The sequence below is a fragment of the Streptomyces sp. NPDC018026 genome (assembly GCF_044327745.1).
Lineage (GTDB): Bacteria > Actinomycetota > Actinomycetes > Streptomycetales > Streptomycetaceae > Streptomyces > Streptomyces rubrogriseus.
Genome location: NZ_JBIRFY010000027.1, coordinates 1 through 46891 on the forward strand (window position 1 = coordinate 1; position 46891 = coordinate 46891).

General features: G+C 72.9%; 46 protein-coding genes and 1 pseudogene. 26 read left to right on the top strand and 21 right to left on the bottom strand.

Annotated elements, in window-relative coordinates; translation table 11 throughout:
- Positions 1-49: 49 nt before the first annotated feature.
- Positions 50-1303 (bottom strand): pyruvate dehydrogenase (acetyl-transferring) E1 component subunit alpha, encoded by a 1254-nt coding sequence (gene pdhA, locus ACH4D3_RS40000; protein WP_398332693.1) that lies wholly within the window; start codon positions 1301-1303, stop codon positions 50-52.
- Positions 1304-1626: 323 nt separating this feature from the next.
- Here pdhA (ACH4D3_RS40000) and ACH4D3_RS40005 point away from each other — a divergent pair, with 323 nt between their 5' ends.
- Together ACH4D3_RS40005 and ACH4D3_RS40010 are read left to right on the top strand one after the other, a co-directional pair.
- Positions 1627-2283, top strand: coding sequence for a response regulator (locus tag ACH4D3_RS40005; RefSeq protein ID WP_398332694.1), 657 nt, complete (start codon positions 1627-1629; stop codon positions 2281-2283).
- A gap of 132 nt (positions 2284-2415) precedes the next feature.
- Positions 2416-2823, top strand: coding sequence for a hypothetical protein (locus tag ACH4D3_RS40010; protein ID WP_109029210.1), 408 nt, complete (start codon positions 2416-2418; stop codon positions 2821-2823).
- Between the two features lie 86 nt (positions 2824-2909).
- Here ACH4D3_RS40010 and ACH4D3_RS40015 read toward each other — a convergent pair whose 3' ends face one another.
- Positions 2910-4535 carry a protein kinase gene (locus ACH4D3_RS40015; RefSeq protein ID WP_398332695.1) on the bottom strand — a complete coding sequence of 542 codons (1626 nt, stop codon included), beginning with the start codon at positions 4533-4535 and terminating at the stop codon, positions 2910-2912.
- A gap of 346 nt (positions 4536-4881) precedes the next feature.
- On the opposite strand from ACH4D3_RS40015, the gene ACH4D3_RS40020 reads away from it, so the two are divergent.
- Positions 4882-6558, top strand: coding sequence for a protein kinase (locus tag ACH4D3_RS40020; protein ID WP_398332696.1), 1677 nt, complete (start codon positions 4882-4884; stop codon positions 6556-6558).
- Between the two features lie 123 nt (positions 6559-6681).
- Here the strand turns inward: ACH4D3_RS40020 and ACH4D3_RS40025 are convergent, their stop codons facing one another.
- Positions 6682-7221: a bacterial proteasome activator family protein gene (locus tag ACH4D3_RS40025; protein ID WP_003975113.1), complete on the bottom strand. Its 540-nt coding sequence runs from the start codon at positions 7219-7221 to the stop codon at positions 6682-6684.
- A gap of 160 nt (positions 7222-7381) precedes the next feature.
- On the opposite strand from ACH4D3_RS40025, the gene ACH4D3_RS40030 reads away from it, so the two are divergent.
- Positions 7382-8122, top strand: coding sequence for a hypothetical protein (locus tag ACH4D3_RS40030; RefSeq protein WP_398332697.1), 741 nt, complete (start codon positions 7382-7384; stop codon positions 8120-8122).
- Positions 8123-8186: 64 nt separating this feature from the next.
- Here ACH4D3_RS40030 and ACH4D3_RS40035 read toward each other — a convergent pair whose 3' ends face one another.
- Positions 8187-9167: an NAD(P)H-quinone oxidoreductase gene (locus ACH4D3_RS40035; protein ID WP_398332698.1), complete on the bottom strand. Its 981-nt coding sequence runs from the start codon at positions 9165-9167 to the stop codon at positions 8187-8189.
- Positions 9168-9309: 142 nt separating this feature from the next.
- Between ACH4D3_RS40035 and ACH4D3_RS40040 the strand changes: the two are divergent.
- Both ACH4D3_RS40040 and ACH4D3_RS40045 read left to right on the top strand, forming a co-directional pair.
- Positions 9310-10344, top strand: a pseudogene (locus ACH4D3_RS40040) (ATP-binding cassette domain-containing protein).
- Positions 10341-11189 carry an ABC transporter permease gene (locus ACH4D3_RS40045; RefSeq protein ID WP_398332699.1) on the top strand — a complete coding sequence of 283 codons (849 nt, stop codon included), beginning with the start codon at positions 10341-10343 and terminating at the stop codon, positions 11187-11189. Before ACH4D3_RS40040 ends, ACH4D3_RS40045 begins: the two are co-directional and overlap by 4 nt.
- A 44-nt stretch (positions 11190-11233) precedes the next feature.
- On the opposite strand, the gene ACH4D3_RS40050 is transcribed toward ACH4D3_RS40045, so the two are convergent.
- The 6 genes from ACH4D3_RS40050 to pdhA (ACH4D3_RS40075) form a co-directional block, all read right to left on the bottom strand.
- The gene (locus ACH4D3_RS40050; protein ID WP_398332700.1) at positions 11234-12331 is read right to left on the bottom strand and encodes a potassium channel family protein; all 1098 of its coding nucleotides are present in this window, start codon (positions 12329-12331) and stop codon (positions 11234-11236) included.
- On the bottom strand, positions 12328-13728 hold the full coding sequence (locus ACH4D3_RS40055) for a molybdopterin molybdotransferase MoeA (protein WP_398332701.1): 1401 nt from the start codon (positions 13726-13728) through the stop codon (positions 12328-12330). The genes ACH4D3_RS40050 and ACH4D3_RS40055 overlap by 4 nt, the downstream gene beginning before the upstream one ends.
- The gene (locus ACH4D3_RS40060) at positions 13728-14711 is read right to left on the bottom strand and encodes an NTP transferase domain-containing protein (RefSeq protein WP_398332702.1); all 984 of its coding nucleotides are present in this window, start codon (positions 14709-14711) and stop codon (positions 13728-13730) included. The genes ACH4D3_RS40055 and ACH4D3_RS40060 overlap by 1 nt, the downstream gene beginning before the upstream one ends.
- A 103-nt stretch (positions 14712-14814) precedes the next feature.
- Positions 14815-16278, bottom strand: a complete 1464-nt coding sequence (locus tag ACH4D3_RS40065) for a dihydrolipoamide acetyltransferase family protein (RefSeq protein ID WP_398332703.1) — start codon at positions 16276-16278, stop codon at positions 14815-14817.
- Positions 16278-17282: an alpha-ketoacid dehydrogenase subunit beta gene (locus ACH4D3_RS40070; protein WP_385352279.1), complete on the bottom strand. Its 1005-nt coding sequence runs from the start codon at positions 17280-17282 to the stop codon at positions 16278-16280. Before ACH4D3_RS40070 ends, ACH4D3_RS40065 begins: the two co-directional genes overlap by 1 nt.
- Positions 17279-18448: a pyruvate dehydrogenase (acetyl-transferring) E1 component subunit alpha gene (gene pdhA / locus ACH4D3_RS40075; protein ID WP_398332704.1), complete on the bottom strand. Its 1170-nt coding sequence runs from the start codon at positions 18446-18448 to the stop codon at positions 17279-17281. Before pdhA (ACH4D3_RS40075) ends, ACH4D3_RS40070 begins: the two co-directional genes overlap by 4 nt.
- 190 nt (positions 18449-18638) lie before the next feature.
- On the opposite strand from pdhA (ACH4D3_RS40075), the gene ACH4D3_RS40080 reads away from it, so the two are divergent.
- Positions 18639-19142, top strand: a complete 504-nt coding sequence (locus ACH4D3_RS40080) for an Lrp/AsnC family transcriptional regulator (RefSeq protein ID WP_115743018.1) — start codon at positions 18639-18641, stop codon at positions 19140-19142.
- Positions 19143-19190: 48 nt separating this feature from the next.
- Here ACH4D3_RS40080 and ACH4D3_RS40085 read toward each other — a convergent pair whose 3' ends face one another.
- The gene (locus ACH4D3_RS40085; RefSeq protein ID WP_398332705.1) at positions 19191-19811 is read right to left on the bottom strand and encodes a TetR/AcrR family transcriptional regulator; all 621 of its coding nucleotides are present in this window, start codon (positions 19809-19811) and stop codon (positions 19191-19193) included.
- A complete protein-coding gene (locus ACH4D3_RS40090) occupies positions 19808-21322 on the bottom strand; it encodes a 3-hydroxyacyl-CoA dehydrogenase (RefSeq protein WP_398332706.1) in 1515 nt (504 codons plus the stop codon). Before ACH4D3_RS40090 ends, ACH4D3_RS40085 begins: the two co-directional genes overlap by 4 nt.
- A gap of 213 nt (positions 21323-21535) precedes the next feature.
- On the opposite strand from ACH4D3_RS40090, the gene paaN reads away from it, so the two are divergent.
- The gene (gene paaN, locus ACH4D3_RS40095) at positions 21536-23227 is read left to right on the top strand and encodes a phenylacetic acid degradation protein PaaN (RefSeq protein ID WP_398332707.1); all 1692 of its coding nucleotides are present in this window, start codon (positions 21536-21538) and stop codon (positions 23225-23227) included.
- A gap of 10 nt (positions 23228-23237) precedes the next feature.
- On the opposite strand, the gene ACH4D3_RS40100 is transcribed toward paaN, so the two are convergent.
- The 6 genes from ACH4D3_RS40100 to ACH4D3_RS40125 all read right to left on the bottom strand — a co-directional run bounded on the left by ACH4D3_RS40100 (position 23238) and on the right by ACH4D3_RS40125 (position 29223).
- Entirely contained in the window at positions 23238-24035 is a 798-nt protein-coding gene (locus tag ACH4D3_RS40100; protein WP_398332708.1) for a TrmH family RNA methyltransferase, read from the bottom strand.
- Positions 24032-25354: an HTTM domain-containing protein gene (locus ACH4D3_RS40105; RefSeq protein WP_398332709.1), complete on the bottom strand. Its 1323-nt coding sequence runs from the start codon at positions 25352-25354 to the stop codon at positions 24032-24034. Before ACH4D3_RS40105 ends, ACH4D3_RS40100 begins: the two co-directional genes overlap by 4 nt.
- On the bottom strand, positions 25351-26361 hold the full coding sequence (locus ACH4D3_RS40110; protein WP_398332710.1) for a DUF5819 family protein: 1011 nt from the start codon (positions 26359-26361) through the stop codon (positions 25351-25353). Before ACH4D3_RS40110 ends, ACH4D3_RS40105 begins: the two co-directional genes overlap by 4 nt.
- 176 nt (positions 26362-26537) lie before the next feature.
- Positions 26538-26867, bottom strand: coding sequence for a rhodanese-like domain-containing protein (locus ACH4D3_RS40115; RefSeq protein ID WP_398332731.1), 330 nt, complete (start codon positions 26865-26867; stop codon positions 26538-26540).
- Positions 26868-26938: 71 nt separating this feature from the next.
- On the bottom strand, positions 26939-27754 hold the full coding sequence (locus ACH4D3_RS40120; RefSeq protein ID WP_398332711.1) for a hypothetical protein: 816 nt from the start codon (positions 27752-27754) through the stop codon (positions 26939-26941).
- Positions 27755-27846: 92 nt separating this feature from the next.
- Positions 27847-29223 (bottom strand): DUF2252 domain-containing protein, encoded by a 1377-nt coding sequence (locus ACH4D3_RS40125; RefSeq protein WP_398332732.1) that lies wholly within the window; start codon positions 29221-29223, stop codon positions 27847-27849.
- Between ACH4D3_RS40125 and ACH4D3_RS40130 the strand changes: the two genes are divergently transcribed.
- A complete protein-coding gene (locus ACH4D3_RS40130; protein ID WP_398332733.1) occupies positions 29150-29629 on the top strand; it encodes a hypothetical protein in 480 nt (159 codons plus the stop codon). The genes ACH4D3_RS40125 and ACH4D3_RS40130 overlap by 74 nt on opposite strands.
- A gap of 188 nt (positions 29630-29817) precedes the next feature.
- Positions 29818-30702, top strand: a complete 885-nt coding sequence (locus ACH4D3_RS40135) for a carbohydrate-binding protein (protein ID WP_398332712.1) — start codon at positions 29818-29820, stop codon at positions 30700-30702.
- Between the two features lie 81 nt (positions 30703-30783).
- Here ACH4D3_RS40135 and ACH4D3_RS40140 read toward each other — a convergent pair whose 3' ends face one another.
- The gene (locus ACH4D3_RS40140) at positions 30784-31716 is read right to left on the bottom strand and encodes an NAD-dependent epimerase/dehydratase family protein (RefSeq protein WP_398332713.1); all 933 of its coding nucleotides are present in this window, start codon (positions 31714-31716) and stop codon (positions 30784-30786) included.
- A gap of 28 nt (positions 31717-31744) precedes the next feature.
- Entirely contained in the window at positions 31745-32698 is a 954-nt protein-coding gene (locus tag ACH4D3_RS40145) for a ScbA/BarX family gamma-butyrolactone biosynthesis protein (RefSeq protein WP_398332714.1), read from the bottom strand.
- Positions 32699-33182: 484 nt separating this feature from the next.
- Here ACH4D3_RS40145 and ACH4D3_RS40150 point away from each other — a divergent pair, with 484 nt between their 5' ends.
- A complete protein-coding gene (locus ACH4D3_RS40150) occupies positions 33183-33932 on the top strand; it encodes a response regulator transcription factor (protein ID WP_398332715.1) in 750 nt (249 codons plus the stop codon).
- 54 nt (positions 33933-33986) lie between these two features.
- Positions 33987-34595: a ScbR family autoregulator-binding transcription factor gene (locus ACH4D3_RS40155; protein WP_398332716.1), complete on the top strand. Its 609-nt coding sequence runs from the start codon at positions 33987-33989 to the stop codon at positions 34593-34595.
- A gap of 29 nt (positions 34596-34624) precedes the next feature.
- Here ACH4D3_RS40155 and ACH4D3_RS40160 read toward each other — a convergent pair whose 3' ends face one another.
- Positions 34625-35230, bottom strand: coding sequence for a TetR family transcriptional regulator (locus ACH4D3_RS40160; protein WP_398332717.1), 606 nt, complete (start codon positions 35228-35230; stop codon positions 34625-34627).
- 404 nt (positions 35231-35634) lie between these two features.
- Here ACH4D3_RS40160 and ACH4D3_RS40165 point away from each other — a divergent pair, with 404 nt between their 5' ends.
- The 14 genes from ACH4D3_RS40165 to ACH4D3_RS40230 form a co-directional block, all read left to right on the top strand.
- On the top strand, positions 35635-36270 hold the full coding sequence (locus tag ACH4D3_RS40165) for an OvmZ protein (protein WP_398332718.1): 636 nt from the start codon (positions 35635-35637) through the stop codon (positions 36268-36270).
- Positions 36267-36473 (top strand): hypothetical protein, encoded by a 207-nt coding sequence (locus ACH4D3_RS40170; protein ID WP_398332719.1) that lies wholly within the window; start codon positions 36267-36269, stop codon positions 36471-36473. Before ACH4D3_RS40165 ends, ACH4D3_RS40170 begins: the two co-directional genes overlap by 4 nt.
- 361 nt (positions 36474-36834) lie before the next feature.
- The gene (locus ACH4D3_RS40175) at positions 36835-37206 is read left to right on the top strand and encodes a dehydrogenase (RefSeq protein ID WP_398332720.1); all 372 of its coding nucleotides are present in this window, start codon (positions 36835-36837) and stop codon (positions 37204-37206) included.
- Positions 37203-37745, top strand: a complete 543-nt coding sequence (locus tag ACH4D3_RS40180; protein WP_398332721.1) for a nuclear transport factor 2 family protein — start codon at positions 37203-37205, stop codon at positions 37743-37745. Before ACH4D3_RS40175 ends, ACH4D3_RS40180 begins: the two co-directional genes overlap by 4 nt.
- Positions 37746-37772: 27 nt before the next feature.
- Positions 37773-38240: an ester cyclase gene (locus ACH4D3_RS40185; RefSeq protein WP_398332722.1), complete on the top strand. Its 468-nt coding sequence runs from the start codon at positions 37773-37775 to the stop codon at positions 38238-38240.
- A 123-nt stretch (positions 38241-38363) separates the two neighbouring features.
- Positions 38364-38765, top strand: coding sequence for a nitroreductase family deazaflavin-dependent oxidoreductase (locus ACH4D3_RS40190; protein WP_398332723.1), 402 nt, complete (start codon positions 38364-38366; stop codon positions 38763-38765).
- A complete protein-coding gene (locus ACH4D3_RS40195; protein WP_398332724.1) occupies positions 38762-39337 on the top strand; it encodes an NADPH-dependent FMN reductase in 576 nt (191 codons plus the stop codon). Before ACH4D3_RS40190 ends, ACH4D3_RS40195 begins: the two co-directional genes overlap by 4 nt.
- Before the next feature lie 109 nt (positions 39338-39446).
- A complete protein-coding gene (locus ACH4D3_RS40200; protein ID WP_398332725.1) occupies positions 39447-40760 on the top strand; it encodes a cation:proton antiporter in 1314 nt (437 codons plus the stop codon).
- 151 nt (positions 40761-40911) lie between these two features.
- On the top strand, positions 40912-41571 hold the full coding sequence (locus ACH4D3_RS40205; protein WP_398332726.1) for a hemerythrin domain-containing protein: 660 nt from the start codon (positions 40912-40914) through the stop codon (positions 41569-41571).
- Positions 41572-41682: 111 nt separating this feature from the next.
- The gene (locus ACH4D3_RS40210; protein ID WP_398332727.1) at positions 41683-43155 is read left to right on the top strand and encodes an MFS transporter; all 1473 of its coding nucleotides are present in this window, start codon (positions 41683-41685) and stop codon (positions 43153-43155) included.
- Positions 43156-43292: 137 nt separating this feature from the next.
- Positions 43293-44246: a MarR family winged helix-turn-helix transcriptional regulator gene (locus ACH4D3_RS40215; protein ID WP_398332728.1), complete on the top strand. Its 954-nt coding sequence runs from the start codon at positions 43293-43295 to the stop codon at positions 44244-44246.
- A 182-nt stretch (positions 44247-44428) separates the two neighbouring features.
- A complete protein-coding gene (locus tag ACH4D3_RS40220) occupies positions 44429-46141 on the top strand; it encodes an NAD(P)/FAD-dependent oxidoreductase (protein ID WP_398332729.1) in 1713 nt (570 codons plus the stop codon).
- Positions 46142-46202: 61 nt separating this feature from the next.
- Complete coding sequence (locus ACH4D3_RS40225; protein WP_398332730.1) at positions 46203-46787, top strand: flavin reductase family protein; 585 nt, start codon at positions 46203-46205, stop codon at positions 46785-46787.
- 1 nt (position 46788) lies between these two features.
- On the top strand, positions 46789-46891 hold a 103-nt coding region (locus tag ACH4D3_RS40230), incomplete at its 3' end, for a biotin carboxylase N-terminal domain-containing protein (RefSeq protein WP_133888840.1).

Here is a 46891-nt window from a genome sequence, read left to right on the forward strand (position 1 = left end):
CAGCGACTCGTTGATCGCCTTCGCCAGCGCCATCTTCTCCGCTGCCATGTCAGACCCCCTCTGCGTCTGCGAACGATGCCTGGTACGCGGCGAACTGCGCCCGCTCCTCGTCCACGAGCGCGTGTCCGTCCGCGTACACGTTCTCGAAGATGGCGAACCGGTCCGGGTCCGGCATGGCACGGACCACTTCGCGCACTCGTTTGCCCAACGTCTCGCTCTCGGCCTCCAGTTCCGCGAAGAATCCCTCGTCCGCGTGGTTTGCGGACTCCAGGAAGCGGCGAAGACGCAGGATCGGGTCCTTCGCCTCCCAGGCGGCGCGCTCGTCGTCGTGCCGGTAGCGGGAGGGGTCGTCGGAGGTGGTGTGGGCGCCCATGCGGTACGTGTACGCCTCGATCAGCGCCGGTCCCTCGCCGCGCCGGGCACGGTCCAGGGCCCACCTGGTGACCGCGAGGGAGGCCAGCACGTCGTTGCCGTCGACGCGGACGCCGGGGAAGCCGAAGCCCTGGGCCCGCTGGTAGAGCGGCACCCGGGTCTGCTTCTCGTTGGACTCGGAGATCGCCCACTGGTTGTTCTGGCAGAAGAACACCACGGGCGCGTTGTAGACGGCGGCGAAGTTGAACGCCTCGCTGACGTCGCCCTGGCTGGAGGCGCCGTCGCCGAAGTAGGCGATCACGCCCGAGTCGGCGCCGTCCTTGGCCACGCCCATCGCGTAGCCGGTGGCGTGCAGCGCCTGCGAGCCGATGACGATCGTGTACAGGTGGAAGTTGTTGCTGTTGGGGTCCCAGCCGCCGTTGTTCACACCGCGGAACATGCCGAGCAGGTTGGTCGGGTCCACCCCGCGGCACCAGGCGACGCCGTGCTCGCGGTAGGTCGGGAAGACGTAGTCGTCCTCGCGGGTGGCCCGGCCGGAACCGATCTGGGCGGCCTCCTGGCCCAGCAGGGAGGCCCACAGGCCCAGCTCGCCCTGGCGCTGCAGCGCGGTGGCCTCGGCGTCGAAACGCCGGGTGAGCACCATGTCGCGGTACAGGCCGCGCAGCTCGTCCGGGGTGATGTCGGCGACGTACGAGGCGTACTCGGCGTGAGCGGCGTCCTCGACGCGCTCGCCCTCGGGCGTCAGCAGCTGCACCAGCTCCGTCTCGGAGCCCTTCTTGGCAGCGTTGCGGGTGGTGCTGGTGGTGCGAGTCGTGCGCTTGCCGGTGCCGGCCTTGCCGCCGGTGGTCCCGGCCGCCTTGGTGCCGGTGGTGCCGGCCGCCTTGCTTCCGGCGCTGCGTCGCGGCTTGCGCGCGGCAGTGCTGTCGGTCACGTGTGCTCCTCCGTCGGTCCGGCCCCCGGGTTCGCCGGAAGCCAGTGCGGCTCACCTGCGGCCCGGCGGACGCACAAGGGTGGGTGCGGCCCGATCGGGAACAGGCGTGACAGGTGCCCCGGCGAGCGCCCTGCGAACAGCACGTTACCCAGTGCTCCACATTTCTGTGAAACCCCTCCTGACCTGCGTTTTTACTCGGATTTCCAAGTAAATCGGCGAAGAGTGGAAGTTTTACTGGTCACAGCCTTGCAGGGGGCCGGAACAACGGCACGTTATCCCGGCCACCCCGGGCACGGGAAGAGTCGGTGTGTGAGACTGACCGCGTGCGCGAAGACGGAAAAATCCGGGTATTCCTCCTCGACGACCACGAGGTGGTCCGGCGCGGGGTGCACGATCTGCTCGCCGGCGAGGCCGACATCGAGGTGGTGGGCGAGGCCGGTACGGCCGCCGAGGCACAGGCCCGGGTCACGGCCACCCGCCCGGACGTCGCGGTGCTGGACGTGCGGCTGCCCGACGGCAGCGGCGTCGAGGTCTGCCGGGACATCCGCTCCCGGGACGAGTCCGTCCGCTGCCTGATGCTGACCTCCTTCGCCGACGACGAGGCCCTCTTCGACGCGATCATGGCGGGCGCCTCCGGGTACGTCCTCAAGGACATCCGCGGCGCCGAGCTGCTCGGCGCCGTGCGGGAGGTGGCGGCCGGGAAGTCGCTGCTCGATCCGGCGGCCACCGCGCGCGTGCTGGAGCGGCTGCGCGACGGCGGTGCGAAGCCGGACGACCGGCTGGCCGGCCTCACCGAGCAGGAGCGCCGCATCCTGGACCTGATCGGCGAGGGACTGACCAACCGCGCGATCGGCGAGCGGCTGCACCTGGCGGAGAAGACGATCAAGAACTACGTGTCGAGCCTGCTGGGCAAGCTCGGCATGCAGCGGCGTTCCCAGGCGGCCGCCTTCGTGGCCCGCCTGGAGGCCGAGAACCGCTGACGGGTCCGGGCCCCCCGTCCCCCGCTCGGGCGCGCTCCCGGCTGCCCGGGACGGCTTACTCGGGACTTACGTCCTCTCCTGCCGGGGCGGGCGGCCCTGTTCCCGGGCCCCGGGCTCCCGCACAGTGAGACCATGCCCTCCGACGAACAGCTCGCCGTCGGCCTGCTCGGCCGCACCGCCTACGGCCGGGCGGCCACCACCCTGCGCGCCCTGCCCTTCCTCGCCCACGCGCGGCACATCGTGGCCGACGGCCGGGTCCTGCTGCGGATGCCCAGGAGCTGGGGGTACCACCGGGTGTGCGCCGGGAGCGTCGTCGCCTACGGAGCGGACAACCTGACCTCGGCGCGGCCCGGCGAGAGCCTGTGGACCGTGCAGGTCGTGGGCCGGTGCGAGGCCCACGAGCCGAGCACCGCCGAGCTGGAGCGGTTCGGTCCGACGCCGGACCGGGTGGACGGCGAGCCCTTCGAGCCCGCCTACCTGCGCGTCGACCCGCAGTTCGGCACGGTGCACTTCACGGACGGGTCGGCGGGGCCGCTCTGAACTCCCCGGGTCGGCGTCCCCGCAACGCAACGCGCGCGTGGAGCCCGTTTCCGGGCCGCACGCGCGCGTAGGGATCGCGGTAGGGGTCAGCCCTCGCCGCCCTCGGAACCGCCCGGGGCCCCGGTCGCGCCGCCCGTCGGCTCACCACCGCCGGTGGGCTCACCACCACCGGTCGGCTCACCACCACCGGTCGGCTCACCGCCGTCGGTCGGGTCACCCGTCGGATCGCCGGTCGGGTCACCCGTCGGATCGCCGGTCGGGTCACCGGTCGGATCGTCCGTCGCGGTCTGTGAAGGCGACCACGTCGGTGTGTACGGCTTGTCCCAGTCCCCGTCGCCGGTGCCGCCCCCGCTCGAGCCCTGCTCGGTGCCCGGGTCGGTGGTCTCCTGCGTCGCCTCGTCGCTGGGCGAGGAGCTGGGCGACTCCTCGCCGGTGCTCTGGGAGGTGGTCGCCGACGGGCTCTTGTCCGTCTCGGTGCCGCCCTTGCCGTCGCCGCCGTTGTTCAGGGCGAGCGCGACGCCCGCCGCGATGGCGATCACCGCGAGGACGGCCAGTATCCAGAGCTTGCCGCGGCCGCTGCCCTTGTTGCCGGCGCCCTCGAAGCCGCCGTCGTCCCCGTCGTAGCGGCCCGGCAGGATCGGCTGCGGGATCTGCTGGGTGCCCGACGCCCCGTGGTCGGCGGGGTGCGGCATCACCGTCGTACCCGCGAGACCGGCCGCCGGGGTGTGCCGGCCGTCGTGCGCGGCGACCGGGCCGGTGTTCCAGGTGCCGGTGTGGCCGCCCTGCTCGTACAGCATCTGCAGCCCGTACTGGACCAGGCCGCGCATCTCCTCGGCGGTCTGGAAACGGTCGTCGGGCTCCTTGGCCAGCGAGCGCATCACCAGGCCGTCCAGCTCCGGCGGGGTGGCGTCGGAGACCTCGGACGGGGGCGTGGGAATGTCCTGCACGTGCTGGTAGACCACCGACAGCGGGGTCTCACCGGTGAACGGGGGCCGCAGCGCGAGGAGTTCGTAGAGCAGGCAGCCCGTCGCGTACAGGTCGGAACGGTGGTCGACGGCCTTGCCGAGGGCCTGCTCGGGGGAGAGGTACTGCGGAGTGCCCATGACCATGCCGGTCTGCGTCATCGTCGACTGGGCGCCGTGCAGGGCGCGCGCGATGCCGAAGTCCATCACCTTGACCGCGCCGTTGTTGGTGATGATGACGTTGGCGGGCTTGATGTCGCGGTGCACGATGCCGTGCTGGTGCGAGTAGGCCAGTGCTTCCAGGACGCCGGAGACGATGATCAGCGCCTGCTCGGGGCCGGGGGCCTCGGCGTTGAGGAGGAGGTCGCGGATGGTGCGCCCCTCGACGATCTCCATCACGATGTACGGCACGGACTGGCCGCCGACGACGTCCTCGCCCGAGTCGTACACGGCCACGATGGCGTGGTGGTTGAGGCCGGCCACCGACTGCGCCTCGCGCGTGAAGCGGGCCTTGGAGACGGGGTCCTCGGCGAGGTCGGCGCGCAGCAGCTTGACCGCCACGGTGCGCCCGAGCCGGACGTCCTCGGCGGCGAACACCTCGGCCATGCCGCCCCGCCCGAGTCTGCGGGTCAGCCGGTACCGGCCGTCGCCGACCAGGCCGCCGTTGCCCCAGTTCTCCGGCGCGTCAGACATACCGCCGCCAGATGCCTCGGGTTCGGACGGGCCCTGGGCGCGCTGCTGCTGTGCCATCAGTCCTCGCCGTCGTTTCTGCCCGCGGTACGCGCGGTGTTGTTACGGTCTCCGTCGGCCACGCTACAGCCTTCGCGGGGGCCTCCGGTCCGAGATGGGCGCCGGGACCGGACATGAGACGGACCGGTCATGAAACCCTGGTTCCGTACTCTCGTGCAAATTCCGTGTAGCGGCGGTACGGCGGCTGTAACGCTTCCGCGACGCTTCTTTCGCGTACGGTCACGGAACGGGCACCGCGCTTGACGTGTCGGTGCCCTGGGGCAGACTTGGCCGGGAATAGCACTTTCGATCACGAGCGCGCGTGCCGCTGCCACCGGCGCCCGCCGCCTATGGGGGACGCAGAGACATGAGCCACGACGCCGGACAGGGACGGTATGCGGGGCGGGCGCTCGCCGGCGGCCGTTACCAGCTGCGCGACTTGCTCGGCGAGGGCGGCATGGCCTCCGTGCACCTGTCGTACGACTCGGTGCTCGACCGCCAGGTCGCGATCAAGACCCTGCACACCGAGCTGGGTCGCGAGCAGGCCTTCCGTGAGCGCTTCCGCCGCGAGGCCCAGGCCGTGGCCAAGCTCACGCACACCAACATCGTCTCGGTCTTCGACACCGGCGAGGACGACCTCGACGGCATGACGACGCCGTACATCGTCATGGAGTACGTCGAGGGCCGGCCGCTGGGTTCGGTGCTCGACGAGGACGTGCGGCAGCAGGGCGCGATGCCCGCCGACAAGGCACTGAAGATCACCGCGGACGTGCTGGCCGCGCTGGAGATCAGCCACGAGATGGGCCTGGTCCACCGGGATATCAAGCCGGGCAACGTGATGATGACCAAGCGCGGCGTGGTCAAGGTGATGGACTTCGGCATCGCCCGCGCCATGCAGTCCGGTGTGACCTCGATGACGCAGACCGGCATGGTCGTCGGCACCCCGCAGTACCTCTCGCCGGAGCAGGCCCTCGGCCGCGGCGTCGACGCCCGCTCCGACCTGTACTCGGTCGGCATCATGCTGTTCCAACTGGTCACCGGGCGCCTGCCGTTCGACGCCGACTCGCCGCTGGCGATCGCGTACGCGCACGTGCAGGAGGAGCCGGTGGCCCCGTCCACCGTCAACCGCGCCCTGCCCCCGGCGGTGGACGCGCTGGTGGCCCGGGCGCTGAAGAAGAACCCCAACGAACGCTTCCCCAGCGCCGAGGCGATGCGCGACGAGTGCCTGCGGGTGGCGGCCTCCTTCCAGGCGGCCCCGCCGAGCATCGTGCCCGGCGCCCAGACGTCGAGCGGCGCGGGCGTCGGCTCCGCCGTGTTCCCGCCGGTCGGCCAGGGCACCCCGGCACCCACGGGCCCCGTCCAGACGCCGTACCAGCCGACGCCGTCCCCCGGCCCGAACCCGTACGGCACCCCGGCCCCGGCGGCGCACTCGCCGGCGTACGGCTATCCGCAGCAGGCGGGCTACCAGACGCCCGCCCCGGCGCCGTACGCGCAGCAGCAGGGCGCGGCCACGCCGCCGCCGTACAACCTGACGCCGTCGGCCCAGGGCTCCGGCTCCGGTTCCGGTTCCCCGGGCGGCGGCAAGAGCAACAAGCCGGTGATCATCGGCTCCATCGTGGTCGCCGTCGTGGCCGTCGGCGGGCTGATCGGCGCGCTGCTGATGAACGGCGGCGGGGACGAGGACCCGGAAGCCGGTGGCGGCGGCTCCTCCACCGCGTCGGTCTCCGCGTCGCCGTCGAAGGCGGCGGGCTACCGGGGGCCCGACAAGGAGAAGACGATCGAGAAGGACAAGTGCACCGAGCCGCAGGAGTCGTACAACGACCCCGACAAGATCAAGGTGCCGGACTTCACGTTCAAGTACATCGGCTCGGTCAAGGAGTGCTTCAACGCCGCGGGCTGGCGGATGAAGGTCGTCGAGGTCGACGAGAACACCTACGGCGAGGGCTCGGTCCGGGACCAGTTCCCCACCGCCGGCACGGACGTCGACCCGGAGAACATGCCGGAGATCCAGCTCAAGGTCTCGACGGGCAACCCGCCGTCCTAATGAGCCCGTGAGGTGACGGGCGGTTGACGCCGAAAGGGCCCGGCAGCGCGTGCTGCCGGGCCCTTCGCGGTGTCGGTGGTCGTCGTCCTACGGGCGGTCGTCGTCCTACGGGTAGTCGTCGTCCTACAGGTAGGGGCCGCCGGAACGGCCGCCCGGGTGCGGGGGCTCCTCGCCCTCCGGGACGGCGCCCGGCGGAAGCGCGCGGCGCATCTGCTCCAGCTGGGCCCGCGCGGCCATCTGCTGGGCGAACAGCGTGGTCTGGATGCCGTGGAAGAGGCCCTCCAGCCAGCCGACCAGCTGGGCCTGCGCGATCCGCAGCTCCGCGTCGGTCGGGGTGCCGTCGTCCGTGAAGGGCAGGGAGAGCCGCTCCAGCTCCTCCACCAGCTCCGGGGCCAGGCCATCCTCCAGCTCCTTCACCGAGCTGGCGTGGATCTCCTTGAGCCGGACCCGGCTCGCCTCGTCCAGGGGGGCGACCCGCACCTCTTCGAGCAGCTGCTTGATCATGCTGCCGATCCGCATGACCTTGGCGGGCTGCTCCACCTGCTCGGTCACCGGAATCTCGCGGGAGTCGTCGTCCCCGCCGCCGCTGAGCGCCATTCCGTCCTGGCCGACGACCAGGATCTGGGGGTTCTCCGGCGACCTGTCGTTCCTCGGCATCTCCATGCCGCCATTGTCTCGCACCCCCGGTCCCCGGGCGGGCGGTGCCCCCACGGAAACCGTCCCGACGCGTTCGGCGGCGCCCGGAATGCCGGTGTCGGCGACCGGTGTGAGGCTTGTTCCGTCGATTTCCACGACCGCTCATCATCGGGAGGGGGTCACGGACGTGACTCCATGGCTGCGCACACTGCGGGCGACGGGGCTGGTGGGAGCCCTGGGCGCCGGAGCGGTGGTGGCGCCGTGCGGGGCGGGACCGGCCCACGGCGCCGGGCTCCCGGCGGTGGTGGCGCCGTTCGCGGCGGCGCCGTCACCGGGGTCCTCCGCGCCGGCGGAGGCCACCGTCCCGGACGGCTCCGGCACCCATGACGGGCGGGGCGGTCACGAACGTCCCCGGCGCCCCGACGGGCACGACCGGACGGAGCGACCGGACGCCGGATCCGCCTCCCGGCCCTCCGAGGACTCCGGCCCGGCCGGCAGCGCGGGGCGCGGTTCGCCCGAGCCGTCCCGCCCCGCCCCGTCCGCGTCCCGTTCGCCGTCGGCGTCCGGCACCGAGGCCGGTCCCGAGCCGTCCCGGGCCGGGAGCCGGCCGGGTGAGGGAAGGCAGCGGCCCGGCCGCGCCGAGGAGCGGGCGCCGGAGCGGGACGGCGGGGACGAGGACGCCGACCGGTACGGGGACGGCGGCGACGGCGTCCCCGAGGACGACCCGGCCACCGCCGTGCCGACCGGCCGGACCGAGGCGGCGCAGGTGCCCCCGGCCACCCCGTCCCGGTCCTCGTCGCGGAGCGCCGCGCCCACCCGGGCCGCCGCCGAGCCCGTACTGCGGGTGCTGCCGCTGGGCAGCGGGCTGGTGCTCATCGGGCTCGGCCTGGCGCTCGGCCTCGTGGGACTGCGCCTGCGCCGGGGGTAGGGCCCGCGCTCCAGCACCGCGCCGCGGCACCGCGCCCCGGCCCTGCGGCCCGGCCGTGCGTCGCCTACGGGGTGACCAGCAGCACCTTGCCGATGTGCCCGCTCTCCTCCACCACCCGGTGGCCCTCGGCGGCCTCGCTCATCGGCATCTCGCGGTCGACGACCGGGCGGACGTGTCCCCCGGCGAACAGCGGCCAGACGTGCTCCTTGACGGCCGCCACGATCGCCGCCTTCTCCTCCAGGGGGCGGGCCCGCAGCGAGGTGGCGCTGACGGCGGCGCGCTTGGCGAGCAGCGTGCCGATGTCCAGCTCGCCCTTCCGGCCGCCCTGCATGCCGATGATCGCGAGCCGGCCGTTCACGGCGAGGGCCTGGACGTTGCGGTCCAGGTACTTCGCGCCCATGTTGTCCAGGATGACGTCGGCGCCCGCGCCGCCGGTGGCGTCCTTCACCTCGGCGACGAAGTCCTGCTCCCGGTAGTTGATCAGGATGTCCGCGCCCAGCTCGGCGCAGCGCTCCAGCTTCTCCTTGGTACCGGCCGTCACCGCGACCTTCGCGCCGACGGCCTTGGCGAGCTGGATCGCCATGGTGCCGATGCCGCTGGAGCCGCCGTGCACGAGCAGCGTCTCGCCGGGGCGCAGGTGGGCGACCATGAAGACGTTCGACCAGACGGTGCAGACCACCTCGGGCAGCGCCGCCGCCTCCGTCACGTCGAGGCCCTGCGGCACCGGCAGCAGCTGGCCGGCCGGGACGACGGCCTTCTCGGCGTAGCCGCCGCCCGCGAGCAGCGCGCACACCTCGTCGCCGACGGCCCAGCCGGACACCCCGGGGCCGACCTCGGCCACGCGCCCGGAGCACTCCAGGCCGGGGTAGGGGGAGGCGCCGGGCGGGGGGTCGTAGAACCCCTGGCGCTGCATGATGTCGGCGCGGTTGACGGCGCTGGCCGCCACCTCGACCAGGACCTCGCCCTCGCCGGGCCGTGGGTCGGGGACCTCGGCCCACACCAGCGCCTCGGGGCCTCCGGGTTCGGGAATCGTGATCGCATGCATGGGGCCGACGCTACTCCTGTGTCCCCGTCCTCCTCCCCGCCGGAAAATCCCCGTGCGTCGGCGATGAGTTTGCGCGACGGTAAAGGTCTCCCCATGCGTAGACCAAGAACGCGTACACCGAGAACGCGGAAGGACCCACAGCATGAGCACCCACACGTCCGGACTCGCCATCGAGACCGCGGGGCTGGTGAAGACGTTCGGTGAGACCCGGGCCGTGGACGGGGTCGACCTCGCCGTGCCGGCCGGCACGGTCTACGGCGTCCTCGGCCCGAACGGCGCCGGGAAGACCACCACGGTGAAGATGCTCGCCACCCTGCTGCGGCCGGACAACGGCCACGCCCGCGTCTTCGGTCACGACGTGGTGCACGAGGCGGACGAGGTACGCGGCCGGGTGAGCCTCACCGGGCAGTACGCGTCCGTGGACGAGGACCTCACCGGCACCGAGAACCTCGTCCTGCTGGGCCGGCTCCTCGGGCACGGCAAGGCGGCCGCACGCGAGCGGGGCGACCAACTGCTGGCGGCCTTCGGCCTGACGGACGCCGCGGCGAAGCAGGTCAAGCACTACTCCGGCGGCATGCGGCGGCGCATCGACATCGCCGCCTCCATCCTCAACACCCCCGACCTGCTCTTCCTCGACGAGCCCACCACCGGACTCGACCCGCGCAGCCGCAACCAGGTGTGGGACATCGTGCGGGCAGTCGTCGCCCAGGGCACGACCGTGCTGCTGACCACGCAGTACCTGGACGAGGCGGACCAGCTGGCGTCCCGGATCGCCGTCATCGACAAGGGACGGGTGATCGCCGAGGGCACCAAGGGCGAGCTGAAGGCGTCGGTCGGGGCGGGCTCCGTGCATCTGCGGCTGCGGGACGCGGAGGAGCGGCCCGAGGCCGAGCGGGTGCTGCGGAACCTGCTGGTGGCCGAGGTGTAGCCGGAGCCCGACCCGGTGGCGCTGACCGCGCGCCTGGGGGTGGCGGCCAGTGACACCGCCGCCGACCAGGCCGCCAAGGCACTCGGTGAGCTGGCCCGGGCCGGCATCACCGTCGACAGCTTCTCCCTGGGGCAGCCCAGCCTCGACGAGGTCTTTCTGGCGCTGACCGGGCACGACACCGGCCAGCGCACCGACGGCGACGGCGACCCCAGCACCGGCACCGACAAGAAGGACGGAGTGGCGGCATGAGCACGGCCACGAGCACCAAGAACAAGGATCTCTCCCCGGTCAGCACCGAGTCGCTGGCGGCCCTGCTGGTGACCAGGGAGCGGCCGCCGCGGCCCAGCGCCCTGTCCACGTCCCTGACCTTCGGATGGCGCGCGATCCTCAAGATCAAGCACGTGCCGGAGCAGCTCTTCGACGTCACCGCCTTCCCGATCATGAACCTGCTGATGTTCACGTACCTCTTCGGCGGTGCGCTGGCGGGTTCACCCAGCGACTACATCCAGTTCGTGCTGCCGGGCATCCTCGTGATGTCGGTCGTGATGATCACGATGTACACCGGGGTCTCGGTGAACATCGACATCGAGAAGGGCGTCTTCGACCGCATCCGCTCGCTGCCGATCTGGCGGCCCTCGGCGATGGTCGGCTATCTCCTCGGCGACGCGCTGCGCTACACGATCGCGTCCGTCGTGATGCTCTCCGTCGGACTGCTGCTCGGCTACCGGCCCGACGGCGGGTTCGTCGGCGTGGTGGCCGGGATCGCCCTGCTGCTGCTCTTCTCGTTCGCCTTCTCGTGGATCTGGACCATGTTCGGACTGATGCTGCGCACCGAGAAGTCGGTGATGAGCGTCAGCATGATGGTGATCTTCCCGCTCACCTTCCTGTCCAACGTCTTCGTAGACCCGAAGACCATGCCGGGCTGGCTGCAGGCCTTCGTGAACAACAGCCCGATCACCCACCTCGCGTCCGCGGTGCGCGGCCTGATGGCGGGCGACTGGCCCGGCGCCGAGATCGCCTGGACGCTGGGCTGGGCAGCCCTGTTCCTGCTGGTCTTCGGACCGGTCACGATGCGGCTCTACAACCGCAAGTAGTGCCTCCCGGGGAGCGCGCCCCGCGACCGGGCTGGTGAAGCGGCTCAGTCGCGGGGGAGCGGGCGGGCGTCCGGCGCCACATGGGTGGCCGGCGTCGCCCGTACGATCGTGATCAGGCGGTCCGTCAGTTCCAGCCCGCCCACGGCCGGGTCGTCGTAGCCCAGGACCCGGTGGCCGCGCAGCACGCTCACCACCAGGTCGTCCACCTCCCGCAGGTGCTTGCCCACCTCGGCCTTTATGACCGGCCGTTCGACGAGGTCGAGTCCGCTGCCCTGGCTGATCAGGTCCTCCATGACCATGCCGGCGGCGGGGCTGAGCACGGAGAGCCCGAGCAGCCGCCCCGCGGCACTGGCGCTGGTGATCACGGCGTCGGCGCCGGACTGCTTCAGCAGCGGTGCGTTCTCCTCCTCGCGGACCGCGACCACGATCTTCGCCCCGCGGTTGAGCTGCCGGGCCGTCAGCGTGACCAGCACGGCCGTGTCGTCGCGCTGCGTGGCGATGATGATCTGCTTCGCCCGGTACGCCTCGGCCCGGTTGAGTACGTCGCTGCGGGTCGCGTCCCCCACCACACCCGCGTAGCCGTGGGCCGTCGCGGCCTCGATGGCCTTGCCGCTCGGATCGACCACGACCACCTGGTCCTTGCGCAGCCCGGTCGCGCAGACGGTCTGGATCGCCGACCGCCCCTTGGTTCCGAAGCCGACGACGACGGTGTGATCGCGCAAGGCGGACCTCCAGCGGTTCAGGCGCCACTCCTCCCGAGTGCGCTCGGTGAGGGCTTCCAGCGTGGTGCCGACCAGGATGATCAGGAAGAGCACGCGCAGGGGCGTGATGACGAAGATGTTGGTCAGCCGGGCGGCGTCGCTGACGGGCGTGATGTCACCGTATCCGGTGGTGGAGAGGGTGACGGTGGCGTAGTAGAAGGAGTCGAGGAGGTCGACGGAACCGTCGGAGTTGTCGGTGTAGCCGTCGTGGTCCGCGTAGACGATGACGGCCGTCACCACGAGGACCAGCAGGGCGATGGACAGCCGTTTGGCGACCTGACGGAACGGGTGCTCCACCAGTTTCCTGGGGAGCTTCACCTTGTAGGTCACGAAGTGCTCGTCCGCCTGACGCGCGATGGCGTCCTGGCCCGGAAGTTTCACGTGAAACACACCCCGATTCCGCCGGTGGCCCAGGGCAGGTCGAGCAGTTCGGCATCCTGTCCCGACCGCGCGCCGCCCGGGGGGACGACGGCCAGGGCGTCGGCGGCCGCGATGCCGCGCAGCATCGCCGGACCGTTGTAGTGCAGCGGCACGGCCCCCTCGCCGCGCAGCACGACGGGCACGAGCCGGGTGTCGTACGGGTGCCCGTGCACCGCGTCCCGCAGCGGCAGCGTGTACGGCTCGGGCGCCGGGCGGGCGGCGAGCGTGCGCAGCAGCGGCTCGGCGAGGGTGAGCAGTCCGGAGACGGCGGCGAGGGGATTGCCGGGCAGCCCGACGAGGTGCTGGTCGTCCTTGAGGCGGGCCAGCAGCATGGGGTGGCCGGGGCGGACCTTGACGCCGTCCACGAGGAGTTCGGCGCCGATGCGGCGCAGGGTCGGGTGGACGTGGTCGACCGGGCCTGCGGCGGTGCCGCCGGTCGTGACGATCAGGTCGGCCTCGGAGGTCGTGACGGCGCTGTGCAGGGCCTTGGCGTCGTCGCCGATCCGGCGGACGGTGCGGACCTCGGCACCGAGGGCGCGCAGCCACGGCGGCAGCATCGGGCCGAGCGCGTCACGGATGAGTCCGTCGTGCGGGAGACCCTGGGTGAGCAGCTCGTCGCCGAGGACGAGAACGTCGACGCGGGGGCGGGGGACCGCGGTGAGCGTGTCGTATCCGGCGGCCGCCGCCAGCCCCAGGACCGCCGGGGTCACGAGGGTGCCGACCGGCAGCAGCTGATCGCCGCTGCGGCACTCCTGGCCGCGGGGGCGGATGTCCTGGCCGTGGACGACCTCGCGGGTGGGGTGCAGGCGTCCGCGTTCGTCGGAGCGGCCGTGCTCGGAGCGCAGGACGGCGGTGGTGTCCGGGGGGATCCGTGCGCCGGTGGCGATGCGGACGGCCTCGCCGTCGGTGAGGGGCGCGGGTGCCGCGTGTCCGGCCAGCACCCCCTCGTCGCGCACCGCCCAGGGGCCCGGTCCGGCGACGGCCCAGCCGTCCATCGCGGAGCTGTCGAAGGAGGGCAGGTCGGTGAGGGCGGCCAGGGGTGCGGCCAGGGTGAGGCCGAGGGCCGCGTCGAGGGGCACCGCGACGGGGGTGCGGCGGGCGGCACGGGCGGCGGTGCGGGCGGCACGCTCGGCGGTCGCCCGGGCCTCGGACCAGGGTGTGGCCCGGTGGTGGGCGTCCGCCGGGTGGTGCGGGGTGGGCGCGCCTTGACCGCCGGGGCCGCCGTGGCCGTCGCGTCGTCCGTGGCTGTCGTGGCTGCCGTGGCTGCCGTGGCCGGGGTTCTCCCTCACGAGGGCGAGCGCCTCCTCGACGTCGAGGTCCTCGGCGTCCGCGTCGGCCCGCGTGCCGGGGGAGGTCATCACGCGTCCGGGCGGGTGTCGGGGGTGGCGTCGGGCGCCACGTCGGGCTTGCCCCGCACGGGGGCGGACCCGGTGTCGGCGGCCTCCTCCGCCCAGCGCCGGGCGAGGGCCGCGGCCTTGCGGGCGGTCTCGGCGACGGCCTCGGGCCCTCCTCCGGCCCGCCCGGCCGCGTAGCCGACGAGGAAGGTGGTCAGCGGGGCGGCAGGCCGGGCCACCCCGTGGGCGGCGTCGCGCGCGAGATCGAGCAGGATCCCGGTGTCGACGTCCAGGTCGATGCCCAACTCGTCCTTGGCTGCGGAAATCCATTCATCCAACACGTGACCATGCTCCCTGATGCGTGCCCTTGCGGTGGCGAGGTCGTCCCAGGTGTCGCAGTCGAAGGAGGCGACGGCGTCCGGGACCCGGGTGAGGCGCAGAGCGCCGGTCAGGCGGCGCAGCGGCAGCCCGGTCAGTCGTGCCCGGTCCGCCCGTTCGCCCCGGCCGGCGCGGTCCCGTGCGAGGGCGGCCAGTTCCCGGCGCAGCGCCGACGCGCGGTAGGCGGCGACGAGAGGCTGGTCGCGGCCGTCGGCGTCGGTCAGCAGCACCCCGTCGGCGTCGCCCGCGGCGAGGGCGGACAGCAGCCGCCGCACGGTCGGTCCGGCCAGGAACGGCAGGTCGGCGGAGACCACGAGGACGTGCTCCGCCGTGGTGTGCCGCAGTCCGGCGGCGAGGGCGGCGAGCGGTCCGCCGCCCGGCGGGTCCTCGCGCGTCCAGGTCACGGGGCGCGCGGTGGGCCGGGGATCGGCGACGACGACGGTGGTCCGGGCCCCGGCGCAGGCGGTGAGCACCCGGTCGAGGAGGGGGCGGCCGCCCACCCGCAGACCGGGTTTGTCCGCGCCTCCGAGCCGCCGGGCGGCCCCGCCGGCGAGCACGACGGCGTCGTACCCGCCGGGGCCGGGATCGGTGCCGGCGCCTGGGTCGCCGGGGGGCTCGTACGCGGTCACCCCACGAGTATGGGGCCCTGCGCGATCACAGGGAACGCAGCGGAGCCCGCGTGATCGGACTGTGCGCGGACACACCGTCGTCCTGTGGGCGCCATCACCCCGGTCACAGGGTCCGCAGCAGCACCGCGGGCTGTTCCACGCAGTCCGCCACGTACCGCAGGAAACCTCCCGCCGTACCGCCGTCGCACACCCGGTGGTCGAAGGTGAGCGAGAGCTGCACGACCTGACGCACCGCCAACTCGCCCTCGTGCACCCAGGGCTTGGGGACGATGCGGCCGACGCCGAGCATGGCCGCCTCGGGGTGGTTGATGATCGGTGTGGAGCCGTCGACGCCGAACACGCCGTAGTTGTTCAGCGTGAAGGTCCCGCCGGTCAGGTCGCCCGGCGTCAGCCGGCCCGCGCGGGCCGCCTCGGTCAGCCGGGCGAACTCCGCGGTGAGCGCTTCGGCGTCCCGCGTGTGCGCGTCCCGGACGACGGGCACGACCAGGCCCCGGTCCGTCTGGGCGGCGAAGCCGAGGTGGACCCGGTCCAGCCGGACGATCTCCCGGGCCTCGGTGTCGACCGTCGAGTTCAGCTCCGGGAACCGGGCCAGGGCGGCCGTGCAGATCCGGGCCAGCAGGGCGACCAGGGAGATCTTCGGGCCGCCGGACGCGTTCATCGCGGTGCGCGCCCGCATCAGCTCGGTCGCGTCGGCGTCCACCCAGCAGGTCGCGTCCGGGATCTCGCGCCGGCTGCGGGAGAGCTTGTCGGCGACGGCTCCGCGCACGCCCTTGAGGGGGACGCGGGTGCCTTCGGAGCGCGCGGCGGAGGACGCGGAGTCCGGCACCCGGCTCGTCCCGGCCTCGGGGTCGGCCGTACGACCGCCCTGTGCGGCGGCGGCACGCAGCGCGTACTCGACGTCCGCGCGCAGGATCAGCCCGTCCGGTCCTGAACCGGTCAGCTCACGCAGGTCCAGGTCGTGCTGCCGGGCCAGCCTGCGCACCAGCGGGGAGATGACCGGGACCGGCCCGTCCACCGGCTCGGCGGTGCGCACCGGTCCGTCCACCGCACCGGCGCCGCGGACCCGGCCGTTCGCCCGCCCGGACGCGCCGGTGGCGGCCAGGTGTCCGGGCCGCACCCTGCGCCGCCGCGCGGGCGCCTCGGAGGTGCCGTAGCCCACCAGGACGTTGCCGGAGCCCTCCGCCTTCTTCTCCGCGGCGGGCGTCTCGGCGGCCTTCGCCGCGGCGGGCGTCTCGGTGACCGGTGTCCCGGCGGCACCGGCATCCGGCACGGAGTCCCGCGCCGGGCCGTCGGCGGCCGCTCCGCCGCCGCCCACCGCCACGGTCACCAGCGGCGCCCCCACGGGCAGCTCGGTGCCCTCCTCGCCGAAGCGGGCGGTGACCACACCGCCGTAGGGGCAGGGCACCTCGACCATCGCCTTGGCCGTCTCGACCTCGACGACCGGCTGGTCCACGGCGACCACGTCGCCGACCTCGACCAGCCAGCGCACGATCTCCGCCTCGGTGAGCCCCTCGCCGAGGTCGGGCAGCTTGAACTCCAGAACGTGCCCGTCAGAAGCGTGTGCCATCAGCTTTCGGCCTCCCACTGCAGGCGCCCCACGGCGTCCAGGATCCGGTCCACACCGGGCAGGTGGTGACGCTCCAGCATCGGCGGGGGGTACGGGATGTCGAACCCGGCCACACGCAGCACCGGTGCCTCCAGGTGGTGGAAGCAGCGCTCCGTGACCCGGGCCGCGATCTCCCCGCCCGGGCCCCCGAAGGAACCCGACTCGTGGACGACGACCGCGCGTCCCGTCCGCCGCACCGAAGCGCACACCGTCTCGTCGTCGAACGGCACCAGGGAGCGCAGATCGACGACTTCGAGGTCCCACCCCTCGGCCCGGGCCGCCTCGGCCGCCTCCATGCAGACGGCCAGCGACGGTCCGTACGTGATGAGCGTGGCACTCCGGCCGGAGCGCCGCACCACCGCGCGGCCCATCGGCTCAACGGACGCCGGCTCCTCGGGGTTCCACGTGTCCTTCGACCAGTACAGCCGCTTCGGTTCCAGGAAGACCACCGGGTCGTCGGAGGCGATGGACGCGCGCAGCAGCCCGTAGGCGTCGGCGACCGTCGCGGGCGTGACGACATGGAGCCCCGGAGTCGCCATGTAGTACGCCTCGGACGAGTCGCTGTGGTGCTCGACGCCGCCGATGCCGCCGCCGTAGGGGATGCGGATGGTCAGCGGCAGGGGCATCTTCCCGCGCGTGCGGTTGCGCATCTTGGTGACATGGCTGACGACCTGTTCGAACGCGGGATAGGCGAAGGCGTCGAACTGCATCTCGACGACCGGGCGCAGCCCGTACATCGCCATGCCCACGGCCGTGCCGAGGATGCCCGCCTCGGCGAGCGGGGTGTCCGTGCAGCGGTCCTCGCCGAACTCGGCGGCGAGCCCGTCGGTGACCCGGAAGACGCCACCGAGGGTGCCGACGTCCTCGCCGAGGACGTGCACGCCCGGGTCGGCGGCCATGGCGTCGCGCAGTGCGCGCGTGAGGGCCTGTGCCATGGTGGCCGGCTTGACGGCGACGGTGGTCATCGGTGTCCGCCTTCCTGTGTGCCGGGCGCGGAACCCGCCTCGGACTCGGCCTCCGCCGCCAGCTCCGCGCGCAGCTGTGCCCGCTGCTCGCGCAGTTGCGGTGTGGGCTCGGCGTAGACGTGGGCGAACAGGTCCAACGGGTCCAGCTCGGGGTCCTGGTTCATACGGGCGCGCAGGTCGGCGGCCATGGTCTCGGCGTCCTCGCGGGCGGCGCGGATGCCGTCCTCGTCGAGCAGGCCGCGCTCGGTCAGCTCCCGCTCCAGCAGCTCGACCGGGTCGTGCCGGCGCCAGGTCTCCACCTCGGCGTCGCCCCGGTAGCGGGTGGCGTCGTCGGCGTTGGTGTGCGCGTCGACGCGGTACGTCACCGCCTCCACCAGGGTGGGGCCGCCGCCCGCGCGTGCGTGGCGCACGGCGTCGGACAGGACCTCGTGCACCGCGGCGGCGTCGTTGCCGTCGACCAGGCGGCCGGGCATCCCGTAGCCGACGGCCTTGTGGGCCAGCGACGGGGCGGCGGTCTGCTTGTCGAGCGGGACGGAGATCGCGAAGCCGTTGTTCTGCACGAGGAAGACGACCGGGGCCCGCCAGACGGCGGCGAAGTTCAGCGCCTCGTGGAAGTCGCCCTCGCTGGTGCCGCCGTCGCCGACCATGGCGAGCGCCACCACGTCGTCGCCCTTGAGGCGGGCGGCGTGGGCGAGACCCACGGCGTGCGGCAGCTGGGTGGCCAGCGGCGTGGACAGCGGCGCGACCCGGTGCTCGTAGGGGTCGTAGCCGGTGTGCCAGTCGCCGCGCAGCAGGGTGAGGGCCTCGACCGGGTCGACGCCGCGCGAGACGACCGCGAGGGTGTCGCGGTAGCTGGGGAAGAGCCAGTCCCGCTCCTGAAGGGCCAGCGCGGCGGCGATCTCGCACGCCTCCTGGCCGGTGCTGGAGGGGTAGACGGCCAGCCGGCCCTGCTTGGTCAGCGCCGTGGCCTGCGCGTTGTAGCGCCGGCCGCGCACCAGCCGCGCGTACAGCGTGCGCAGCAGCTCGGTGTCGGCGCGGTCCGCGGCCTTGGTGCCCAGGACGCGGTAGGGCTCCGTGTCGGGCAGCAGCGGCGCGGGGTCGGTTCGGGGCTGCCAGGCGGGCGGCGGTGTGGGCCGGTACGCGCCCCGCTGCTCCATGACCGTCATGACGGCACCTCCTCGTGGGAGACGGCTACGGGCTCGCCACGGGTGTGACGGGCCTCACCTACCGATTGTTCGGTCGCCGGCACATTTTGGCTACATGCGGCCCCAGGCTGTGGACAAACGGTTCTCCACAGCCTGTGATGGACGCAGTACGTCCATGAGGGGAAGGCGGGGGCGCGTGGCATCTGAACAAATGGCCGACCGCCCCGGGGAGGGCGGCGGCCCCGACGAGCCCGGTGCCCCGCCGCCCGCGCGCCCGCTGGACGCCATCGACCAGGACATCCTGCGCATGCTCCAGGCGGACGGCCGGGCCTCGATACGGTCGGTCGCGGAGCGGGTGCACGTCTCGCGCGCGAACGCCTACGCCCGCATCAACCGGCTCGTCGAGGACGGTGTCATCCGCGGCTTCGGCGCCCGCGTCGACCACGAGCGCGCCGGGCACGGCACCTCGGCCTACATCACTCTGAAGATCGTCCAGAACTCCTGGCGGACGGTCCGCGCCCAGCTGCGGCAGCTGCCCGGGGCCTCGCACATCGCCCTGGTGGGCGGCGACTTCGACGTCCTGCTGCTGGTGCACACCCCGGACAACCGGGCCCTGCGCGAGCTGGTGCTCAGCCGCCTGCAGGCCATCCCGGAGGTGCTCAGCACCCGCACCCTGCTGGTCTTCGAGACGGAGGACCTCGAACCGCAGGGCTGAGCGGCCCGGAAAGGGCGGCGCCGGTCGGCCGCGCCCTTTCCGGGCCGCTCAGGACGCCTTGCGCAGCCCGCCGAACACCAGCCGCGCCACCGCGTCGACCACCTCGCGCTCGCCCGCGCCGCCCATGCCGCCCGCGCCACCCCGGCCGTCGGGACCGTCGGGGCGGTACCACTCGACGATCGAGTTGATCATGCCGAAGACGAGCCGGGTCGCGAGCCGCACCTCCACGTCGGCGCGCACGTCCCCCTCGGCCGCCGCGTCCTTCAGCAGGGCGGCGACCCGGTGGTCGAACTCGCGGCGGCGCTCCAGCGCCCACCGCTCGGTGCCGGTGTTGCCGCGCACCCGCAGCAGCAGCGTCACATAGGGCAGCTCGGCCATGAGCACCTCGACCATGCGCCGCACGACGTACTCGAGGCGCTCGGCGGCCGTCCCCACGCGCGCGTGCTCCTCGTCGAGGATCCCGAAGAGCTCGTCCAGGGCCCGGCTCACGGCCCGGCGCAGCAACTCCTCCTTGCCCGTGACGTGGTGGTATATCGACGACTTGGAGATCCCCGCCGCCTTGGACAGGTGCTCCATGGAGGTGCCGTCGTAGCCGCGCTCGATGAAGACCTGCACGGCCACGGACAGCAGCGTCTCGGGCGTGTACGTGTCGCGCTTGGCGGTGGTCATGAGTCGGTGTCCTCCCGGGCCTCGGCGGCTTCGGCGTGGCGGTGGAGCGCGAGGGACGGCGCGCAGCGCCCGGACGGTTCCCACGCGTGGACGTGGGACAGCAGGTCGCGGGCCCAGGTGTCACCGAGCCGACGGCTCCAGGCGAAGGGGCCGAGGGGATAGTTCACACCCAGCCGCATCGCCGTGTCGACGTCCTCCGGGGCGGCCACGCCCTTGGCCACGGCGTCGAACGCCAGGTCGATGATCCGGGCCACCGTCCGGGCCACGATCATGCCGGGCACGTCGCCGACGACGCTGACCTTCTTGCCGAGCGCCTGGAACAGGCCGGTGGCCTCGGACAGGAGGCCCGGACGGACGCCTCGGGACGCGGACAGGGCGATCCGGGTCGCCGCGCGGTAGTCGAGGGCGAGGTCGAAGTGGACGAGGTCCTTCGACACGGGCAGCTCACCGTCGGTGAGGCACAGCGTGCCGCCGCCGGGCAGGACGAGCCGTCCCGCGCCGTACCCGTCCGCCGGACGCACCTCGACGCCCGCCTCGCGGATCAGCGCGACCAGCTCGGCCGCCGGTCCCAGATCCCCCTCGACCACGACGTACGCGGGCGCACCGGCCGGTTCGGCGGTGTGCGGCGCGGGACGCTCGGCGCCGTCGCGGTAGTCGTACCAGCCCTGCCCGCTCTTGCGGCCGAGCCGGCCGGACTCGACCAGGCGGCGCTGGGCCAGGGACGGGGTGAAGCGCACGTCCTGGAAGAAGGACTGCCACACGGAGTGCGTGACGGACTCGTTGACGTCCTGGCCGATGAGGTCGGTCAGCTCGAAGGCGCCCATCCTGAAGCCGCCCGACTCGCGCAGCACGGCGTCGACGGTGGCCGGGTCCGCGCCCCGTGCCTCGTGGACGGCCAGGGCCTCGGCGTAGAAGGGCCGGGCGACGCGGTTGACGACGAAGCCGGGGGTGTCGGCGCAGGCCACCGGCGTCTTGCCCCAGGCGCGGGCCGTCTCGTACGCGCGCGTGGCCGACGCCGGGTCGGTGGCGAACCCGGAGACCACCTCCACCAGCGGCAGCAGCGGCGCGGGGTTGAAGAAGTGCAGGCCCACGAAGCGGCCGGGGACGCGCAGCGCACCGCCGACGGCGGTGACGGACAGGGAGGAGGTGTTGGTGGCGAGCAGGCAGTCGTCGCCGACGACGTCCTCCAGCGCGCGGAACAGCTCCTGCTTGACGTCCAGACGCTCCACGACCGCCTCGACGACGAGGGCGCAGCCGGACAGTTCACCGAGGGACCCGGCGGGCACGAGCCGGGCGCGGGCGGCGTCCCGTTCGGCGCCGGTGAGGCGGTCCTTCTCGACGAGCCGGTCGAGCCGGGCACCGATCGCGTCGGCCGCCTCCCGGGCGCGCCCGTCGACGGCGTCGTACAGCCGCACGGGATGGCCCGCGACCAGTGCCACCTGGGCGATGCCCTGGCCCATGGTGCCGGTGCCGACGACGGCCACGGGGCTGCTGAGGTCGAGTGCTGTCATGTGCGCGATCCTCCCGCACGGGGTTTTCCACAGATGCGGCGGTCCCCCTTGTCCCGACCGATCGTTCGGTTACTCTAGCCGTGTCCGCCCACCCGTCGCCCACCACCACCCTGACAGAGGCGCTACGCGCCGCACCTTTTGATGTTCCTGCCCAGGTTTCCCCCCCAGGTCACGACTCGACGGAGAGCTCGTGAGACGAGGAGTTGGTCCCGCATGGCCGCCGAACTCACCGCACACCAGCTGATCGCCCGGCACCGGCCGACCCTGGACCTGGCGCTGGAGACGATCCGCACGCGCGCGTACTGGTCCCCCCACCCCGAGCACCCCAAGGCCTACGGGGAGAACGGCAGCCTGGACACGGCCGCGGGCAAGGCCGCCTTCGACGCCCTGCACGGCACCCGCCTCGACCTCGGCCAGCCCGGCACCGACGGCTGGGTGGGCGGCGAGGTCTCCCCGTACGGCGTCGAGCTGGGCGTGGAGTATCCGCACGCGGACCTCGACGTACTGCTGCCCGCCATGCGGACGGGACAGAAGGCGTGGCGGGACGCGGGCGCGGAGCTGCGCGCGATGGTCTGCCTGGAGATCCTCGGGCGGATCGCCGCCCAGACCATGGAGTTCGCCCAGGCCGTCATGCACACCTCCGGGCAGGCCTTCATGATGGCCTTCCAGGCGGGCGGCCCGCACGCCCAGGACCGCGGCATGGAGGCCGTGGCCTACGCGTACGTGGAGCAGTCCCGCACCCCCGAGACGGCGGAGTGGACCAAGCCGCAGGGCAAGCGCGACCCGCTCGCGCTCACCAAGCGCTTCACGCCCGTCCCGCGCGGCATCGGCCTGGTCATCGGCTGCAACACCTTCCCGACGTGGAACGGCTACCCGGGCCTGTTCGCCTCCCTCGCCACCGGCAACGCGGTCCTGGTCAAGCCCCACCCCCGCGCGGTGCTGCCGCTCGCGCTCACCGTCCAGGTCGCCCGTGACGTCCTCACCGAGGCCGGCTTCGACCCGAACCTGGTGGCGCTGGCCGCCGAGCGCCCCGGCGAGGGCATCGCCAAGACCCTGGCCACCCGCCCGGAGATCCGCGTCATCGACTACACCGGCTCCACCGCCTTCGGCGACTGGCTGGAGGCCAACGCCCGCCAGGCCCAGGTGTACACGGAGAAGGCCGGCGTCAACACGGTGATCGTGGAGTCGACCGACGACTACCGGGGCATGCTCGCCAACCTGGCCTTCTCGCTCTCCCTCTACAGCGGCCAGATGTGCACCACCCCGCAGAACCTGCTGATCCCCCGCGACGGCATCCGCACCGACCAGGGCGCCAAGTCCTACGACGAGGTCACCGCCGACCTGGCCCGCGCCGTCGACGGCCTCCTCGGCGACGACGCCCGCGCCAACGCCCTGCTCGGCGCGATCGTCAACCCGGACGTCAAGGCCCGCCTGGAGGCCGCCGCAGGTCTCGGCGAGGTCGCCCTCGCCTCCCGCGAGGTGACCAACCCGGAGTTCCCGGACGCGGTCGTGCGCACCCCGGTGATCGTCAAGCTGGACGGCGCCAAGCCCGAGGACGAGGCCGCCTACACCAGCGAGTGCTTCGGCCCGGTCTCCTTCGCCGTCGCCGTCGACTCCGCCGGCCACGCGGTGGAGCTGCTGCGCCGCAGCGTCCGGGAGAAGGGCGCGATGACGGTGGGCGCGTACACGACCGACCCGGAGGTCGAGGAGGCCGTGCAGGAGGTCTGCCTGGACGAGGCGGCCCAGCTCTCGCTGAACCTGACCGGCGGGGTGTACGTCAACCAGACGGCCGCCTTCTCCGACTTCCACGGCTCCGGCGGCAACCCGGCGGCCAACGCGGCCCTGTGCGACGGCGCCTTCGTCGCCAACCGCTTCCGGGTGGTGGAGGTCCGCCGCCCGGCCTGAGACAGCAGCCCTACGACACCCGCGGTGCGCCCCCGCCGGCGCTCCAGTGGTACAGCGTCATGGCCACACTGGTCGCGAGGTTGTAGCTGGAGACCTGGGGGCGCATCGGCAGCGCCACCAGACGGTCGGCCCGCGCGCGCAGCTCGGTCGTGAGCCCGCTGCGCTCGGAGCCGAACGCGAGCAGCGCGTCGTCCGGCAGCTCCAGTCCCCGGATGTCCTCGCCCTCCGGGTCCAGCGCGAACAGCGGCCCCGGCGGCAGCCCGGCGACCTCCAGCCGCTCCACCGCGGTCGCGAAGTGCAGCCCCGCCCCGCCGCGCACCACCGTGGGGTGCCAGGGGTCGAGCGTGCCGGTGGTGACCACGCCGGTCGCGCCGAAACCGGCGGCCAGCCGGATCACCGCGCCCGCGTTGCCGAGGTTGCGCGGCTGGTCGAGGACCACGACGGGAGCACGGCGGGGTGTGCGCGCCAGCGCCTCCAGCCCGGCCGCCCGCGAGGGCCGTACCGCCAGGGCGGCCACCGCCGTGGGGTGCGGCCGCGCGACGAGCGACCCGTACGCCTCCCGCGACACCTCGGTCAGCAGCCCCGCCAGCGCCTCGCGCACGTCCGGCGCCAGCTCGTCGGCGAGGGCCAGGGCACCCGCGCGGTCGCTCGTGACCGCCACCGGCACCTCGGCGCCGAAGCGCAGCGCGTGCTTGAGGGCGTGGAAGCCGTCCAGCAGCACGCACCGTCCGGCGTTCCGGTGCCAGGCGGCCGGCGGACCGGAGTCGGGGCCGGGGTCTGGTCCGGGGTCTGGTCCGGGATCGGTCATGCCCGGAAGCCTACGTGCGTGTGGTCGGGGTCCTTCCCGTCCACCGCGCCCGCTCCGGCCGCCGCCCCCTCGCCCTCCCGGGCCCGGGGCCCGGGCACCGTCGCCGTACGCCCGTCCCCGTCCCCATGCCCGATCCCATGCCCGTTCCCGTCCGGTGCCTTGGCCGGGGCGCCCGAGGGTCCGCGGCCGAACAGCCTGGCACGCGCGCGTGCCGCCCAGCCGCCGAGTCGGCGCAGGAACGACGTGGGCAGGAAGACCGCGTCGGCGGCGATCATCGCCAGCGAGAAGAACGGCAGCCCGAGTGTCACGGCGATCACCGCGTGCTCGATCATCATCGCGGCCAGCAGCACGTTCTTGACCCGCCGGTTGAACAGCGTGAACGGGAAGGCGACCTGGACCGCGACCGTGCCGTACGTGATGAGCATGACCATCGTGCCGTTGGCGGCCAGTGCGTCGGAGAGCGCGGGCCACGGCGAGAAGTAGTCCAGGTGCAGCGGGTAGTAGACGGCCGTGCCGTCCTGCCAGCGGGAACCCTGGATCTTGTACCAGCCGGCCGTCGCGTAGATCAGACAGGCCTCGGCCATGATCACGACCAGGGCGCCGTTGTGCACGATGTTGGTGACCACGTCCAGCAGGATCCGCGGCTGACTGCTCTCCCCGCCCCGCTCCACGGCCCACCACAGGCCCAGCGCGACCCAGACCGCCCAGAGCAGCGCCGGGACGAACCAGTCGCCGTCGAGACCGCCCGCCAGCGTCACCGTGAGCAGCAGGAACCCCAGGGCGCACCACAGCACCGGCCCGACCCGGTCCCCGACCCGCTCGCCCCGCGCGCGTGCCGCCGCCTCGCGCCGGGCACGGCGGGCGTCCAGCGACCACACCCGGCCGCACCGGGTGAGGACCAGGTAGATGCTCATCAGGTGCACGACGTTGTCGCCGCCGTCGCCCATGAAGACGCTGCGGTTCTGCAGCGAGAGCACGCCGACCATGAACAGCACGGACATGGTCCGGGTGCGCCAGCCCAGCAGGAGCAGCACACTGCTCAGCACGGCCACCGCGTAGACGAACTCGAACCAGGCCCGTCCGTCCGACCACATCAACGCCGTGAAAGCGCCGTTCTCCGAGATCAACTGCTCGGCGAGGTCGTGGCTCCACGGACCGTCCGGGCCGTACAGCTCGTTCCGGTGGGGCAGTTCGCGCAGCAGGAAGAGCAGCCAGGTGGCGCTGAACCCGATGCGGATCACGGCGGTCTGGTACGGGCCGAGCGCGGCACCCGTGACGCGGGCGATGCCGCGGGAGACGGAGAGGACGGCGGCGTTCACGCGGCGCCCCCTTCCTGCCCGGACTGCCCGGCCTGATCGGACTGCCCGGCCTGATCGGACTGCCCGGCCTGCCCGGACCCGCTGTCCCGGTTCTCCGCGGCCACGGACCACCAGGGCAGCTCGCGGACGGTCGGACGGTCGGAGACCTTCTCACCGCTCCACGGGGGCGGCTCCACGTTGGTCGTGCGGGAACGGTACTGGACGCGCTCGACGACGTCCCCGGGTCCGGCGGCGCCGTCACGGTCCAGCCGCAGGAGCGCGATGCGCCGCAGATACGTCTCGGAGAGGGTGCCCCGCAGGCCCACCGGGCGGTCGTCGGAGTCGTGGCTGGCGACGAAGAAGTCCCAGGCCCGGCGCAGTTCGTTCTGCTGGGTGTGGCTCGGCAGCGGATTGCCGTCGATGGCCCGGCCGTCCTCGGCCGACAGGTCGTACCAGCGGGTCGTCCGTATCTCGCCGTCCGCCGTGCTGACCTCCGCGCGGAGCTGGACGGAGACGTTCTGCTGGAGGGGGTTGGGAGCGAAGAGCTTCCAGTTCTGCTCGAACTCGGGGAAGACCCACTCGTCCACCGCGGAACCGTGCTGCTTGGTCAGGGTGTTGGACGGGGCCACGTGCAGGAACACCAAGCCTATGTGGGCACAGACGGCGACCGCGACCACCGCGAGGGCGACCACGGCACCGACCTGGTAGCGCGGGGAGAGCGCGGCGACCCCGGTGGGTCCGGCGCCCCCGGTGGGCTCGGTGGTCGCGGTGGAACGCAGGGCACCGGCGGATCCGGCGTCCTCGCGGGTGGTGGCCGCGGCGCGGTCGGCGGGCCGACCCGGCTCCGCGGGCTCAGCGGGCTCGCCGGGCTCAGCGGACTCGAAGGCCCCGGCGGGTTCGGGAGCCCCGGCGGGTTCGGTCGGCCCACCGGTGCCCTCCGGCCCCGTTTCGCCGCCCGGCCCTTGCCCCTGACCTTGCCCCTGCCCTTGCGCCTGCCGGGCGTCCGAGCCCTTGTCGTACGCGTCCATTCCGCCCCGTTCGGTCCCGATCCGTCCATCCGCCCGCCCCGCCGGGGGCGCCCACGCGCCACCCTCGCGGGTGCTCGGCGACGTTCGCACGCGAACGGTACTCAGGACCGGCCACCCGCACAGCCCCCGGTGGACCGACCGCATCGTGGCCGTCGCCGCATCCGGCGGGAGACAGCCTAGAGAACGTGCCCCGGACCGCCCTTGTCGTCCACCACGGGACGTCCGGCCGCGGCCCACTCCTGCATGCCCCCGTCGACGTTCACCGCGTCGACGCCCTGCTGGACCAGGTACATGGTGACCTGCGCCGAGCGGCCCCCGACCCGGCAGAGCACGTGCACCCGGGCGTCCTGCGGCGCGGCCTCGGCCAGCTCACCGTACCGGGCCACGAACTCGCTGAGGGGAATGTGCAGCGCCCCGGCGGCATGACCCGCCTGCCACTCGTCGTCCTCGCGGACGTCCAGCAGGAAGTCGCCGTCCTTGAGGTCCTCGATGCCGACCGTGGGCACACCAGCTCCGAAACTCATGCCCCAGACGCTACCCGAGCCGGCCGCCCGGTTCAGTCCTGGTTCAGTCCCGGTCAGTCCTGTGCGAGCGCGGCCGCCAGCTCGGCCTCCCGCTCGCGCACCTGGGTCGCCAGCTGCTCGGCGATCTCGTCGAGGAGCCGGTCGGGGTCGTCCGGGGCCAGCCTGAGCATGGCACCGATCGCGCTCTCCTCCAGCTCCTTGGCGAGCAGCGTGAGCAGCTCCTTGCGCCGGTCGAGCCATTCGAGGCGGACGTACAGCTCCTCGCCGCGGCTCGGGCGCCGCTCGGGCACCGGCCCGGCGGCCCACTCCTCGGCCAGCCCGCGCAGCTCCGCCTCGTCACCGCGGGCGTAGGCGGCGTTGACACGGGTGATGAACTCCTCGCGCCGGACCCGCTCGGCCTCCTCCTGAGCCAGGTCGGGGTGGGCCTTGCGGGCCAGCTCGCGGTAGAGCTTGCGGGCCTCCTCGCTCGGCCGGACCCGCTGCGGGGGCCGTACCGCCTGGTCCGTGAGCATCGCGGTGGCCTCCGGGAACAGCCCGTCCCCGTCCATCCAGCCGTTCAGCAGCTCCTCGACCCCGGGGATCGGCATCAGCCGGGCCCGCGCCTCGTCCGCCCGGCGCCGGTCGTCGGCGTCGCCCGTGCGGGCCGCCCTCGCCTCCAGGATCTGCGCCTCCAGCTCCTCGAGCCGGGCGTACACCGGGCCGAGCCGCTGCTCGTGCAGCCGCGAGAAGTTCTCGACCTCCACGCGGAAGGTCTCCAGGGCGATCTCGTACTCGATGAGTGCCTGCTCGGCGGCCCGTACGGCCTGTTCCAGCCGTTCCTCGGGACGCGGCGCACCCCCCTGCTCGGGCTCAGCTTCGGGCGTCGTCACCCGACCAGCCTAGGGCCTGCGGGCACGGGGAGCCGCCCGCGCGGCCCCCGCCCCCCTCGGAGCCGCGGCTCCGCTCGCACCCCCGGCTCCGCTCACACGCCCAGTTCCGCCGCGATCCGCCCCGTGCGCACCGCGCCCACCAGCTCCGCGTGGTCCGCCTCGGTGCGGTCGGCGTAGGCGACGGCGAAGGCGGCCACCGCCTCGTCCAGTTCGCCGTTCTTGCCGCAGTAGCCCGCGACGGTCCGCGGGTCGGCGCTGTGCGCGTGGGCCCGGGCCAGCAGGGCGCCGGTCATGCGGCCGTAGTCGTCCAGCTGGTCGGCGGCCAGGGCCGCGGGGTCGACGCTGCCCTTGCGGTTGCGGAACTGCCGTACCTGGAAGGGCCGTCCGCCGACCGAGGTCCAGCCCAGCAGGATGTCGCTGACCACCTGCATCCGCTTCTGCCCCATGACGACCCGGCGGCCCTCGTGCGCGGCCTCGGGCGCCTCGAACCCGGCGGCCGCGAGGTGGGGCAGCAGCGCGGAGGGCCGGGCCTCCTTGACCTGGAGCACGAGCGGTTCGCCCCGGTGGTCCAGGAGCAGCACGACGTACGACCGCGTGCCCACGCTGCCGGTGCCGACGACCCGGAAGGCGACGTCGTGCACGGCGTACCGGGCCAGCAGCGGCAGCCGGTCCTCGGAGAGGGTGGCCAGGTACCCCTCCAGGGCGCCCGCGACCGCGGCCGCCTCGGCGTCCGTCACCCGGCGCAGCACCGGCGCCGCGTCCACGAAGCGCCGCCCGCCGTCCCCGGTCGGCTCGGTCGACTTCGCGGCGAAGCGCCCGCTGGTGTTGGCCCGCGCCTTCTCGGAGACCCGCTCAAGGGTGCCGAGCAGGTCGTGGGCGTCGGTGTGGGAGACCAGCTCCTCGTCGGCGATGGCGTTCCAGGCGTCCAGCGCGGGGAGCCTCGCCAGCAGCCGCATGGTGCGCCGATAGGCGCCCGCCGCGTCGTGGGCGGCCTCGCGGCAGGTGTCCTCGTCGGCCCCGGCCTCCCGGCCCGCGAGCACGAGGGAGGCGGCGAGCCGCTTGAGGTCCCATTCCCAAGGGCCGTGGACCGTCTCGTCGAAGTCGTTGAGGTCGATGACCAGGCCGCCGCGGGCGTCCCCGTAGAGACCGAAGTTGGCGGCGTGCGCGTCCCCGCAGATCTGGGCGCCGATCCCGGTCACGGGCGTGCGCGCCAGGTCGTACGCCATCAGGCCCGCCGACCCGCGCAGGAACGCGAACGGCGTGGCCGCCATCCGCCCGGCGCGGATCGGGGCGAGCCCCGGTATCCGGCCGCGGCTGGACTCCTCGACCGCGCTCACCGCGTCCGGCCGGGCGGCGGCCAGGTCGAGCGCGGCGTGCGCGGACCGCGGGACGCGCGTGCGCAGCGCCTTGCCCTCGGCCTTCGGCGAGCCGGTCACGGGCCACCGCGCGAACCCCGGGACGTACGGCACCCGACCGCCCCGCGCCGCACCGGCCGCCCGTTCCGTGTCCCCCTCCCCGTCCGCCCGCGCCGCCGGCACCACCCGGGTCGCCGCCTCCCCGGTCGCCGCCTCCGTGCCCGTCCCCGCCGTCGCCCCGGTCATCCCGGCCGCCCTCCCCGTCCTCGTCGTCCTCGTCGTGCTCTTCGTACTCGTCGTGCTCTTCGTACTCGTCGTGCTCTTCGTACTCGTCCGCACCTGGGCGTCACGGCGTGTGTCGTACCGCGACGTACCGCGACGTGCCGCGACGCGTACCGCGTCGCGCCCGGCCGGCCACCCCGGGCCGCCCCGGGCTCCGGCGCGCCACGACCGTACCGCCGGCCGCACCGCCCGTACACGGGCCCCCGCCCGCCGCCTCATAACGCCGGGCAGGGGGTGAAACAGGAGGTGCCCCCGGCCCCCGCCGCGCGCCTACGGTGGCCAGCGATCACCATGGAGCGCGCCCGTCGTAGCAACAGCAGCCTGCCCCGCGCCGGCGGGCGCGTTCCTTGTCCCCGACGTCCCGGATGTCGCACGTCCCGTCCAGCTTCCCCAGGGACCACTCACCGAGGAGACCGAGGAACCGCCATGACCTCCGACACCCCCACCACCCCTGACGAGCCCGGGCCCAAGCCCGGCCCGGGCTCCGGCGCCGACCGCGGGATCAGCCGCAAGACGCTGCTCAGGGCGGCCGTCGCCGCCGGTGCCACCGTTCCGCTGCTCGCCACCGGCGGTATCGCGCTGGCCCGGGACGCCGCCCGCTCGTCCGGCGACCGGCAGCTGACGCCGACCCCGTACTGCGACGACGGCGACGACCTGACGCCCGACCAGATGGAGGGTCCGTACTTCAAGCCGAACTCCCCGCTGCGGACCAACCTGGTCACCCCCGGCACCCCGGGCACCCCGCTGACCGTCAGCGGCTACGTCTTCGCCCGGAACTGCGTGCCGCTGTCCGGCGTGCTCCTGGACTTCTGGCAGGCCGACGACAACGGCGACTACGACATGGCCGGGTACACCTTCCGCGGCCACCAGTTCACCGACGCCACCGGCGCCTTCGCCCTGCAGACGATCGTGCCCGGCCTCTATCCCGGCCGCACCCGGCACATCCACGTCAAGGTGCAGGCCCCCGGCGAGCCGGTGCTCACCACCCAGCTCTACTTCCCCGGCGAGCCCCGCAACAGCACGGACATGATCTTCGACCCGGCCCTGCTGATGAACGTCCGCGGCGCCGGCGGCGGCAAGGAGGGCACCTTCGACTTCGTCCTGAACGTCGACGGCGGCACCGGCCCCACGGACCCGCCCACCGACCCGCCGACCGACCCGCCGGGCGGCACCTGGACGAGCGGCCACGCCTACACCTCCGGTGACCGGGTGACGTACGGCGGAAGCTCCTACCGCTGCCTCCAGGCGCACACCGCGATGACCGGCTGGGAACCGCCGAACGTGCCGGCCCTGTGGCAGCGCGAGTCCTGACGCCCCGGAGTACGGGCGAGTGCCCGCTCCCCGATGCCGAGGCCCCCCGCCGGGCGCACCACCGGCGGGGGGCCTCGCCGTTCACGGGCGTCCGGCGGGCACCAGCGTGGACCGGTACCAGGGCTCGGCGCGCCGGAACCCGGTGCCGAACGGGTCGCCCGGCGGCTCCCGGAGGTCCGACCAGAGGGTGTCGGACTCGAAGAGGTGATCGGCCGTCAGCAGGGCGACCACGCCCGACAGGACGTCGTCCCCGGCGAGCAGGTCCCGAGCCCGCCGTACCGTGAGGTCCCGCCGCGGCCAGGGGATCCCGGCGCAGGCGGCGACGGTGCGCAGGGCGCCGCCGACGCCGACCGGCTCCGGGTGGGCGGCGTGGTACACGGATGCGGACAGCGCCCCGCCGGGCGCGAAGGCGGCGCCCACCAGGGCCCGGGCCAGGTCCGGTACGGCGATCATGGACATCCGCGCGGACCAGCCCGCCACCGTGCCCGGCAGCTCGCGCAGCACCCGGGCCATGCCGGGCCCGACCCAGGTGTCCCCCGCCCCGTACACCAGGTGGGGACGCAGCACGACCCCGCCGGCCGAGAGCACGGCGTCCTCGGCGGCGGCGCGGGTGCGGGAGGTCCAGGAGCCCGGGTTGCGGACGAGTTCCTCGGGCCGCTGCCCCCGGTAGACGCCGCGGCCGTAGACCGACGCCGTGCTCAGGTGCACGACACGGCGGACCCCGGCCCGCCGGGCCTCCGCGACCAGCGCCGTCGTGCCGTCGGCGTTCACCGCCTCGTTGGCCGCCTGCGTGCCCCCTATCTGCGCCGCGCAGTGGATCAGCACGTCGACGCCGTCGCAGACGCCGCGCAGGCTCCCGGGGTCGGTCAGGTCGCCCCGTACGCACCGCGCACCGGAGCGGGGGACGGGGCGGCGGTGCGACAGCAGCCTGATGCCGGCCGCCCGCCGCTCCGCCTCGCGGACGACGTGTCCTCCCACGAATCCGGACGCGCCGGTGATCAGTACGGTGAGCACGGGGCACTCTCCCAGGGGACGGGCCGGGTCAGCTGACGCGGGGACGCAGGACGAGGTCGGCGGTGAAGACGGTCTCGTCCTCCTGGCTGCCGCGCACCCGTACCGGCAGCTCGCCCCGTGCGCCCCGCCCCTCGACGGTGGCCGTGACCCAGCACGGGGAGTCGAACTCGGCGTAGCGCGCGAAGTCGGCCCGCACGCCCGCCAGCAGGGCGCAGGGGAGCCCGGTGACGGCATGGGCGGCCTGCCGGGCGGCCTCCAGCAGGACCATGCCGGGTATGTGGTCGGTCGGGTGGTCGAAGTAGGTCGGGTGGGCCGTGTCGACCCGCAGTTCCCAGCGGCCCGGCGACGCCGGCGACGCCTCGCCCAGCAGGACGTGCCAGGGGCTGCCGTGGCGCACGGCGACCGGGTCGAGCGCCGGCGGGGGTGTGCGGTGGCAGACCGTGGGGCGCTCTCCCCGCAGCCGTCTGTACACGTCGGGGCTCATGCACCGGAAGGCGGCCGAGGCGGTCGCCCGCACCTCTCCGCCCCGCCGGACGGTGACGTCGTAGCGCATCTCGCGCAGGCTTCGGCCGCGGCGCACGACGTCCCGGCACAGGGTGTGCATCTCGACGTCGGTGGGGACCGGGCCCGCCCTGAACAGCTCCGGGTCGGCGGCCACGCTGAGGTCGGACATGAGGAACTGATAGCCGAACGGCACGTCGAACTCGGCGTGCGCGAGCAGGGAACCGATCTGCCGCACGGACTCGACCAGCAGCATCGGATCCTGGTAGCCGCCCTCGGAGGCGAACAGGGAGTGGCAGCGGGGCCACTGGGCCCCGACCACGAAACCGCTGAGGTCGCCGCCGGCGGAACCGTCGTGCTCCCAGCCGGTGAGCAGGACCTCGGAGACGGCCGCGCGGTGCACGTACTCACGCGGAACCGTGGAGGTCAGTTTCCGGGGCTGTGCCGTGACGCCGGGTGCCTTCGGGGCGAGGTTCGGCATGTGCGGGGCTCCCATCAGGTGCAGACAGGGGGCGGCACTGCCGTATGCCGGCTGCTCACCCCCGTGGCCGACTAGCTGCAGATAAAGATACAGACAGGTCGGTCCAGTTTTTCAAGAGGCAGGAAGCTTTCATCGACCACACGTGCGTCAAGTGCTGTACGCGCACCCCCTGCGCCCCTCGCACCCGGACCGGTCGACGAAACATGCCAAGCGGCATGGTTCGCCGCGGATTGACCTACTCTTGGCCAAGTGTTTTCAAGGGCTCACACGCACCCGAAGGCGCCACCGCCCCCACCCGTACATGAGAAACACACAGCCCATGGCGGCCGATCCCGGTGATCAACCGGTGATCAAGGGGTCACTCAGAGGCATCGGGCAGATGCAGGACAACCTTTGACAATCAGACAAGTCTGTTTGGTATTGTCTCCCCCGTGAACCTCGATCCGTGCTGACGTGGCGCTTTCAGACGCCTTCAGGGGGACAGATGAACCGGCAGTACGCGGAGCTCGTCGGACCGTCGCCGCAGCACCCTCTCCCGCCCGCCGCCCCGGTCCGCCGGACGGCCCGGAACGTACTGGTCGTCGAGAACGACCAACGGGCCGCCGAAACGCTCCTGCGGGGGCTGACCCGGCAGGGGTACGCCGCGCGGGGCGTGGACACCGGAGCCCAGGCGCTGCGCGGCCACCGCGACGCCGATCTGATCCTGCTCGACCTCGACCTGCCCGACCTGGACGGCCTGGAGGTGTGCCGGGCCATCCGGTCGATCAGCGACACACCGATCATCACGGTGACCGCGCGGCGCTCGGAACTCGACTGCGTGCTCGGCCTCCAGGCGGGCTCGGACGACTACCTGGTCAAGCCGTACGGCTTCCGCGAACTGCTGGCCCGCATGGACGCGGTGATGCGCCGCTCGCACGGCCGGCCCGCCACGGCGGACACCGGGCGGGTCATCACCCACGCCGGGCTGCGCATCGACGTGGCCGCCCGGGCGGCCACCCTGCGCGGGGAGCCCCTGGACCTGACCCGCAAGGAGTTCGACCTGCTCCACCTTCTGGCCGTGCAGGCCGGCACGGTGCTCACCCGGCGCCAGATCATGGCCCACGTGTGGGACGACGCCTGGTCGCCGCGGGGCCGGACCGTGGACACGCACGTCGGCACCCTGCGCGCCAAACTCGGCTCCAGCGCCTGGATCGTCACCGTGCGCGGAGTGGGTTTCCGGCTCGGCGGACCGTGACCCCAACAACAATACAGACTAGTCTGTTGGGCAAACGACAGGTAAGGATGAGGCATGGCTCAACAGGAACGCGGCAGGCAGTCGCGACGGTCGATCCTCGAGGCCGCCGCCCACGTCTTCGACGAACGCGGCTACGACGCCGCGAGCACCAACGACATACTCGCCCGCACCGGGCTCACCCGAGGCTCCCTCTACCACCACTTCCCCTCCAAGGAAGCCATCGCCGTGGCCCTGGTCCAGGCCCACGGCGAAGCCCTGGACGTACCGGACGGGCCGGTGCGGCTGCAGTCGGTGATCGACCTGACCCTGGAGTTCGCCCGCCGCCTCCAGCACGACCCGGTGCTGCGCGCCGGCGTGCGTCTGACCACCGAGCAGACCTCCTTCCGCCGCCCTCCGCAGACCGCCTACGAGCAGTCCCTGGAGGCGATCGAGAAGCTGCTGCGGGAAGCGAGCGAACAGAACGAACTCCTGCCGGGCGTCGACGTGGACGAGGCGGCGTCGACGATCGTCGGCTGCTTCACCGGCCTGCAGATCATGTCCCAGGCGTACACCGGCCGGGAGGACCTGGGCGAGCGCGTCGGCTCCTTCTGGCGCTTCTTCCTGCCCGGACTCGCCACCGCCGGCCTGATCGGACGGCTCCGCACCGCGGCCCCCGCCTCCTGACCCCGCTCACGCACGACGTGCGAACGTTGTCACGGCAGGTGGCGGTGGCCGCCGTCCGCCTGGGGGAACAGCGGGCGCATCAGGGCCCACAGGCGCCGGGAGGTGCCGCCCTCCCACCACGTGGGGTCCGACCGGCCCAGCGTCTCCAGGCCGGCCGCCACGACCACGGCCAGGTCCGCAAGGTCGGCCAGGTCGGCCAGGTCCTCGGGCGGTGCGCCGTGCCGCCGGCCGGCCGCCTCGTGCGCGGCGGCCACCCGGTCGCGGAGCAGCGACATCAGGTGGTCGCGCAGCCTCGGCGGCCCCGCTGAGCCGTCCGGGGCCAGCTCCATGCCGGCCCGGACGATCTTGTCGGTGCCCAGCGCCTCGGTGAGCGCCAGGCAGAAGCGCTCCGGCGCGTCGACGGCCGCACCGGAGAACGCCGTGTCCACGATCTCCTCCAGCCGGCCGCGCGCCTGTTCGTGGACGGCGGCCGCCAGGGTGGCGGTCGAGGAGAAGTGGTGGTAGAGCGCGCCGCGGCTCACTCCGGCCCGGCGGCAGATGTTGACCAGGCCCGCGTCGGCCGGGCGCCCGTCCGCGATCAGCTCCGCCGTGGCCCTGATCAGAGCCTCACGAGTCTGCTCGGACCGAGTCTGCATCAGATCCCACCCGCCTTCTTCGTCCGCACCGGCCTCTCGACCGGCCGCTCCAGTCATCGAAGCATACAAGGAGGTCTGTTTTATTGGACCCCCGCTCACATGCGACACCTTCTCATGACCTTCCTTCGCGCACAGATCCCCCACATACATGCGTGAATTGGCCTGAACCTTCCGTTCCGAAACGAGCGATCACCCCAAAACAGAGTAGACTTGCCTGTATGTTTTCTGGGATCGGCCGCTCGCCGGGACGCCCGGATCTGGGCACTTGGCACGGCGCTGACACGGGGCTGCCCCAACCGCGCATGCTTGATGGAACCCTGCATCGCCGTCGGTAGAAGTGGCCCCGGGAGCCCGGTGAGACTGGATGTCGTCTTGCGAAACTGCCACGGATCGGGGGGATTTCGATGGATGAGCGTGAGAGAGCCACCGAGGAGCACACGAGCAGGGACTGCGCGCAGCGGTGCGGCCGGATCTGCGCCCACTGCCTGGACCGGACCGGCCGTGAACTGCGCAGGCTGCTCGCCCTGCACAAGGAGAGCGAAGAAACCCTGGCCGCCGCGCCCACGACGGCACTGCGGCAGCGGGTGAGCGGCAGTCGCGGCAGCGTCGGCATCGTGCTGGACGAGCGGGTCGTGTCCCTGCGGAGCCGGGTGACCGAGACGCTGTGCCTGTGGGCGCGGCTCGTCCTGGACGAGCGCGGCGACGCCGCCCTGGGCACGAGGGAGCGAGGGCTCGCCCGGCTGGTGCGGTTCCTGGGACAGCAGCTGCCGTGGTTCGCCGACCACCCCGCCGGGGTCGAGTTCACCGAGGAGATCACCGAACTGCTCACGGATCTGGACGAGTTGTTCGGTCCGGGGCCGGTGCGCAGGTTCGCGCTGGGGCCGTGTCCGCGGCCCGAGTGCGAGGGCACCCTCTTCGGCGTCCGGCCGGCGGACCGCGACCGCGACCCCAGCCACGTCTCCTGCGACGCCGGCCACCCGGTGCCACCCCGCCAGTGGCTGCTGCTGGCCGGCCTCGCGGAGCAGGAGCGGGCCGCGTGAGCGGCTTCGCGGAGCGCACCGGCGGGACCGCCCGGCGACGTACGGTGCCCACGGAACTGGCCGCCCTGGCGATGGGCGTCTCCCAGGCCACCATCCGCAAATGGGCCAGCCGCGGAAAGATCACCCGCCACGGCGGCCCCCAGCGCGCGGAGTACGACCTGGAGGAACTGCTGGCCCTGGCCCGTCGCGACCCCCGCGCATGACCCGGGCCCCGCAGGGGCCACCGCCCGACCGACTGCTCCATCGAGGACCGATCCGTGCGGGGATCGGGTCCACCACCGCCCCCGCGGCCCACACCCGGCCGCGGGGGCGGTTCGTTTGCGTCAACTGCCTTATGAATAAGGGTAGTTGACGGCGCTGACGACAACTGTCACACTTTCTGCGGCGCCCCCATGCCCGGACGCCGCCACTTCTTCGGCGGCGGTTTCCACGGGCGGCGCCTGTCGCGGCAGGCTCTCCGCAGCCCCGCGTTCCGCACCTTCCAGGAGATCCGCGGCGAGTCGGCAGCACCGACCCGCCGCGGATCTCCTTTTTCTGCCGCCCCCATTCGAGGAAGTGTGGTCGATGCCTGTTTCTACCTGGACCCCCGTCGGACGCTGGACGGGTACGGTCACGCACGACGACGAGGTGGACGAGTACACGGTCGCCTTCGCCGCGGACGGTTCGCTCTCGGTCACGACACGCAAGAGCACCGGCTACGGCGAGTGGACCGCCGTCGGCGACGAGACCCTGGAGTTCTCCCTGCGCGAGGACTTCAACGTCGACGTCACCCAGATCAGCCCGAACGGCCACCACGCCGCGTACATACGGATCGACATCACGGCGCGCCTCACCGGGGACACGCTCGCCGGTGAGGGCAAGGCCGTCGTGCACGGCCCCGACGACGCCGTGATCTACGCGACGGGCGCCCGGACCGAAGCGCGCAGGGTGTCATGACCCCGGTGCAGGCCGCGGTCCCCGCCGCCCTGGCCGCCGAGGTGGCCCGGCTGTCCGACGTCACGGCGCTCAAGGACCTCGCCGACCGCTATCTGGCCAGCCTCGACGCGGGCACCTTCGACGCCGCGTGGGCCGGCTCGCTGTTCACCGACGACGTGGAGATGACGTTCCCGGTCGGCAGCCACCGGGGCAGCCGGGGCGTCGACGGCTTCACCGCCCGGATCATGGCGCGCTGGGGCCGTACGCACCACCACGGCTCCGAGAGCACGGTCGAGGTCGACGGCGACCGTGCCGAAGTGGGCTGGAGCCTGATCGCCTCCCATGTGCACCACGGCTCGCCGCTGCCGCCGGACGCCTCCGAGTACTTCCAGCTCGGCGGCCGTTTCGCCGGTACGGCCCGGCGTACGCCGGACGGCTGGCGCTTCGACCGGCTACGGCTGCGCATCGTGTGGACCACCGGAGCCGTGCCCGCCGGTGTCACCCGGGTCGACGCGCGGACGCTCGACACCCGCGGCGGCCGCGACACCCCCGCCCAGTAGTCCCAACCCAGCGAAGGAGAACCCGCCATGCCCACCACGCTCACCCCGGACCAGCAGAGGGAACTCATCGAGAAGGTCTTCCACGAGGGCCTCGACCTCGGCGACCTCTCGGCCGCCGACCGCTACCTGACCGCGGACTTCCGCAACCACGGCAGCCACGACGACTCCATGCGCGGACCGGAGGCGTTCAAGCACACCATCCGGATCCAGCAGTCCGCCTTCAGCGACATCAAGTACGAGATCCTCGACTTCATCGCCATGGGCGACAAGGCCGCCATCCGCTGGGTGATGCACGGCCGGCACACGGGCCCCTTCATCGGGATCCAGCCGACCGGTCTCCAGGTCCAGCACCAGGCGATCATCTGGTTCCGCTTCGAGGGCGACCGGATCGCCGAACGCTGGGGCATCGTCGACAACTTCGCCCTCCAGCGCTTCCTGCAGTCGGGCGGCAAGCCGGCCGGCCCCCTCACCCCGGCCGGCGGCCCCCGCTCCTGACCCGGCCCCACCCCGGCTCCACTCCGGTTCCGGACGCGCGCGCCGTACGGGCGTCGCCGCGTCCGGCGCCGCACCGGACGGCCCCCGGCCCTCCGGCCGCAGAAGACGCACGAGGAGGACGTCATGCCCATCGACCGAAAAGTCGCCCGGTTCAACCGGCGGTTCGCCAACCGGTTCGTCGGCCCCCTGTTCAGCCGCCTGCCGGGCTTCGGGAAGGTCCACCACCGGGGCCGCAGGTCCGGACGGGAGTTCGCCACGCCGGTCAAACTGTTCCGGCGCGGCACGGACATCGTCATCACGCTGCCCTACGGGCCCGGCTCCGACTGGGTCAAGAACGTGCTGGCGGCGGGCGGTTGTGAGATCACCACCCGGGGGCGCCGCATCCGGGTCACCGACCCCGTGGTCTTCACCGACGACGGCAGCACCCGCATGCCGGCCGTGACCCGCCGCATCCTGTCCCGGGTCGAGGCCACCGAGTTCCTCGCACTGACCCCCGTGCCCGCGCCGCTGCCGGCGGACCGGTGACGACCGCGCCGGTCCGGGTCGTGCTCCTCGTCGGCTCGGCCCGCGAAGGACGGCTCGCCCCGGACGTGGCCGACTGGTTCGCCGGCGTGGCCCGGCGGCGCGGGGACCTCGTCCTGGACGTCGTGGACGTGGCCCGCCATCCGCTGCCCTCCGACCTGGCCGCGGACGACCCCGTGGCCGCTGCGCTGCGCCCGCGGCTCGCCGCCGCCGAGGCCTATGCGGTGGTCGTGCCGGAGTACAACCGCAGCATTCCCGGGCCGCTGAAGACGCTGGTCGACAGCTTCCAGACCGAGTGGCGGGCCAAGCCGGTCGGCTTCGTCGGCTACGGGCTCGGCGCGGCGGGCGGCGTGCGCGCGATCGAGCATCTGCGGCAGATCTTCGCCGAGTTCCACTGCGTGGGGATGAAGGACGTCGTCACCTTTCCCCGCGTGCTCGACCACTTCGACGCCGAGGGGCGGTTTCCCGCCGAGCCCGAGCGGTCCGAGGCGGCCGCCAAGCTCATGCTCGACCAGCTGACGTGGTGGGCCGAGGCCCTGCGCGCGGCCAAGGCGGCCCGCCCCTACGGCGCCTGACCCGTGCGGCGCCCGACCCGTGCGGCGACCACCGCGACGCCGCCCGGTGCCCGGTGCCCGCCCGGCCCCGCCCCGCCCCGCCCCGCCCCTCCCTGTCTCAGGAGACGTGATGGCCGCTGCTCCCGTCCCTCTCTCCGACCTCCTCGTCGCCGTTCCGGTGGTGATCCTCGTCAGCCGGGCGGCCGCCCACTTCCTGCGGCGGGCCGGTCAGCCACCGGTGGTGGGGGAGATCCTCGCCGGCATCCTGCTCGGCCCCTCCCTGCTGGGCGTGCTGTGGCCCGAGGGCCAGGCCTGGCTGTTCGGCCCCTCCGTGATCCCGTACCTCGACATGCTCGGCAACGTCGGACTGCTCGTCTTCATGTTCCTCGTCGGGCTGGAACTCGACCTCGGCGCGCTGCGCGGGGACCGCAGGACCGCCCTCGCCGTCTCCCAGGCGGGCACCGCCGTGCCGCTCGTGCTGGGTGCCCTGCTGGCGCTCGGCATGTACGGTCCGCTCGCCCCGGACGGCACCGACCGGCTCTCGTTCGTCCTGTTCATCGGGGTCGCGCTGAGCATCACCGCGTTCCCCGTGCTGGCCCGCATCCTCACCGACCGCGGGCTGTACCGCAGCCGGGTGGGCGCGCTCGCCCTGGCCAGCGCGGCCGTGGGCGACGTGAGCGCGTGGTGCCTGCTGGCCGCCGTGGTGGCGATCGCGAACAGCGGCTCGCCCTTCGACGCCGTCACGACCGCGCTGTACGCGACGGCCTTCGCCTGCTTCCTGTTCTACGTCGTCCGGCCGCTGCTGACCCGGTGGACCACGCGGGCCGAACGGGGCCACTCCGACGCCGTGGTGCTGGTCGTGCTGTTCAGCGGCCTGTGCCTGTCCGGCTACGTCACCGACCTGATCGGCGTGCACGCGCTGTTCGGCGCCTTCCTCTTCGGTGTGATCACCCCGCGCGGCAGCCGGCGGACCGCGACCGCGGCGACACGACTGCGTGCCTTCGCGGTGCCGGTGCTGCTGCCGCTCTTCTTCGTGAGCACCGGCCTGCGGACCGACGTGTCGCTGCTGGGCGGCGGTTCGGCGCTGTGGCTCTGGGCCGGTGCCGTCCTCGCCGTGGCGGGGCTGGGGAAGTGGGGCGGGGCGGCGCTCGCGGCCCGGCTGACCGGCAACGGGTGGCGGGACGCGATGTCCCTCGGCGCGCTGATGAACTGCCGGGGGCTGACCGAGCTGGTGGTGCTGGACATCGGTCTCGGCCTCGGGATCGTCGGCCCCGACCTGTTCACCGTCCTGGTGCTCATGGCCCTGGTGACCACGGCGATGACCACGCCCGCGCTGAGCCTGATCCGCCGGAAGGGGGGCACCCCGGCCGCCTCCGACGGTCCCGGTGCACCTGAATACGCCGACGCGGAGGACCTCGTACTGCAACCGGCCGAACAGCTCTGACCTGCCCTTTCGCCATCAGCGTCACTCTCTTGGCGTACACCCTTGCGACCCTGATGATTGGCGAATTGCTAGTTGGAGTATTGATAGATAAGCAAGTTGACGATACCGTCGCAGTACCGCACGGAGCAGTGAGGCGATGAGGGAGAGAGCCATGACCCAGGACTTCAAGAACCTCGACATGACGATGATGTTCGCGATCCACGACGCCCTGCGGCGCGAGCTGGAGCGCATCGCCCGGATCACCGCCCGGGTCGACGAGGACCCCCGGCACGTACTGAGCACCGCGGTCGGCTGGGAGCTGTTCAAGAAGTTCCTGACCGCCCATCACGTCTCCGAGGACGTCACCGTGTGGCCCCCGATGGAACGCGCGCTGGCCGGCCGTCCGGACGAGCTGGCCCTGCTCGAGGCCATGGAGGCCGAGCACGCGGTGATCGAACCCCTGCTGGCCGACATCGACGCCGCCCTCGCCGACCGGGAGTCCGGGCTGCGCCGCCTGGGCGGTCTGACCGACACCCTCGTCACCCGGCTCGGCGGCCACCTCGACCACGAGGAGCGGGACGCCCTCGCCCTGATGGACCTGACCCTGAGCCAGGAGGAATGGGCCGCCTTCAGCGCCGAGCAGCGCACCCGCATCGGCGACGACGCCACCCGCTACCTGCCCTGGCTGCTGGACGACATCGACGCCGCCAAGGTGGCCACCGTCCTGGGCAGGATGCCCGAGCCGCTGCGCCAGGCCTACGCCACCGAGTGGCGCGCCGCCTACGAGGACCTGGACATCTGGACCCCGAAGGCCGACGCCGCCCTGCGCTGAACCGCGCCCGCCGCTCGCTCCGGGCCCGCCGCTCGCTCCGGGCCCGCCGCGCGCCCTTCCCGCAAGAGACGTCAGAGACATCTGAGACATCAGAGATATCGGAGAGAACTCATGTCGCTGCAAGACCGCACCCAGGCCGTCCCCAAGGCCGCGGCACCGCCACGGCAGGACGGCCGACTCGGCCTCGCGCTGCTGGTCATCGCCGCAGCTCAGCTGATGCTGGTCCTCGACAACACCATCGTCGCCGTCGCGCTGCCGAGCATGCAGAGCGCCCTCGGCCTCAGCGAGTCCGGCCTCGGCTGGGTCGTCACCGCCTACGCGCTGGCGTTCGGCGGCCTGCTGCTGGCCGGCGGCCGCGCCGGTGACCTCTTCGGCCGCCGCCGGGTCTTCCGCATCGGCCTGGTCCTGTTCACCGCGGCCTCCCTGCTCGGCGGCGTGGCCCAGAACGGGGAACTGCTCATCCTGGCCCGGGTGATCCAGGGCGCGGGCGCGGCCATCGCCGCCCCCACGGCCCTGTCGCTGCTGGCCACCACCTTCGAAGCCGGACCCGCCCGCAACAAGGCGCTCGGCGTGTACGGCGCCATGGGCGGCCTCGGCTCGGTCGTCGGCCTGCTGCTCGGCGGCGTGCTCACCGAGTTCCTGAGCTGGCGCTGGGTGATGTTCATCAACATCCCGATCGCCCTGGCCGTACTGCTCGGCACCGGCGTCCTCGTCGAGGGCGACCGGGAGCGCGGCAAGGTCGACGTGCCCGGCGCCTTCGCCGCCACCTTCGGCTTCGGCGCCCTCGTCTTCGGCATCACCCGGGCCGGCGAGGAAGGCCTCGGCGACGGACTCGCCCTGACCGGCCTGGCCGCCGCCCTCGTCCTGCTCGTCGCCTTCGTCGCCATCCAGCGCGGCAGCCGGGCGCCCATGATCCCCCGGGGTCTGCTCGCCGACCGCAGCCGGGTCGGGGCCAACCTGATCATGTTCCTGGTCGGCGCCGGCATGCTCGCCACCTTCTACTTCCTCACCCTCTACATGCAGGTGGTCAAGGGCTACGAGCCGATGGTCACCGGCCTCGCGTACCTGCCCTTCGCGCTCGGCATGGGCATCGCGGCCGGCGGTCTGGGCCCGCAGCTGCTGGCCCGGGTCTCCGAGCGCGCCGTCATCGCCGTGGGCCTGGTCATCGGCATCGCGGGCATGGTCTGGTTCAGCTTCCTGTCCCCCGGCCAGAACCCGATGGCGGCGCTGCTGCCCGCCCAACTGGTCGTCGGCCTCGGCCTCGGCATGGTCTTCGTGACCGTCACCGTCATCAGCGTCCGCGGCGTCGAACCGCAGGCCACCGGCGCCGCCTCCGGCCTGGTCAACACCGCCCAGCAGATCGGTGGAGCCATCGGCCTGGCGGCACTGGCCGCCGCCGCCACGGTGGTCACCGACAACGAGCTGCCGGGCAGCGTGCCCGACGCCCTGACCACCGGATACTCCTACGGCTTCCTGCTCGGCGGCGGCCTGTACCTGCTGGCCCTGGTCGTCGCCCTGGTGACCGCCCCCGCGACCGCCCCCCAGCCGCAGCGCGACACGCAGCACCCCCCGGTCGCGCTGTGACCCTCCGGCGGCCCGCCTTGTCCCCCGGGGCGGGCCGCCGGAGCCCCCTACGACAGGATGTGACAGGGCCGCGGGGCGGCACACGCCACCGGATGCTCCCGGACACCGCCCGTATACTCGGGCAGGAGGTGCTGTTCTTGCGGTATGAACGCGACGCCGGGCGAGGCCCCGTCACACGGACCGAGGAGACCGCGGAAGTCCCCGGAGTACTCCCGGAGGCACTCACCGACTTCGTCGGCTACCTCCTGCGCCGGGTCCACGCCCAGTTCTCCTCGACCGGCACCGGCGGCGACGCGGACTCCCGCGACTTCCTGGTTCTGGACGCGCTCACCGGCCACGACTGGGAGTCCCAGCTCGACCTGGCCGAGCGGCTCGGCATCAACCGCACCATCATGGTGTCGGTCATCGACCGCCTGGAGGAGCACGGCGAGGTCCGGCGCACCCGCAACCCCGACAACCGTCGCCAGTACGTGCTCTCCCTGACGGACCAGGGCCGCCGGGCACTGGACGTCCGGCGGCGCGCCGTGGCCGAGCGGGACGCGCAGCTCACCTCCGTGCTCACCCCCGACGAGACCGCCCGGCTCGACACCCTCCTCGCCCGGCTGCTGCCCGAGTCCGCGCGGCCCCTGGTCCAGGGCACCGAGTACCTGGTGGCCCAGGCCCACTACCGGCTGCGGCGGCTCGGCGACGAGAAGCTCGCCGGCACCGGTCTGCGGGTGCGCCACTACGGCCCGCTGTCCGCCCTGGCCACGTTCGGGCCCTGCGCCCAGCAACGGCTCGCGGAACTGCTGGCGGTCACCGGGCCCGCCGTCTCGCAGCTCGTGGACGAACTGGTCAAGCAGCAGCTGGTGCGCCGGGGCCGCGACCCGCACGACCGGCGCCGCTACGCCCTCGAAGTGACCGACACCGGCCGGGAGAAGCTCGACACCGTGGCGCGGGCCGTGGCCGGCCTGGCGGCGGACGTGACGGAGCTGCTCGGTTCCGGCGGCACCGAGGAATTGCGCACCCTGCTGCTGAAACTCCTTTCCCCCACCCATTCCGGAAGCGCCTTCTCCGATATTTCGGCGCCCTCTTTTCCGGCCGGGGGTTGACCCTCCGGACAAAGGCTGTCACGCTTAACCCAGCGGTTCCCGCATGCCATTGAGAGAGATTTCCCGAAGCCGTTCCAAGGCTCTTCACTCCAGACGGAGTGAGGGGCCTTTTTTCATGCGGTCACACCGCCGTGCCCACCACCGAAACCCGCCGTGCACCGCCCCGACGAAGGAGACAGCTCATGGTCGCGACACGGACCGAAGGCATACCCGAACCGGCCGGCGTCCCCGAGGAGACGGCCTTCGACGTCATCGTCCTGGGCTCGGGGCTGGCCGGCTCCGTGACGGGGGCGATCCTGGCCCGGCACGGCGCGAAGGTCCTGCTGGTCGACGCGGCCGCGCACCCCCGCTTCGCCATCGGCGAGTCCATGACCCCGCAGCTCGTGGAGTGGATCCACATCCTCTCCGAACGGCACGGGATACCCGAGCTGAAGAGCCTCGCCAGCGTCCAGGCCTCCACCCGGGACATCGCCCCGACGTTCGGCACCAAGGCGCACTTCGGGTTCATGAAGCACGAGGTCGGCAGGGAACCCGACCCCCGGCAGGCCACCCAGCTGGCGCTGCCGAAGATCTTCCACCAGAACAGCCACATGTTCCGCCAGGACAGCGACGCATTCATGTTCCACGTGGCGATCAAGTACGGCTGCACCCCCCGCCAGAACTGGCGGGCGAGCGAGGTCGACTTCGACGACGAGGGCGTGACGGTCCTCGGCCGGAGCGCCGCCCCGAACGCCCAGCCCGAGCTGTACCGGGCGAAGTACCTGGTGGACGCCTCCGGGTTCCGCTCGCCGCTCGCCGACAAGCTCGATCTGCGGGAGAAGCCGGCCCGCTTCAAGCACCACTCCCGGTCGATGTTCACCCACTACGTCGGCATCAAGCGGTTCGACGACGTCAGCGGGCACCCGGCCGCGCTGCGCCCGCCGGCCGACTGGCACACCGGAACCATGCACCACCTCATCGAGCGCGGCTGGTTCTGGATCATTCCGTTCGACAATCACGAGAAGTCCCGGAATCCGCTGTGCAGCGTCGCACTGACCATCGACGAGCGCACCTATCCGAAACCCAAGGACCTGTCCCCGGAGCAGGAATTCCAGCTCTTCCTCGACAAATACCCGGCAGTCAAGCGGCAATTCGACGGCGCCACCCGAGTACGGGAATGGGTCTCCACCGACCGGCTGCAGTATTCCTCGAAGCAGACCGTCGGCGACCGCTGGTGCCTGATGTCGCACGCGGCCGGCTTCCTCGACCCGCTGTTCTCCCGCGGGCTGTCCAACACGCTGGAAGTGGTGGACGCGCTGACCTCCCGGCTGGTGACCGCACTCAAGGACGGCGACTTCTCGGCCGAGCGTTTCGAGTACGTCGAGCGGCTGGAGCAGGGGCTGCTCCAGTACAACGACGAGCTCGTGAACAGCTCGTTCATCTCCTTCTCCCACTTCCGGCTGTGGAACGCGGTCTTCCGGATCTGGGGTTCCTTCATCACCCCCGGCACCATGCGGCTGACCCGGGCCCGCCTCAAGCACCTGCGCGACGGCCGTCAGGAGCACTTCGACGAGCTGGAGAACGTCCCCCACCCGGGCCTGTGGTGGCCGCAGAGCGACTCCTTCAAGCAGCTGCTGGAGGCCACGGCCGAGACCTGCGAGAAGTACGAGGCCGGTGCGCTGACCGGTGACGAGGCCGCCGACATCGTCTTCAAGCTGATCGACGAGTCCCCGGTCGTCAACCCGGTCTTCGGCTGGAAGGACGAGAGCCGCCGCTTCATCTACCCCTCGACGCTGACGATGGCCCGCTTCCTGTACTGGGCGTCCGCGCAGGCACCGGCCGAGATGAACAGCGTCGGCCGGGAGTTCCTGCTCGGCATCCTCAAGGCCGGCTCCAAGGTCCGCAAGCTCCTCTGACCCGCGCCGGCCCCTCAGACACCGCCAAGAGCCAAGAGCCAAGAGCCAGGAAGGGATGCCCATGTCCGCAGCAGCGCGGTCGCTGACCCGCGCCCCCGAGCAGCACCGGCCCGTCGATCCCCTGGGCCTGCGCCGCGTGTGCGGCCTGTTCACCACCGGGGTCACCGTGATCACCACCGGATCGGAGGGCGAGGCGGACGGCACGACCGTCAACTCCTTCACCTCGGTCTCCCTGGAGCCCCCGCTCGTCCTGTTCTGCCTGCATCAGCGGTCCCGGCTGCACACCCCGCTGACCGAGAGCGGCGGATTCACCGTCAACTTCCTCTCCGGCCACCAGCAGTCGCTGGCCCGGCACTTCGCCGAGCGGCGGCCGGACATGCTCGCGAACGTCCCGCACCACTGCACCGCGGACGGACTGCCCGTGCTGAGCGAGGCGCTGGCCCACCTGACCTGCACGACGGTCGACGTCCACACGGCCGGCGACCACGACATCGTCGTCGGCGAGGTGGTGGACCTGGGGGCACCGGAGCCGGGCCGGGAACCGCTGATCTTCTTCGACGGATCACTGGGACCGCTGCGGAGGGGCGCCGACCGGTTCCACCACGCGGCCCCGGACGCCCCGGCGGCCGCCCGACAGGCGTCCTGACATGCGGAGGGTGCTCATCGCCAATCGTGGCGAAATCGCTGTCCGCGTGGCCCGGGCGTGCCGGGATGCGGGGATCGCGAGTGTGGCCGTCTACGCGGATCCGG

Bases quoted from the DNA above. Each gene is read 5' to 3' on its own strand.
- ACH4D3_RS40010 (WP_109029210.1), top strand. From the start codon at position 2,416: ATGCCCTCCGACGAACAGCTCGCCGTCGGCCTGCTCGGCCGCACCGCC.
- ACH4D3_RS40015 (WP_398332695.1), bottom strand. From the start codon at position 4,535: ATGGCACAGCAGCAGCGCGCCCAGGGCCCGTCCGAACCCGAGGCATCT.
- ACH4D3_RS40020 (WP_398332696.1), top strand. From the start codon at position 4,882: ATGAGCCACGACGCCGGACAGGGACGGTATGCGGGGCGGGCGCTCGCC.
- ACH4D3_RS40025 (WP_003975113.1), bottom strand. From the start codon at position 7,221: ATGGAGATGCCGAGGAACGACAGGTCGCCGGAGAACCCCCAGATCCTG.
- ACH4D3_RS40035 (WP_398332698.1), bottom strand. From the start codon at position 9,167: ATGCATGCGATCACGATTCCCGAACCCGGAGGCCCCGAGGCGCTGGTG.
- ACH4D3_RS40045 (WP_398332699.1), top strand. From the start codon at position 10,341: ATGAGCACGGCCACGAGCACCAAGAACAAGGATCTCTCCCCGGTCAGC.
- ACH4D3_RS40055 (WP_398332701.1), bottom strand. From the start codon at position 13,728: ATGACCTCCCCCGGCACGCGGGCCGACGCGGACGCCGAGGACCTCGAC.
- ACH4D3_RS40065 (WP_398332703.1), bottom strand. From the start codon at position 16,278: ATGGCACACGCTTCTGACGGGCACGTTCTGGAGTTCAAGCTGCCCGAC.
- ACH4D3_RS40070 (WP_385352279.1), bottom strand. From the start codon at position 17,282: ATGACCACCGTCGCCGTCAAGCCGGCCACCATGGCACAGGCCCTCACG.
- pdhA (WP_398332704.1), bottom strand. From the start codon at position 18,448: ATGACGGTCATGGAGCAGCGGGGCGCGTACCGGCCCACACCGCCGCCC.
- ACH4D3_RS40080 (WP_115743018.1), top strand. From the start codon at position 18,639: ATGGCCGACCGCCCCGGGGAGGGCGGCGGCCCCGACGAGCCCGGTGCC.
- ACH4D3_RS40085 (WP_398332705.1), bottom strand. From the start codon at position 19,811: ATGACCACCGCCAAGCGCGACACGTACACGCCCGAGACGCTGCTGTCC.
- ACH4D3_RS40090 (WP_398332706.1), bottom strand. From the start codon at position 21,322: ATGACAGCACTCGACCTCAGCAGCCCCGTGGCCGTCGTCGGCACCGGC.
- paaN (WP_398332707.1), top strand. From the start codon at position 21,536: ATGGCCGCCGAACTCACCGCACACCAGCTGATCGCCCGGCACCGGCCG.
- ACH4D3_RS40100 (WP_398332708.1), bottom strand. From the start codon at position 24,035: ATGACCGATCCCGGACCAGACCCCGGACCAGACCCCGGCCCCGACTCC.
- ACH4D3_RS40110 (WP_398332710.1), bottom strand. From the start codon at position 26,361: ATGGACGCGTACGACAAGGGCTCGGACGCCCGGCAGGCGCAAGGGCAG.
- ACH4D3_RS40135 (WP_398332712.1), top strand. From the start codon at position 29,818: ATGACCTCCGACACCCCCACCACCCCTGACGAGCCCGGGCCCAAGCCC.
- ACH4D3_RS40145 (WP_398332714.1), bottom strand. From the start codon at position 32,698: ATGCCGAACCTCGCCCCGAAGGCACCCGGCGTCACGGCACAGCCCCGG.
- ACH4D3_RS40150 (WP_398332715.1), top strand. From the start codon at position 33,183: ATGAACCGGCAGTACGCGGAGCTCGTCGGACCGTCGCCGCAGCACCCT.
- ACH4D3_RS40155 (WP_398332716.1), top strand. From the start codon at position 33,987: ATGGCTCAACAGGAACGCGGCAGGCAGTCGCGACGGTCGATCCTCGAG.
- ACH4D3_RS40160 (WP_398332717.1), bottom strand. From the start codon at position 35,230: ATGCAGACTCGGTCCGAGCAGACTCGTGAGGCTCTGATCAGGGCCACG.
- ACH4D3_RS40165 (WP_398332718.1), top strand. From the start codon at position 35,635: ATGGATGAGCGTGAGAGAGCCACCGAGGAGCACACGAGCAGGGACTGC.
- ACH4D3_RS40175 (WP_398332720.1), top strand. From the start codon at position 36,835: ATGCCTGTTTCTACCTGGACCCCCGTCGGACGCTGGACGGGTACGGTC.
- ACH4D3_RS40180 (WP_398332721.1), top strand. From the start codon at position 37,203: ATGACCCCGGTGCAGGCCGCGGTCCCCGCCGCCCTGGCCGCCGAGGTG.
- ACH4D3_RS40185 (WP_398332722.1), top strand. From the start codon at position 37,773: ATGCCCACCACGCTCACCCCGGACCAGCAGAGGGAACTCATCGAGAAG.
- ACH4D3_RS40190 (WP_398332723.1), top strand. From the start codon at position 38,364: ATGCCCATCGACCGAAAAGTCGCCCGGTTCAACCGGCGGTTCGCCAAC.
- ACH4D3_RS40200 (WP_398332725.1), top strand. From the start codon at position 39,447: ATGGCCGCTGCTCCCGTCCCTCTCTCCGACCTCCTCGTCGCCGTTCCG.
- ACH4D3_RS40205 (WP_398332726.1), top strand. From the start codon at position 40,912: ATGACCCAGGACTTCAAGAACCTCGACATGACGATGATGTTCGCGATC.
- ACH4D3_RS40210 (WP_398332727.1), top strand. From the start codon at position 41,683: ATGTCGCTGCAAGACCGCACCCAGGCCGTCCCCAAGGCCGCGGCACCG.
- ACH4D3_RS40220 (WP_398332729.1), top strand. From the start codon at position 44,429: ATGGTCGCGACACGGACCGAAGGCATACCCGAACCGGCCGGCGTCCCC.
- ACH4D3_RS40225 (WP_398332730.1), top strand. From the start codon at position 46,203: ATGTCCGCAGCAGCGCGGTCGCTGACCCGCGCCCCCGAGCAGCACCGG.